This is a genomic window from Agrobacterium larrymoorei (genome assembly GCF_037722385.1).
Lineage (GTDB): Bacteria > Pseudomonadota > Alphaproteobacteria > Rhizobiales > Rhizobiaceae > Agrobacterium > Agrobacterium larrymoorei_C.
In genome coordinates this window covers 863807-921477 of record NZ_JBBKAQ010000001.1, presented here as the reverse complement: position 1 = coordinate 921477, position 57671 = coordinate 863807, and the positions used below count along the sequence as shown (strand labels likewise).

49 protein-coding genes (2 of these 49 running past the window's edge) are annotated in these 57671 nt (G+C 58.9%); 19 read left to right on the top strand and 30 right to left on the bottom strand.

Features of this window, described 5'->3' with window-relative positions; translation table 11 throughout:
- Positions 1-680 carry the 5' portion of a GntR family transcriptional regulator gene (locus WKI41_RS04055; RefSeq protein WP_340192207.1) on the bottom strand. The gene continues 73 nt to the left of window position 1, outside the view, so the window shows 680 of its 753 coding nt (coding positions 1-680); it begins with the start codon at positions 678-680; the stop codon falls past the left edge of the window.
- Positions 681-842: 162 nt separating this feature from the next.
- Between WKI41_RS04055 and WKI41_RS04050 the strand changes: the two genes are divergently transcribed.
- Positions 843-2045 carry a mandelate racemase/muconate lactonizing enzyme family protein gene (locus WKI41_RS04050; RefSeq protein ID WP_340192206.1) on the top strand — a complete coding sequence of 401 codons (1203 nt, stop codon included), beginning with the start codon at positions 843-845 and terminating at the stop codon, positions 2043-2045.
- A 10-nt stretch (positions 2046-2055) separates the two neighbouring features.
- Positions 2056-2826 (top strand): SDR family oxidoreductase, encoded by a 771-nt coding sequence (locus WKI41_RS04045; RefSeq protein ID WP_340192205.1) that lies wholly within the window; start codon positions 2056-2058, stop codon positions 2824-2826.
- A gap of 20 nt (positions 2827-2846) precedes the next feature.
- Here the strand turns inward: WKI41_RS04045 and WKI41_RS04040 are convergent, their stop codons facing one another.
- Entirely contained in the window at positions 2847-3770 is a 924-nt protein-coding gene (locus WKI41_RS04040) for a MurR/RpiR family transcriptional regulator (protein ID WP_340192204.1), read from the bottom strand.
- 99 nt (positions 3771-3869) lie between these two features.
- Here WKI41_RS04040 and WKI41_RS04035 point away from each other — a divergent pair, with 99 nt between their 5' ends.
- The 3 genes from WKI41_RS04035 to WKI41_RS04025 all read left to right on the top strand — a co-directional run bounded on the left by WKI41_RS04035 (position 3870) and on the right by WKI41_RS04025 (position 7043).
- Positions 3870-5234, top strand: coding sequence for an MFS transporter (locus WKI41_RS04035; protein WP_340192203.1), 1365 nt, complete (start codon positions 3870-3872; stop codon positions 5232-5234).
- A 62-nt stretch (positions 5235-5296) separates the two neighbouring features.
- Complete coding sequence (locus WKI41_RS04030; protein WP_340192202.1) at positions 5297-5773, top strand: GAF domain-containing protein; 477 nt, start codon at positions 5297-5299, stop codon at positions 5771-5773.
- Between the two features lie 43 nt (positions 5774-5816).
- Entirely contained in the window at positions 5817-7043 is a 1227-nt protein-coding gene (locus WKI41_RS04025; protein ID WP_340192201.1) for a metal-dependent hydrolase family protein, read from the top strand.
- On the opposite strand, the gene WKI41_RS04020 is transcribed toward WKI41_RS04025, so the two are convergent.
- The 7 genes from WKI41_RS04020 to WKI41_RS03990 all read right to left on the bottom strand — a co-directional run bounded on the left by WKI41_RS04020 (position 7030) and on the right by WKI41_RS03990 (position 14403).
- Positions 7030-8439, bottom strand: a complete 1410-nt coding sequence (locus tag WKI41_RS04020; protein ID WP_340192200.1) for an FGGY-family carbohydrate kinase — start codon at positions 8437-8439, stop codon at positions 7030-7032. The genes WKI41_RS04025 and WKI41_RS04020 overlap by 14 nt on opposite strands.
- Complete coding sequence (gene rhaM / locus WKI41_RS04015) at positions 8436-8759, bottom strand: L-rhamnose mutarotase (RefSeq protein WP_340192199.1); 324 nt, start codon at positions 8757-8759, stop codon at positions 8436-8438. Before rhaM ends, WKI41_RS04020 begins: the two co-directional genes overlap by 4 nt.
- Positions 8760-8762: 3 nt before the next feature.
- Positions 8763-9773, bottom strand: a complete 1011-nt coding sequence (locus WKI41_RS04010) for an ABC transporter permease (protein WP_340192198.1) — start codon at positions 9771-9773, stop codon at positions 8763-8765.
- A complete protein-coding gene (locus WKI41_RS04005; protein WP_340192197.1) occupies positions 9770-10771 on the bottom strand; it encodes an ABC transporter permease in 1002 nt (333 codons plus the stop codon). The genes WKI41_RS04010 and WKI41_RS04005 overlap by 4 nt, the downstream gene beginning before the upstream one ends.
- Before the next feature lie 12 nt (positions 10772-10783).
- A complete protein-coding gene (locus tag WKI41_RS04000; protein WP_340192320.1) occupies positions 10784-12313 on the bottom strand; it encodes a sugar ABC transporter ATP-binding protein in 1530 nt (509 codons plus the stop codon).
- A 209-nt stretch (positions 12314-12522) separates the two neighbouring features.
- Positions 12523-13533 (bottom strand): rhamnose ABC transporter substrate-binding protein, encoded by a 1011-nt coding sequence (rhaS, locus tag WKI41_RS03995; protein ID WP_062426723.1) that lies wholly within the window; start codon positions 13531-13533, stop codon positions 12523-12525.
- A 39-nt stretch (positions 13534-13572) separates the two neighbouring features.
- Positions 13573-14403, bottom strand: a complete 831-nt coding sequence (locus WKI41_RS03990; protein ID WP_340192196.1) for a DeoR/GlpR family DNA-binding transcription regulator — start codon at positions 14401-14403, stop codon at positions 13573-13575.
- A gap of 199 nt (positions 14404-14602) precedes the next feature.
- Between WKI41_RS03990 and WKI41_RS03985 the strand changes: the two genes are divergently transcribed.
- From WKI41_RS03985 to WKI41_RS03950, 8 genes are all read left to right on the top strand, one after another.
- The gene (locus tag WKI41_RS03985) at positions 14603-16696 is read left to right on the top strand and encodes a bifunctional rhamnulose-1-phosphate aldolase/short-chain dehydrogenase (RefSeq protein ID WP_340192195.1); all 2094 of its coding nucleotides are present in this window, start codon (positions 14603-14605) and stop codon (positions 16694-16696) included.
- Positions 16697-16854: 158 nt separating this feature from the next.
- Complete coding sequence (gene rhaI / locus WKI41_RS03980; protein ID WP_340192194.1) at positions 16855-18147, top strand: L-rhamnose catabolism isomerase; 1293 nt, start codon at positions 16855-16857, stop codon at positions 18145-18147.
- Positions 18148-18717: 570 nt separating this feature from the next.
- The gene (locus WKI41_RS03975; RefSeq protein WP_340192193.1) at positions 18718-19797 is read left to right on the top strand and encodes a LacI family DNA-binding transcriptional regulator; all 1080 of its coding nucleotides are present in this window, start codon (positions 18718-18720) and stop codon (positions 19795-19797) included.
- A 45-nt stretch (positions 19798-19842) separates the two neighbouring features.
- Positions 19843-21093, top strand: a complete 1251-nt coding sequence (locus WKI41_RS03970) for an ABC transporter substrate-binding protein (RefSeq protein WP_340192192.1) — start codon at positions 19843-19845, stop codon at positions 21091-21093.
- 67 nt (positions 21094-21160) lie between these two features.
- Positions 21161-22093: a carbohydrate ABC transporter permease gene (locus tag WKI41_RS03965; protein ID WP_340192191.1), complete on the top strand. Its 933-nt coding sequence runs from the start codon at positions 21161-21163 to the stop codon at positions 22091-22093.
- A 14-nt stretch (positions 22094-22107) separates the two neighbouring features.
- Entirely contained in the window at positions 22108-22968 is an 861-nt protein-coding gene (locus WKI41_RS03960; protein ID WP_340192319.1) for a carbohydrate ABC transporter permease, read from the top strand.
- 31 nt (positions 22969-22999) lie between these two features.
- The gene (locus tag WKI41_RS03955; RefSeq protein WP_340192190.1) at positions 23000-24952 is read left to right on the top strand and encodes a glycoside hydrolase family 127 protein; all 1953 of its coding nucleotides are present in this window, start codon (positions 23000-23002) and stop codon (positions 24950-24952) included.
- Positions 24949-26073 carry a sn-glycerol-3-phosphate ABC transporter ATP-binding protein UgpC gene (locus WKI41_RS03950; protein ID WP_340192189.1) on the top strand — a complete coding sequence of 375 codons (1125 nt, stop codon included), beginning with the start codon at positions 24949-24951 and terminating at the stop codon, positions 26071-26073. The genes WKI41_RS03955 and WKI41_RS03950 overlap by 4 nt, the downstream gene beginning before the upstream one ends.
- A 20-nt stretch (positions 26074-26093) precedes the next feature.
- Here the strand turns inward: WKI41_RS03950 and WKI41_RS03945 are convergent, their stop codons facing one another.
- The 6 genes from WKI41_RS03945 to WKI41_RS03920 form a co-directional block, all read right to left on the bottom strand.
- On the bottom strand, positions 26094-26789 hold the full coding sequence (locus WKI41_RS03945) for an ROK family protein (RefSeq protein WP_340192188.1): 696 nt from the start codon (positions 26787-26789) through the stop codon (positions 26094-26096).
- An 18-nt stretch (positions 26790-26807) separates the two neighbouring features.
- The gene (zwf, locus tag WKI41_RS03940) at positions 26808-28178 is read right to left on the bottom strand and encodes a glucose-6-phosphate dehydrogenase (RefSeq protein WP_340192187.1); all 1371 of its coding nucleotides are present in this window, start codon (positions 28176-28178) and stop codon (positions 26808-26810) included.
- Positions 28179-28194: 16 nt separating this feature from the next.
- Positions 28195-29199 (bottom strand): phosphogluconate dehydrogenase (NAD(+)-dependent, decarboxylating), encoded by a 1005-nt coding sequence (gene gnd, locus WKI41_RS03935; RefSeq protein ID WP_340192186.1) that lies wholly within the window; start codon positions 29197-29199, stop codon positions 28195-28197.
- A gap of 1 nt (position 29200) precedes the next feature.
- Positions 29201-31630: a glucan 1,4-alpha-glucosidase gene (locus tag WKI41_RS03930; RefSeq protein ID WP_340192185.1), complete on the bottom strand. Its 2430-nt coding sequence runs from the start codon at positions 31628-31630 to the stop codon at positions 29201-29203.
- A gap of 332 nt (positions 31631-31962) precedes the next feature.
- Positions 31963-33333 (bottom strand): sensor histidine kinase, encoded by a 1371-nt coding sequence (locus WKI41_RS03925; RefSeq protein ID WP_340192184.1) that lies wholly within the window; start codon positions 33331-33333, stop codon positions 31963-31965.
- Complete coding sequence (locus tag WKI41_RS03920) at positions 33330-33992, bottom strand: response regulator transcription factor (RefSeq protein ID WP_340192183.1); 663 nt, start codon at positions 33990-33992, stop codon at positions 33330-33332. The genes WKI41_RS03925 and WKI41_RS03920 overlap by 4 nt, the downstream gene beginning before the upstream one ends.
- Before the next feature lie 135 nt (positions 33993-34127).
- Here WKI41_RS03920 and WKI41_RS03915 point away from each other — a divergent pair, with 135 nt between their 5' ends.
- The gene (locus WKI41_RS03915) at positions 34128-34634 is read left to right on the top strand and encodes a hypothetical protein (RefSeq protein WP_340192182.1); all 507 of its coding nucleotides are present in this window, start codon (positions 34128-34130) and stop codon (positions 34632-34634) included.
- Positions 34635-34758: 124 nt separating this feature from the next.
- Here WKI41_RS03915 and WKI41_RS03910 read toward each other — a convergent pair whose 3' ends face one another.
- Positions 34759-35397: a TetR/AcrR family transcriptional regulator C-terminal domain-containing protein gene (locus tag WKI41_RS03910; RefSeq protein ID WP_340192181.1), complete on the bottom strand. Its 639-nt coding sequence runs from the start codon at positions 35395-35397 to the stop codon at positions 34759-34761.
- 84 nt (positions 35398-35481) lie between these two features.
- On the opposite strand from WKI41_RS03910, the gene tet(30) reads away from it, so the two are divergent.
- The gene (gene tet(30), locus WKI41_RS03905) at positions 35482-36693 is read left to right on the top strand and encodes a tetracycline efflux MFS transporter Tet(30) (RefSeq protein WP_340192180.1); all 1212 of its coding nucleotides are present in this window, start codon (positions 35482-35484) and stop codon (positions 36691-36693) included.
- A 67-nt stretch (positions 36694-36760) separates the two neighbouring features.
- Here the strand turns inward: tet(30) and WKI41_RS03900 are convergent, their stop codons facing one another.
- The 8 genes from WKI41_RS03900 to WKI41_RS03865 form a co-directional block, all read right to left on the bottom strand.
- A complete protein-coding gene (locus WKI41_RS03900) occupies positions 36761-37954 on the bottom strand; it encodes an amidohydrolase (protein ID WP_340192179.1) in 1194 nt (397 codons plus the stop codon).
- Positions 37955-38024: 70 nt separating this feature from the next.
- On the bottom strand, positions 38025-39002 hold the full coding sequence (locus WKI41_RS03895; protein ID WP_340192178.1) for an oligopeptide/dipeptide ABC transporter ATP-binding protein: 978 nt from the start codon (positions 39000-39002) through the stop codon (positions 38025-38027).
- Positions 38999-39997 carry an oligopeptide/dipeptide ABC transporter ATP-binding protein gene (locus WKI41_RS03890; protein WP_340192177.1) on the bottom strand — a complete coding sequence of 333 codons (999 nt, stop codon included), beginning with the start codon at positions 39995-39997 and terminating at the stop codon, positions 38999-39001. Before WKI41_RS03890 ends, WKI41_RS03895 begins: the two co-directional genes overlap by 4 nt.
- Complete coding sequence (locus tag WKI41_RS03885; protein WP_340192176.1) at positions 39994-41499, bottom strand: chlorohydrolase family protein; 1506 nt, start codon at positions 41497-41499, stop codon at positions 39994-39996. The genes WKI41_RS03890 and WKI41_RS03885 overlap by 4 nt, the downstream gene beginning before the upstream one ends.
- The gene (locus WKI41_RS03880) at positions 41496-42689 is read right to left on the bottom strand and encodes an amidohydrolase (RefSeq protein ID WP_340192175.1); all 1194 of its coding nucleotides are present in this window, start codon (positions 42687-42689) and stop codon (positions 41496-41498) included. Before WKI41_RS03880 ends, WKI41_RS03885 begins: the two co-directional genes overlap by 4 nt.
- A 21-nt stretch (positions 42690-42710) precedes the next feature.
- The gene (locus tag WKI41_RS03875) at positions 42711-43658 is read right to left on the bottom strand and encodes an ABC transporter permease (RefSeq protein WP_340192174.1); all 948 of its coding nucleotides are present in this window, start codon (positions 43656-43658) and stop codon (positions 42711-42713) included.
- 13 nt (positions 43659-43671) lie between these two features.
- On the bottom strand, positions 43672-44637 hold the full coding sequence (locus WKI41_RS03870) for an ABC transporter permease (protein WP_340192173.1): 966 nt from the start codon (positions 44635-44637) through the stop codon (positions 43672-43674).
- Positions 44638-44710: 73 nt separating this feature from the next.
- Complete coding sequence (locus tag WKI41_RS03865; RefSeq protein WP_340192172.1) at positions 44711-46270, bottom strand: ABC transporter substrate-binding protein; 1560 nt, start codon at positions 46268-46270, stop codon at positions 44711-44713.
- A 248-nt stretch (positions 46271-46518) separates the two neighbouring features.
- Between WKI41_RS03865 and WKI41_RS03860 the strand changes: the two genes are divergently transcribed.
- The 4 genes from WKI41_RS03860 (at position 46519) to WKI41_RS03845 (ending at position 51402) form a co-directional block, all read left to right on the top strand.
- Positions 46519-47208: a GntR family transcriptional regulator gene (locus tag WKI41_RS03860; RefSeq protein WP_340192171.1), complete on the top strand. Its 690-nt coding sequence runs from the start codon at positions 46519-46521 to the stop codon at positions 47206-47208.
- A 73-nt stretch (positions 47209-47281) separates the two neighbouring features.
- Positions 47282-48805, top strand: a complete 1524-nt coding sequence (locus tag WKI41_RS03855) for a gamma-glutamyltransferase family protein (RefSeq protein WP_340192318.1) — start codon at positions 47282-47284, stop codon at positions 48803-48805.
- 1 nt (position 48806) lies between these two features.
- Entirely contained in the window at positions 48807-50027 is a 1221-nt protein-coding gene (locus tag WKI41_RS03850; RefSeq protein WP_340192170.1) for an amidohydrolase family protein, read from the top strand.
- Positions 50028-50163: 136 nt separating this feature from the next.
- Positions 50164-51402, top strand: a complete 1239-nt coding sequence (locus WKI41_RS03845) for a M24 family metallopeptidase (protein ID WP_340192169.1) — start codon at positions 50164-50166, stop codon at positions 51400-51402.
- Positions 51403-51435: 33 nt separating this feature from the next.
- Here the strand turns inward: WKI41_RS03845 and WKI41_RS03840 are convergent, their stop codons facing one another.
- The 6 genes in view from WKI41_RS03840 to WKI41_RS03815 are tightly spaced (at most 48 nt apart) and all read right to left on the bottom strand, a layout consistent with a single transcriptional unit that may run on beyond the window.
- A complete protein-coding gene (locus WKI41_RS03840; protein WP_340192168.1) occupies positions 51436-52347 on the bottom strand; it encodes an ABC transporter permease in 912 nt (303 codons plus the stop codon).
- Positions 52344-53429 (bottom strand): ABC transporter permease, encoded by a 1086-nt coding sequence (locus WKI41_RS03835; RefSeq protein WP_340192167.1) that lies wholly within the window; start codon positions 53427-53429, stop codon positions 52344-52346. Before WKI41_RS03835 ends, WKI41_RS03840 begins: the two co-directional genes overlap by 4 nt.
- Positions 53426-54970 (bottom strand): ABC transporter ATP-binding protein, encoded by a 1545-nt coding sequence (locus WKI41_RS03830; RefSeq protein ID WP_340192317.1) that lies wholly within the window; start codon positions 54968-54970, stop codon positions 53426-53428. Before WKI41_RS03830 ends, WKI41_RS03835 begins: the two co-directional genes overlap by 4 nt.
- Before the next feature lie 48 nt (positions 54971-55018).
- Entirely contained in the window at positions 55019-56116 is a 1098-nt protein-coding gene (locus WKI41_RS03825) for a BMP family ABC transporter substrate-binding protein (protein WP_340192316.1), read from the bottom strand.
- A 31-nt stretch (positions 56117-56147) separates the two neighbouring features.
- Positions 56148-57527, bottom strand: coding sequence for an amidohydrolase (locus WKI41_RS03820; RefSeq protein ID WP_340192166.1), 1380 nt, complete (start codon positions 57525-57527; stop codon positions 56148-56150).
- Between the two features lie 5 nt (positions 57528-57532).
- Positions 57533-57671 carry the end of a glutathione S-transferase family protein gene (locus WKI41_RS03815; protein WP_340192165.1) on the bottom strand. 536 nt of this gene lie beyond the right edge of the window, so 139 of the gene's 675 nt are visible here — the last part of the coding sequence; the start codon falls outside the window, past its right edge; its stop codon occupies positions 57533-57535.

The following is a 57671-nucleotide window of genomic DNA, read 5'->3' as shown; positions in this document are numbered from 1 at the left end:
GAGTCGACGAAGCCGATCAGCGTGTCGGTAGCGCTGAGTGCCGTTTCCAAATGCCGGTTGGCCACTGCATTCAACACCGAGAGATGGCAGTCGATAGTTGTCGAAAGATCGGCCTTTCGGTCGGTGATCGTGTGATGAATGAAGCCAATACGACGATAGATCGTGTGGAGCGGTCGCAACGTATGCTCAAGAAACGGTTCGTCCGCGGCAGCGAGCAAAAGCCGATCGATCCGGCGATCCAACACATTGAAATCGTCCAGCGTTATCTTCTCGCGGCGCTCGCGCAACATATGCTCGATGTGGAGCATCTGGTTGCGGTGGGACAGGGTGGCACGATCGATTGCCAGTCTCACGACGAAGCGTTCCATGTCTCTGCGAAGCTTCAGCAGCAGGCGTTCCCGCGCAAGATCGATTGGTGCCACTCTAAGGCCGTGGCGGGGCAGGACCGTCAGAAGTGTGTCGGTTGCCAATCGGCTGACGGCGTTGTGAACAGGAGTTCGTCCCAATCCCGTGGCATCCTGTAGTTCCTGCAGGGTCAGTTGCTTCCCAGGCTTCAGCTCACAGTTGATCAGCAGTCCCTCGATCCTCTCATAGGCAAGTTCGAAAAAGTTGACCCTGTTGGCGCGTTTTGGTTTCGCCTCATCTGTCACGAGCGAGGGCTTTGTTTGCTTGCGGGCCATCTTCGGTGTGCTCCAGCGGGGGTGGATTATCGTGTGGATGTTTTGCCTAAAACATATTGTGATATTTTACCAGCGTGATTACTAATGCTGCCGAAGACGGCTGAGAGGTCGGTCACGTCATCATTGTGATGGTCGTGACGCGGATGATGCCGGGAGGGATGCATGAAAATTACGTCTATCGAGACCCTGCGAACGGAAGAGTTTGCAAACGTTCTATGGGTGCGCGTCCACACCGATGCGGGACCGATCGGTCTTGGCGAGACCTTTTACGGCGCGGGCTCGGTTGAGGCGCATATTCATGATGTGCTTGCGGGGCGCTTGCTGGGACGCGATCCCCTACGCATCGAGGCACATGCGCGTGAGCTTGTGAATTTACCCATGGCGCAGGCTTCGACCGGCGCAGAATACCGTGCGGCCTCGGCAATCGACCTTGCGCTTTGGGACATTTTCGGAAAGGTGTGCAACCAGCCGGTTCATCAGATGCTGGGCGGCCTCTGCCACGATCGCCTTCCCGTCTACAACACCTGCGCTGGCTACGGCTATGTTCGTTCCAACAAGATCAGGCCGGTCGATACGTGGAATTTCAGGGACAATGCCGAGGGCCCTTATGAAGATCTGAAAGGCTTCATGACGGACGCGGGGGCGCTGGCGGAAAATCTGCGGGAGCAGGGTATCTCTGCGATGAAGATCTGGCCCTTCGATCCCGCCGCCATCGAGAATGACGGTCGATATATCACTGCCGAGCAGCTGCGTGCGGCTATCAAGCCTTTCGAGCAGATCCGTAAGCGGGTCGGTGACCAAATGCAGATCATGGTGGAGTTCCACAGCCTGTGGAACCTGCCGACCATCAAGAGGATCGCCCGCGAGCTGGAAGCATTCGACCCAACCTGGTACGAAGACCCGATCCGGATGAATTCCGTGTCCGCGCTCACCGAGCTTGCTGCGTCGACAAGCGTTCCCATCTGTGCCTCCGAAACGCTCGGCTCACGCTTCCCCTATAAGGACATGCTGGAATCTGGCGCGATCGGTATCGTCATGACTGATCTGGTCTGGACCGGCGGCTTGACCGAAGGTCGCAAGATTGCGTCGCTGGCAGATACCTATCACCGACCCTACGCGCCGCATGACTGCACCGGCCCGGTTGCCTATGCCGCCGCCGTCCATTCGTCTTTCTCCCAGACGAACACGATGATTCAAGAATCGGTCCGGGCCTTTTACACCGGCTGGTATAAAGAGCTTGTCACCCATGTTCCGGTGATCGAAAACGGGTTCGTCCTGCCGATGGATGGACCGGGCCTCGGCACGGAATTGCTGCCGCAGGTTTTCGAGCGGTCGGACCTGACGGTTCGCCGCAGCACGCTTTGAGGAGGAAACGATGAGCAACCATTCCATTTTCGATCTTACCGGTCGCACCGCACTCGTCACCGGTTCGTCGCGCGGTCTTGGCCGCGCAATGGCTGAAGGCCTCGCTGTTGCCGGGGCCCGGATCCTGATCAACGGCACGATCCCGGCTCGTGTCGAAGAGACGGTCGCGGAATTTCGCAGTGCTGGTCACGAGGCTGAGGCTGTGTCCTTCAACGTCACCTCGGAAGAAGAGGTGAAAGCGGCATTCGCGAAGTTGGATGCCGAGGGCATTTCGGTCGACATTCTCATCAACAATGCCGGCATCCAGTATCGGAAGCCAATGGTTGAGCTGGACACTGTTGATTGGCAGCGGGTGATCGACACCAACCTCACAAGTGCTTTCGTTATTGGTCGCGAGGCAGCAAGGCGTATGATCGCCCGCGGACACGGCAAGATCGTCAATATTGGCTCGCTGACCAGCGAACTCGCGCGTGCAACTGTGGCGCCTTACACGGTCGCCAAGGGGGGCATCAAGATGTTGACCCGTGCCATGGCGGCTGAGTGGGCGCAGCACGGCATTCAGGCGAATGCAATCGGCCCAGGCTATATGCTGACCGACATGAATGAGGCTCTCATCAGCAATCCTGAGTTTGACGCTTGGGTGAAGGGGCGCACGCCCGCAAAGCGTTGGGGCAAGCCGGAAGAACTGATCGGCACCGCCGTTTTCCTGTCCTCCTCGGCATCCGATTACGTCAACGGCCAGATCATCTATGTCGATGGTGGGATGCTGGCCGTTCTGTGAGGTTGGGGTCAGCTTGCGGGTTAAAGCTGATCGAACGGCTTTCCCGCCATGGGGGCTGTTTTGGTGAAGAGCAGATCCTGATGTTGCCATTGCTCCTCGAAGTCGGCGATGGAGCGCGCGCTCATTTGAGGGTTGAGCGCGCCCAACTCTGCGGAGATGGCTTCAGCAAGCCCGATGCCGGGGACGACGGTTGCGTAAAATGAGGTGCTTTCTGCTGGCGCCAGGAGCAAATAGTCGGCATTTTTTGCCAGTGCATCCACGGCAGCGTCGGTGATCACGCACGTGGTTGCGCCTTTGGCCTTGGCCTGAGCGGCAGCCCTGATCGCGGAATTGTAAAGGCGCCAGAAGGTGAAGATGATGACGACATCGTTTTCCTTCACGTCACCCAGCGCATTGGCGATCATCACCCCGTCGGTCGCCAGTTCCATGCGGTAGCCGCAGAGCGTCGCGTGGTGCGCGAGGATGTTGGCAATGGAGGCGAAGCTGCCCGACCCCAGGACGATTCTTCGTTTTGCGCCTGCAATAAGTTTTGCAATCTCTTTGACCGAGTTGCGGTCGGTCCGTCGACGCAACGCCGTCAGCTGCTCGATCTGACGGTTCATGGCCGCATCGAACGGGCGCTCATTGCCGGTTTCCTGTTGGTGGACGACGCTGACCTCAGGTGCCGAAAGCTTGCTCATGAAGCGTGTACGGATTTCCTGGCGAAGCTCCGGCCACCCTGAAAAACCAAGACTTTGCGCGGTTCGCGTGATCGTCGCAACGTTGACGGCAGCCTTTTGAGCAAGTTCGGCGGCGGATGCAAAAGAAGCGTGCCGCGGGTCGTTGATCACCGCCTGTATCACCTCGTGCGCTGCTGGCGTCAGCGAAAATTTCTCATCGAGATGACGCAGCCAGTCTTCGAGCGTCCCCGCAAAATCGTCTGCAGCGTTTTTTGCATATTGCATTAATAATCATTCCTGTGCAAAAAATGTTGCGCGACGAAAAGACGCGCACACCATCCGCAACGCGGCGGAGGTGACACACTATAATAGTGGGAACCACAAATGTATAATACTGCTGCAAGACTGGAGAGGCTGCCCGTTGGGCGCTTTCAATACAAGCTGCTTATGATGGGCGGGCTGGGCTACATGTTCGAGGCCTGGGACGCAGGCATCATCGCGTTTCTACTTCCGGCGCTTCGCGCGCAGTGGCAACTCACCAGCCTTCAGGTCGGCTATCTGGCCAGCAGTACCTATGTCGGCTTCCTCATCGGCGCGCTCATTGCCGGCGCGATCGGCGACCGCTATGGGCGCAAGAACGTCATGCTCTGGGCGCTCGTCCTCTTTTGCCTGGCAAGTCTTGCAGGCGCTGCCGTCAATGACTGGCACCAGTTCTTCGCGTTGCGCGTCGTCGGTGGTATCGGTATGGGCGCCGAGGCAGCAATCATCGCGCCGTTCCTCTCCGAATTCGTTGGTGCGAAGTATCGTGGGCGATTTACGGCTTCGCTCGCAGCCTTTTTCTCCTTCGGCTTCGTCATTTCGGCCGTTCTCGGATATCTGCTCGTGCCCGCCTCCGACGACGGCTGGCGTTATGCTTTGATCGTCACCGCGATGCCGGTTGTCGTGGTCTTATGGTGGCGCCGCGGCTTGACGGAATCGCCACGCTGGCTGGAAAGCCAGGGCCGTCATCAGGAAGCAAATGACATCGTTACCGGCATCGAAAAGCAATACGAGGCGCGCGGCGTCGTTCTGCCTGCACCGGAACGTGCCGCGCAGGTCTCTGCAACGCCCAATACCTCGCTGATGGCAAACTTCAAGGCGCTGCTGTCTCCACGCTTCCTGCGCATCACCATCATGACCTGGCTTCTCTGGGTATCGGTCACTTTCAGCATATACGCCTTCATGACATGGATCCCGAGCCTGCTTGTAGAGCGTGGCATGACCATGACGAAAAGCTTCTCCTTCTCGATCCTGATCTATGCGGCGCAGATCCCCGGCTACTTCACCGCGGCCTGGTTCTGCGAGAAGATCGGACGTCCCTATACGATCGTGCTCTACATGGCGCTGGCCGCTGTTTCGGCGCTCTCGCTTGCTTTCGCCACCGGTGATACGCAGGTCATCGCGCTTGCCATGACACTCTCCTTCTTCATCAATGGCGTTGCCGCCGGAGAATACGCCTACACGCCGGAAGTGTTTCCAACGCGCATCCGTGCCACCGGCGTCGGCACCGCCTCGGCCATCGGCCGCATCGGCGGGATTGCGGCACCGATCCTCGTGGGAGCCGTTTATCCGATCGGCGGTTTCGCTGGCGTGTTCGGCATGACGACCGTCATCCTGTTCATCGGTGCGATGTCCGTGCTCTTCCTCGGCATTCCGACAAAGAACCGGTCGCTGGAGGAAATCGAGGCGGAAGAGTTTGCCGCGCGTTGACATCATCCAGGCACATCAGGGAGCGGCGGCAGCTGCTCCCTTATCAGCAAAAGGATCACGATATGCACAATGAGATCAGCCTTTACGAGGCCATGAAGCTGCCCGATCAGCCAGCACCCTTCTTCCAGGCTCTCGATGAGCTTTTTCAGCGCGATGTGGGGCACGTGCTCTTTACGCTGCTCGCGGTCGATGGTGGTGAAGTCGTTCGCATCTACTCCTCGGACCCCGAGCATTATCCGGTGTCGGGCCGCAAGCCTATGACTGACACGCCCTGGGGCCGCCACGTTATCGGTCAGCACAAGAGTTTTCTTGCCAAGGATATGGACGGCATCAAATGGGCGTTTTTCGACCATGAACTCATCGCAAGTCTTGGCGGCGGCACGCAGATCAACGTGCCGGTCGTCTTCGACGGCTCTTGTATTGGCACGATCAATCTGACCCATCGCGCTGGGATTTATGACGAGCGTCATCTGGACCGTGCGGAGGCGCTCGCGCCGTGGTTGGTCCCATACTTCTTGCTGGCAGCGAAACAGCGTTGAGGCGCTGTGCGCGCTCCTAAGACATCGATCGAAAGTGAATGCAATGAGTTCAATTCTTCTCAAAAACGCCCGGATCGTTGATGGATCGCAGGGTGAACCGACCGCTCCGACAGATGTGCTCATCCGTGACGATCTGATCATAGAAGTTGGCCTGGCGCTCTCGGCGACTGCAGACCGGGTGGTCGACCTGGATGGCAAGATTCTGATGCCTGGTCTGATCGATGGCCATGTCCATGTCATCGCCACCAAACTCGATCTTGGCGCCAATGCGGATCTGCCGAATTCGTTGGTGGCGCTGCGCTCGGCCAAGATCATGAAGGCGATGCTGATGCGCGGCTTTACCACGGTTCGTGACCTGGGCGGCGCCGATCATGGTCTGGTGGAAGCGCTTCACGAGGGCACGATTATTGGCCCAAGACTGATTATCTGCGGCAAGGCGCTGTCACAGACGGGGGGCCATACCGATTATCGAGGCCGGTTCAATCGTCGTTCGGTCGAGCATTATCCCGATCAGCTGGGGGCGCTCGGAAGGATATGTGACGGCGTCGATGCGGTGCGCCAGGCGTGTCGTGAAGAGGTCAAGGGTGGCGCGCAGTTCATCAAGCTCATGGCCAATGGCGGAGTATCCTCGCCGACGGATCCGATTGCTAATCTCGGCTTTTCAAGAGACGAGGTGCTCGCAGCCGTCGAAGAGGCGGAGAATGCGCAGACCTATGTGGCGGCCCACCTTTATACCGATGCCGCTATCCGCCGCGCGATCGAGTGCGGGGTCAAGTCCATCGAACATGGCAATTTGATTTCGCCGGAAACCGCGCAGCTTGCCAAGGAGCGTGGTGCCTTCGTCGTGCCGACCAACATCGTCTATGATCGACTGGCAAAGGACGGCGCCTCGCTTGGCCTGCCGCCTGTCTCCGTCGCCAAGATCGAGGATGTTCGCAGCGCTGGTTTCGAGGCTCTGAAAGTGCTGCACAAGGCCGGCGTGACGATGGTCTACGGTACGGATCTGCTCGGTGAAATGCATGAGCATCAGTCGGAAGAATTCGTTCTTCGTGGGCAACACCTCCCGGCCGCAGATGTTATCCGGTCCGCAACGCTGGATGCGGCCAAGGCGCTTGGCTTCGAAGGTAAGCTCGGAACCGTGGCCCCGGGCGCTTTCGCCGATCTGATCGTCGTGGACGGCAACCCTCTCGACGATCTGTCAGTCTTGACCGGTCAAGGTAAGCACATGCCGTTCATCATCAAGGACGGTGAGTTCGTCAAGCAGAGCTGATACTGTGAGAAGAGCGTGGCGCCTGGGCCTCACCCTGGCATTCCCGCCACCTTCTGGCGTAGGCGTCCAGGTCCGCAATTCTCTCGCTCACGCGCTCGGTAGGAACATCCGACTTCGTGCCGGTAAGAAAGCTGGCGCCGAGCGACGTGCCTGTGTGAGAGGCGGAGGCGTGAACGTCTCGGCCGGATAAGGTGGCGAGTGCTGCCCCAAACACCCGGTTGGCGGCGAAAGGCCCCTCCACGACGATTGGTCCACGCGATCCGATCAGGTCGAGGCAGGTCATCGTCATCAAAGACTGATAGAGGCTGGCTGCTGCGCGTCGCCCTTCATCCGTTTGTGGCTCGTTGCGCCACCCGCCCGTCGCGCCCGGAAACGGGCCAGTGCCGCTGACGACGCTAGGCAGCAGCATCTGGCCTTGCGTTATGACGTCTCTCAGCGCTGCCCACTCTGCTTCCGGTTCGACGGTCTTTAAGGTCTTGGTGACCAGTTCCCATTCACGGCCACCCATGTAACGCGCGGAAGGCACAGGTTTGCCGAAGGCATCCACGTTGACAAGCGTATCGCGCGTCTCATCGAGATCGACCGCCTGTCCGCCGGCGGCAAAGCACACGACCCATGTGCCGGTCGATACGACCGTGCAAGGAAGACCGAACCCGACGAGATGCGGGAGTAGCGACGCGTTGGAATCGTGGATCCCGCAATAGACTGGAACGGGAGAAGGAAGGCCAAGTTGCTCAGTGACGGTCGGCGTCGTTTCCCCCAACACGTCGAAGGCAGAGCGGATGGGCGCCATCAGGTCGGCAATACCGAGATGCGCAACGAGTTCTGAATGGACGCCTTCGAAGGGGCGCCACAGATCCGTGTGGCAGCCCAGGGACGTCGCCTCATTCGCGGCGATACCGGTTAAACGATGCGCCCAATATTGTGGGTAGGTGAGAATGGTCGCGACAGAGGCGAACTCATCGGGAAAGCATTCACGCTGATAGTGGAGTTGGGCACCAAGGTTTAGCCCTCCTGTCAGCCGAGGGGAAAAGGTCTCCGCAAAACCCGGACGGATTGCCTCGTAGGCTTGGACGACGTGTTCAGGGAATGTGAATTCATAATCCAGAACCGGCAATGCCAGTTCGCCTGTGGCGCTCAAGAGTGCTGCACTCGCGCCGTGTGTGGTAATCGAGATCGCCTGATACCCCGGCACACTCTTAAGTTCGGCGAGCCCTTCCACAATAAACCGCCACAGCGCATCCGTATTGTAATGCGGATAGGGAGGGCCGCTTACGATCCTGTTGGCAATCTTGCGGGACGCCAGTTCCTTGCCGCTCTCACAATCGACAACGATCAGTTTCGCATGGGTCTTGCCGATATCGATGACGGCAACGGTTCGGATTGGCTCCCTCATGGCAAATGAAAGACGGTGACGAGATCGGTTGCGACGGGAGAGTTGTCCGGGTTGCTCTCCATGATATCTGCCATGTGCGCCCACCATTTCTTCATCACGGGATGATCGGGCAGTGCCGCCATGTTGTGGTCTTTCGGACGTGCGAGGACGCCAAAAAGGGTATTGGTCTCCGGGTCGAGGTGAATCGAGTAATCCGTGACGCCAGCTTCGTGCAGCAGATCAACGAGCTCCGGCCAAATCTCGTCGTGGCGCTTCTTGTATTCCGCCTGCTTGCCGGCAAAGAGCGTCATCTTGAAAGCGTGTTTCTCAAGCTCTGACATTATTTACCTCATGGCTTTCAGGCGGCGCACGACGATTGGAATGGCGATGGTGATGATCAGCAAAAGCCCGACGAAGATCGACATGACGATGCCCGGAACGTTAAGAAGACCAAGACCGAAAGTGACGAGCCCCATGACGAAAGCGGCAATCACCACGCCGCCGATCGTGCCGGAGCCGCCGAGGATCGACACACCGCCGAGAACGACCATAGTCACGACCTCCAGCTCCCAGCCTTGAGCAATCGACGGGCGCGTGGAGCCCAGCCGCGAGGTGAGGCAAACGGCGGCAATGCCGCTCATCAGGCCCGTGAGCAGGAACAGGATGAACTTAACGCGTTCCACAGGCACGCCGGAAAAACGTGCGGCGAAGGGATTGTTGCCGATGACGTAAACCTGTCGTCCAAAATTCGTCGCATGCAATAAAATTGCAAAGATGATCGCCATCAGAACGAAGAGTACGAATTCGAAGGAAATCACCCAGAGGACATAGCCCTGGCCGAAATAAGCGAAGTCTTCGGGATATTTGCCAAAGGCTTGGTCGCCCAAGACCATGTAGGAAATACCGCGAAACAGGCTCATCGTGCCGATTGTGACGACGATAGAAGGAAGCTTCAGTCCGGCAACAAGAAAGCCGTTAAAAGCGCCGCAGCCAAGGCCAACTCCAATGCCGATCGCCACAAGCCCCGGCGTTCCCATACCCATCTGCACCGCGTAACCCATAGCAGTTGAGGCAAGAGCGATAATGGCCGCAACCGACAGGTCAATTTCACCGGCGATAATGAGAAGCGCCATGGCAAAGGCGATCATCGCCTTTTCGGTGAAGTTAAAGGTCGCGTCTGAGAGGTTCCAGGCGTCGAGGAAGTACGGCGAGGCCAGCGCGTTGGCGATGAAGATAAGGATCGCCACGCCGAGCAGCAGCACTTCCCAGCTTGCCATGATGCGACGCAGAGGTGTGCCGAGTTTGTCCGGAATGATGCGGGGCGACATCTGCGGTTGGGAATGATCAATGCTCATGCCGCAGCCTCCTTGCTCTGTTCGGTGGCGGACCTGTCGCGCAAGATGATGCGGCCTTTGCGTGCTTCTGCGCGCGCGTTGAAGACGACAGCCAGCACGATGACGATGCCGGAGATCGCCATCTGCGCGAAAGGTGAGATCCCGATTACTGGAAGCGCATTCTTGATGACGCCGAGGAAGAGCGCGCCAAGGACTGCGCCGACCACAGAGCCGATGCCGCCCGCAATCGAAATGCCACCGATGACATTGGCCGCGACGCTATCCAGTTCGAAGCCTTGAGCGATATCCACATAGGCAACCGCATAGCGCGATACCCACAAATAGCTTGCAAGACCGGCGAGCGCGCCGGAGAGGACGAAGGCAAGGAAGCGCGTGTGGCCGACATCTATGCCGGCATAGATCGCGGCATTCGGGTTGCCTCCAGACGCATAGGCTGAACGACCGAAGGCGGTTCGCTTCAGGATGATCCACGCGGCGACGATGACGAGGATCGCCACCCAGGACAGAACCGGTATGCCGAGGATCGGCGTGCGGGGAACGTTTAAGAACGTCGGGGACATCTGGTGCGCGTTCACCCACGCACCGCCCGAGAGAACGAAAGCCATGCCGCGATAGATGGTGAGGGTACCAAGCGTCACCACAATCGACGGAAGTCCAAGCCACCACACGAGAATGCCGTTGATCGAACCGAGCAGCGCACCAATCCCCACAGCCATGGCGACGAGCACCGGGAGCGGGAGGCCGGGGAATGCGGCATTTGTCATGGCCACCGCCATCCCGGTGAATGCCAGATTGGCCGCCACCGACAGATCGATGGATTTGGTGAGGATAACAGTCATCTGTCCCAGCGCCAGAATGATCAGGATTGACGTATCATTGAAGATGTTGATGAGGTTGGCGGGCCGCTCAAAGCCAGGCGACCGAAGCGAAAAGCCGATGATAAGCAGAATGATAATGCCTGCCAGCAGCCATTCGCGGTTCTTCAAAAGTGTCTTCATGCGTAATTCCCCTCACGCATTACCGGTGGCGGCGCGCACCAGCTTCTCAGGCGAAAACTCCGCCCGCTTGAATATGCCGGCCATTAGCCCTTCGCGCATGACGATCGCACGGTCGGACATACCAAGGATTTCCGGCAGTTCGGATGAGATCATGATGATGGACAAACCTTCCGCCGCAAGCTCGCTGATGAAGCCGTGGACCGCAGCCTTCGAGCCGATGTCGATACCCTTTGTCGGCTCGTCCAGAATGATGACCCGCGGCTTGGTCGCCAGCCACTTGCCAATCACGACCTTCTGCTGGTTGCCGCCAGACAGCGTTCCAACGGGCACGGAAAGAGCGGCCGCTCGCAGATCGAGGCGCGTTGCATATTTGCGCGCCAAGGCAAACTCGTTTGCGGCTTTAAGGAAACCCTTGCGCGATGTGTGGGAGAGAGAGGGTAGGGACATGTTCTGGTAGATTGGCATCTCCAGGGCCAGACCGTGACGCCCGCGCTCTTCCGGAACATAGGCGATACCGGCTCGGATCGCGTCTTGCGGTGAGCGGATCTTCACCGCCTTGCCGTCAAGCTTCAGTGTACCGGATGCGGGCTGGGTCATGCCGAAGAGCGACTGGCAGAATTCCGACCGCCCGGCGCCGATTAGACCATAGAGCCCCAGAATTTCACCCTGCTGCAAATCGAAGGAGATGCCGCGAAACTCGGTGTCGTGGCAGTAATCCTCCACCGACAGCACGGTGCCGCCAATGTTCACAGTCTGCTTGGGGAAGGCGTCCTTCACATCGCGTCCGACCATTAGTCGGACGATCTCGTCTTGGGGTGTGGTGGCGAGCTTGCCGGAACCCACCATGCGTCCGTCACGAAAGACGGCATAATTCTCTGCAATTTCATAGACTTCGTCGAACTTGTGGCTGATGAACAGGATCGCCTTGCCTTGCCGCTTCAGGTTTTCGACGATGCGGAAAAGATCGTCGATTTCCTTGCGGGATAAAGCTGCCGTCGGCTCGTCCATGATGACGATGCGCGCCTCGACCGACAGGGCGCGGGCAATGGCGACCAGATGGCGCTGTGCAATTGAAAGGTCTTTCAGTCGAATGGTCGGATCGATCTTGCTTTCCAGCCGCTCCAACAGGGCCCGGGATTTCTCGTTGATCGTTTTCCAATCGATCAGTCCGAAGCGACCCCTCGGCGCATGGCCGAGAAAGATGTTCTCTCCAACGGAAAGCTCGTCGAACAGAACCGTTTCCTGATGGATGGCGGTTACACCAGCATCGATCGCATCCTGTGCGCTCTGAAACTGCACGGGCTTGCCGTCCAGCAGAATTTCGCCTTCGTTGGGCCGATAGATACCGGTCAGGATTTTAACGAGCGTGGATTTGCCCGCGCCATTCTCGCCAATCAGTGCGGTTACTTGCCCGGAATACAGCTGGACATCGACATTATCCAGGGCCTTCACGCCTGGAAAAATCTGGCTGATGCGGCGCATTTCCAGAACGGGGTTCAAGCGTTCCTCTTGAGCCGCATAAAGCGCTGCCGTTTCGGTCATTGTCTCTACTGCCATTTTCTTACGGACCTGCGTACTCATGATCGAGCACAAGAAGCAAAGCCTTCACTCAACGGCATCCCGATGGATTTGCTGATGCAATCATTGGGCATGCATGATCGATGCTTGGTTCAAGCCCGAGGATGACGTCGACTGAGGGATTTTGGAAACATCTCCCGGCGATCGGTGCCGCCGGGAGATTGCCCTAAAGATCAGAAAATCTTGGAGAACTGATCGATGTTCTTTGCGTCGTAGACGAACGGATCGGCCATTGCGGCTTCGCTGTTCTCGCCAACCTTGATCTTGCCCATGCGGCCGGCTTCTATTTCCGAGCCGGGCTTGCCGTCGGCGTCACCTTTGACGAGGTGGTAGGCGATCTGGGTCGCAGAATAGCCAAGGTCGATCGGGTTCCAGATGGCGAATTCCTTCGTCGCGCCGGACTTGATCGCGCCGGCCATTTCAGACGGAAGGCCAAGGCCCGTGACATAGACCTGGCCGATCTTGCCTGCATCCTTCACGGCTTGAGATGCGGCCAGGACGCCAACCGTCGTCGGGGCAACGATCACCTTGACGTTCGGCTGAGAGGTCAGCAGACCTTGCGCTTCACGATAGCTCTTGTCGGCCAAGTCGTCGCCGTAGACGGTGGTGACGAGATTAAGGCCGGGGAAATCCTTCAACTGCTTCTTCATCTCCTCGATCCAGATATTCTGGTTCGTGGAGGTGGTGGTGGCCGAAAGGATGGCGAAGTCGCCTTTGCCGCCTTCAAGATGATCCGCTGCAAGCTGCAAGCACATCTTGCCGATCAGCGCGTTGGAGGAAGGGTTGAGCTGCAGGATACGGCCTGCAGGCGCTACACCGGAATCCCAGGAAATAACCTTGATGCCACGCTGGGCGGCCTTCTTCAGCGCCGGAACCACAGCGTCCGGATCGTTTGCGGAAATCGCAATCGCATCGACGCCCTGGGCGATCAGCGAGTTGATGACTTCGATCTGGCCTTCTGCGGTGGTCGTCGTCGGGCCGGTATAGATGATCTCGACGCCGCCAAGTTCCTTGGCAGCTTCCTGCGCGCCCTTGTTGGCCGCCTCGAAGAAGCCGTTGCCAAGCGACTTGACCACAAGCGCGATCTTCATGTCCTTCGCCTGGGCGACGCTGCCAATACCGGCAACACCAAGCGCTACACCGAGCGCTAGCGCGCGGGTCAGTTTTCTACGTGTTAGCTTCATTCCCTTTTCCTCCCGTTAAAACCTTCCCTTCGGTGCTCCTCAAGCAACCGAAGCGGAATCCTCCTCTGTCGGCGGTTTGTCCTCCGCCTGCGCAGCCGCTGTTCCGGCGATGACCAGCGTCACTCCCGCGGCCTCCACCATGCGTGCGGCCTCGTCTGAAATGTCCTCGTCGGTGATGATGGTCGATACCGTATCCAGTGGCGTCAGGATCAGGCTGGAGCGTTTGCGGAACTTGGAGGAATCGACCATAACGATCAGTTCCTCTGCTTGGCGCATCAGCTTCTGCTCACTCTGGATCACCATTGCATCGGATTCCATGATGCCGAGCGCGCCCACGCCCTGCGCGCCGATGAAAATACGCCGCGCATAGAAATTGCGGATCGCGTCATTTTCAAAAGGCGACAGGATCAGACTCTGGTCGCGATAGATCGCGCCACCAGGTACGCTGACATTGCACTTCGAGTGCTTCACCAGATGCTCGGCAATGGCGAAAGAATTCGTCATAACCTGCAGGCGCCGGGCCGACATGTAATGCACCATCTGGAAGGTCGTCGTCCCGCCATTGATGATGATGGCGTCACCTTCCTCGCACAAATCGACGGCCTTGCGTGCAATTGCGCGTTTCTTATCGATATTGACCGATTCTGACACGCGGAATGGACGTGCCGCCAGGTTTCCAAGCTGTGGCGGATGTACCGCTTCGGCGCCGCCGCGCACTCGGCGCAGTTTTCCCTGAACATGAAGCGAGGCAATATCACGCCGGATTGTCGCTTCCGACGCATCGGTCAGCTCGGCAATATCCTGCACCGTCACAACAGGCTTTTCCTGTATGGCGCTCAAGATGATGCGATGGCGTTCGCTCTCGTACATGGGGTCCTCCTGATCGCAATCTTTCGTAAACTTCTTCTGTTGTCAATCAAGTTCGATCAAAAATATCAATGTTGCGGCGCACAATGAAAATTCATGATCGTTTTTGATTGACATGACGCTTTTAGATGCGCGATATCTGCCTGTAATGGGAGGCGGGTCCATCGGAGACTCGCGATAATCGACGTGGGAGGATACTGCGATGGGACAAACCCGTCTTCTCGAAAATCGCTGGGACGACGCTTATGCAGCAACACTGGATGAGCCGGGAAAGCTGCTCTATCGCTCCAACCTGCTCGGCGCGGACAAACGGATCACCAATTACGGTGGCGGCAATACCTCTGCCAAAGTCTGGGAGACCGACCCGCTCACCGGCAATAAAGTCCGTGTCATGTGGGTCAAGGGATCTGGCGGCGATGTCGGCACGATCAAGCTTGACGGTTTCGCCACCCTCTACATGGAAAAGCTGGAGGCGCTGAAAGGCATTTACCGCGGCGTGGAAGATGAAGACCGTATGGTCGGCTTCCTACCGCATTGCACCTTCAATCTCAATCCGCGTGCCGCGTCCATCGACACCCCATTGCACGGCTTCGTGCCTTTCGATCATGTCGATCACATGCATCCGGATGCCATCATTGCGATTGCCGCTTCGAAGAATTCCCGGGAACTGACGAGAGAAGTCTTCGGCGATGAGATCGGCTGGCTGCCATGGCGGCGTCCAGGCTTCCAGCTGGGCCTCGATCTTGAAGCTTTCGTCAAGGCAAACCCAAGCGTCAAGGGCGTCGTGTTGGAAAGCCACGGGCTCTTCACGTGGGATAATGATGCGAAGGCCTGTTACGAGTTGACGCTTGCGATCATCAACAAGGCGATCGAGTGGTTCGCCGCCAAGATGGAAGGCAAGACGATTTTCGGCGGTACAGTCGCCAATACGCTGCCTAAGGAAGAGCGACGGGCCATTGCTGCGCGCCTGATGCCCGAAATTCGCGGGCGGATCGGGAAGGACGAGCGCAAGCTTGGTCATTTCGACGATCAGGATGCCGTATTGGAGTTCGTCAACTCGAAGGAACTGAAGCCGCTCGGCGCGCTTGGCACATCCTGCCCCGACCACTTCCTGCGCACCAAGATCCGCCCCCTGATCCTCGATTTGGATACGTCGAAACCCGATGTGGACGCGTTGCTCGCAGGCCTCGATCAGGCACTGCAAGACTACCGCGCCGACTACAGCCGCTACTACGAAAGCTGCAAACACGACAATTCGCCGAAGATGCGCGATCCGAACCCGGTGATCTTCCTCATTCCAGGCGTCGGCATGTTCTCCTTCGCCAAAGACAAGGCAACGGCGCGTATTGCCGGTGAGTTCTACGTCAACGCCATCAACGTGATGCGTGGCGCCTCCGCCGTTTCGGAGTATCAGGGACTGCCGGAACAGGAAGCCTTCGACATCGAATACTGGCTGCTGGAAGAAGCGAAGCTTCAGCGCATGCCGAAGCCGAAAAGCCTGGCGGGAAGAGTGGCATTCATTACCGGAGGGGCCGGAGGTATCGGCCGCTCCACGGCAGAGCGGCTTGCAAGTGAAGGCGCATGCGTCGTGCTTGCCGACATCGATGAGGGCGCGCTCGACAACACCAAGGGTGATTTCGAAAAGAGGTTCAGCGCTGATGCCGTTCGTACCGTCAAGCTGGACGTCACCCAGGAAGATGCCGTCCTTCGGTCGTTCGCCGAAGCGAGTGTCGAGTTTGGTGGCATCGACATCCTTGTTTCCAATGCGGGCATTGCTTCGTCTGCCCCGGTTGAAGACACCACGCTTGCCATGTGGAACAAGAACATCGACATTCTGGCCACGGGCTATTTCCTTGTGTCACGGGAAGCCTTCCGTCTCTTCCGACGTCAGAAGCTCGGCGGCAATGTCGTCTTCGTTGCATCCAAAAACGGCCTGGCGTCTTCGCCCAACGCATCTGCCTATTGCACTGCGAAGGCCGCTGAAATTCATCTTGCCCGCTGCCTGGCGCTTGAAGGTGCCGATGCCGGCATCCGCGTCAACACTGTCAACCCCGACGCGGTTCTACGCGGCTCGAAGATCTGGAACGGTGAGTGGCGCGAGCAGCGTGCGGCATCCTCCAAGATCGAGGTGGACGATCTCGAGGAACATTACCGTAAGCGTTCCATGCTGAAGCTGAACGTCTTCCCGGAAGATATTGCCGAAGCAATCTTCTTCCTGGCGTCAGACGCATCTGCCAAGTCGACGGGCAACATCATCAACGTCGACGCCGGCAACGCCCAGAGCTTCACACGTTAAGGCACAAGACGCCCGCATGTGCAGTGCGGGCGTCTCTCTAATTTCGGCCAATGAGTTCAGAACAACAATGAAGGCCACAATCGAGCTTTGATACCGCGACCCGCTGTGATGAGGGCGCAGGACAGCTTGAAGAGGGTGTGGGTCAGAGGGAGGACGAAATGACGGAACTAAGGATTGCGGCGGATGTGGTCGGTCGCGAGAACGAGAAGCGTGTAAAGGCGCATGAAGCAGACTATGCCGCCCTTGGTGAGCATCTGGCGCGCCGCGACATCGATATCGATGCGATTACGACCAAGGTCGCCGAATTTTTCGTCGCCGTTCCCTCTTGGGGCGTTGGCACTGGCGGCACACGCTTTGCCCGCTTTCCAGGACTTGGAGAACCACGCGGCATCTTCGACAAGCTGGACGACTGCGCCGTCATCAACCAACTGACGGCCGCCACGCCCACCGTCTCTCTCCATATCCCGTGGGATAAGGAAGATCCTGCAAGGCTGAAGTCGCACGCCAACGCTCTTGGCCTCGGCTTCGATGCGATGAATTCCAATACCTTTTCGGACGGTGCGGATCAGCAGTATTCCTACAAATACGGTTCGTTGAGCCACACGGATGCTGCAACGCGCCAGCAGGCGGTCGATCACAACATCGAATGCATCGAGATCGGAAAGGCACTCGGCTCCAAAGCCTTGACGGTCTGGATCGGCGATGGCTCCAACTTCCCTGGGCAGAGCAACTTCACCAAAAGCTTCGAGCGATACCTTGCCGGAATGGCCGACATCTACAAGGCACTGCCGGATGATTGGCGGATTTTTTCCGAACACAAGATGTATGAGCCAGCCTTTTACTCTACCGTCGTGCAGGACTGGGGCACCAATTACCTGATCGCCAACACCCTCGGCGAGAAGGCTTTCTGCCTCGTCGATCTTGGCCATCACGCGCCAAACACCAATATCGAAATGATCGTCGCCCGCCTGATCCAATTCGGCAAGCTCGGCGGCTTCCACTTCAACGACAGCAAGTATGGCGACGACGATCTCGATGCGGGCGCCATCGAGCCCTATCGCCTGTTCCTCGTCTTCAACGAGCTGGTGGATGCAGAGCATCGCGGCGTGAAACAATTCCATCCAGCTCATATGATCGACCAGTCGCACAATGTGACAGATCCAATCGAAAGCCTGATCTCCAGCGCCAACGAAATCCGCCGGGCCTACGCGCAGGCGTTGCTCGTAGACCGCCAGGCGCTCGAAGGTTTCCAGCAGGAGAACGATGCGCTCATGGCGTCCGATACGCTGAAGCGCGCTTATCGCACGGATGTCGAGGCCATTCTTGCTGAAGCACGAAAGAGGGCCGGTGCGGCAATCGACCCCATCGCGACTTACCGCGCCAGCGGCTATCGCAAACAGGTTGCAGGTGGGCGGCCTTCACAGCGCGGCGGCTCAGGCGGGATCGTCTGAGAAGCAGCAATACCTGCTTGATTTGTCCGGCTGGGACAAGCCGGACAGTCCATGATCGACGCCGGTGGTTCAGCCAGTTCGATAACGGTGGCTGGACGACGTGCCGGCGGCACGTGATGGCGCCTACGAGATAGATTGCCAGATCGATCCGCAGATAACGCCGGAGATTACGATCGCTTTGTTGGCGTTGTTATACCTGACACCCTCTTGTCGGCGGTACGGCAGGTTCTAGGCTTTGGTATGAGATACGCTTCTAAAGTCTTGAGGCGCCGATGACGGGCAGGTGGTCTGCGCCTGCACCGTCATTTACGGCCCGCTTTCGCGACAAGCCGATGGATCGTACGGGCGGCAAAATCCGCGAGGCATCGCGGTAGTGTTGCCGCATTACCCGGTCGATCTCTGCGGCACTTTAGCTCCGATCGACAACTATCGTAAGCTTACGCAGGCAGCTCCCCCTAAACTGGCTGTTGCTCTGGTGCACGCCTAATCTGGAAATCGAACAGATTCTCGCTTGACAGAAAAAACGTTTTCCCTATTTTGAGAAAACGTTTTCTCATTAGGTTGTTTTCGATGATCGAGAGTGGAGCAGGGGCGCAAGCTGAAGCACTGGCGAACGTACAGGATGCGTCTTCGCGCGTTACGATCAAGGATGTTGCAGCGGAAGCTGGTGTTTCCATTTCTACGGCATCGAAGGCACTCAATGAGCGCGGCCGGATGTCTGGAGAAACTCGCGAGCGCATCCAGGCCGTTGCTCAAAAAATGGGATTTCGTCCAAACGCCATGGCACGCGCACTTGTGGGTCAGCGGTCCTTCACGCTTGGCCTTTTGACCAATGATACATACGGTCGCTTCACCTTGCCGATTGCCGCAGGCCTTTCCGTCGCAATGGCGGATCGCGGCGTCTCAGTTTTCCTCTGCGCCATCGATGACGATCCCGAACGTGTTCGTTCCAATATAGAAGCAATGGAAGACAAGCGTGTCGATGGTTTGGTGGTGTCTGGCAAGCGCGTCGACCGAGTTCTGCCAGTAGATCTTCCCACTGTGCATATGCCGGTTGTCTATGTGAATGCGGCGTGCCCCGAGGGTGCGATCGGCTTTGTGCCGGACGATGAGGGCGGTGCTTACGCGGCGGTCTCTCATCTCGTCGGGCTGGGTCGCAAGCGTATCGCACATATTACCGGCCCCAGGAGCTTCAGTGCTGTCGGCCTAAGAGAGCAGGGCTGGCGAAGGGCATTATCCGAAGCAGCACTCCCCTGCTTCGAGGAAGCGCTGTCCGGCGAGTGGTCCGAAGGCTTCGGATATGAAGCCGGGCAGCGCTTCGTAACCATGCCGGTTGCCGATCGACCAGATGCCGTCTTCTGCGGCAATGACCAGATCGCGCGAGGTCTTATCGATGCGCTGACGCTCGCCGGCATTCGCGTTCCGCAAGACATCGCCGTCGTCGGCTTCGATAACTGGGAGATCTTTGCCGCAGCGACGCGACCGCCGCTGACGACGGTCGACATGGCTCTCAAGGAGCTTGGCCGTCAGGCGGGAATAACTTTGCTTGATTTGATCGACGGGAAGCCGGTGGAGGCTGGCCAACGTCGACTTGCCTGCCACCTGATGGTCCGGGAGTCATGCGGAGCGTCTATCAGCAGTTCTGATTGAAAATGCAACAGCGCCGCATCGGCGCATTTCGGGAGGAGAATGGACATGAGACATTGGATATTCGGGCTAAGCGGTCTTGTGGCTGCCGCACTTGCCTTGCCCGCAACAGCCAACGCCGAGAATTTTTCGCTGTGGACCCGCTCCGACAGCTCAACCTTCATGCCGAAGCTTGTCGATGCATTCAACGCCAGTCAGAAGGAACACCACGCGGATTTACAGATCGTTCCCGTAAACGAACTGGTGCAGAAATACGCGGTTGCGACGGCAGGCGGCACGGCGCCAGATGCCCTGTCGCTCGATCTGATCTACACGCCGGCCTTTGCCGCAGCGGGTCAGCTGGAGGACTTAACCGATTTCGCAAAATCGCTCCCGTATTTCAACGCGTTGTCGAAAGCGCATATCTCCGTAGGGACCTATCAGGATCATATTTACGGCTTGCCTTTCTCCGCAGATGGCTCCGTTCTGATCTGGAACAAGAAGCTGTTCAAACAGGCGGGCCTGGATCCCGAAAAGGGCCCGAAAACATGGGCGGAAATTCGCTCCGACGCTGAGAAAGTCAATGCGCTAGGAGGCGACATTAAAGGCTTTTACTTCTCCGGCAACTGCGGCGGCTGCAACATCTTCACCTTCACGCCTCTGATCTGGGCGTCTGGCGCCGATATCTTTTCGGCAGATGGCCGTCAGGTCACGCTCGATACGCCCCAAATGCGCGACGCTATCGCATTTTATCAGGGCATGGTGCGTGACAAGCTCGTCCCTGCCGGTGCGCAGACAGATACCGGCTCGAACTTCTTCGCCGCTTTCGCTACGGGCAAGATCGGCATCACGCCGTCCGGCTCCTTCGCGATCGGCGCTCTTGCGACACAAAGTCCCGACCTTGAATATGGCGTGACGCCGCTTCCCGGTAAGGATGGCGGTTCCTCTTCCTTTGCGGGAGGCGACAATTTCGTCGTGTCGAAAGGCACAAAGAAAATGGAAGCGGTGAAGGCATTCCTGCAATTCTCCTATTCGCTGGAAGGTCAGAAACTTCTCGCACGCAATGGTTCGTTGCCGATCCGCAGCGACATCGCCAAGGAGGCGCTTGAGGGTCTCGACTCACGCTACCTCATCGCCGCTGACGCAATGGCGAAAGGTAAAACGCCGTACACGACGGTTTTCAACGACCTGTTCAACTCCGCCAATGGTCCCTGGATCACCATGTTGAATACGGCATTCTTCGGAACGCCGGACTCGATCGAACCTGCGATCCAGACGGCCCAAAGCACAATGCAGTCGATCGTCGATACCGCACCCTGACCGGAGCGAAAGACAAAGAGGCGGAGGCTTATCTCCGCCTCGTTGATGCCATTGGAGGAACGATCCCATGTCGGACCAAACAACGGCGCCCGCTGGAGGCGCGCCGAACGCTTATCTGCGCCCTCGGCGCAAGCGTCGCCGTGACTGGAAGGGTCTGCTTTACGTTGCGCCTGCGCTCGCACTTGTGCTGGTGTTCTTCCTCTTGCCGCTTTGCATGACGGCGTGGATGTCGCTTCACAACTGGCCGCTCCTGGGGCTGCCCCGCTGGATCGGATTTGGCAACTACAAGGCGCTCTGGAACGATAGAAACTTCTGGAACGCGCTTGCCTTCACCATTCGATACACCATCGCTGCCACGATCGGACTTCTGGCTCTCGGTCTATCGCTGGCGCTGCTGGTGGAAAAGGATCGCCCGTTCTCAGGCGTCTACCGCACCGCCTTCTTCATGCCGGTGGTCATCGGCTTCGCCTCGGCCAGTCTGTTGTGGAGCTGGCTTTCGAATGTCGATACCGGACTTTTTTCCCCGCTCGCCGAAGAGCTGGGATTGACCCAAGGTCGCGTGAACTTGCTCGCAACATTCACGCCAGCCTTCTGGTCCGTCACCGCGATGGTGCTCTGGAAGATGGCCGGCTTTTACATGGTCATCCTGATGAGCGGGCTGCAGGCCATTCCTACCGATTTCATAGAAGCAGCCCGGATCGATGGCGCCAATGCCTTTCAGAGGTTCCGCTTTATCGTCATGCCGCTCTTGCGTCGGCCTTTCGCACTGGCGCTCATCCTATGCGTCTCGGGCTCTATGCTGGCTTTCGATCAGTTCTACATCATCCTGGCAGGGGGACCACAGAACAGCACGGTGACGGCCGTCTACTGGATTTTCAGCCAGTCGTTTGTGTCCTTTCGCCTCGGTTATGGCGCGGCACTCTCCATGGTGCTCTTGGTTATCCTGCTCGTGCTGAGCGCCATTCAGCTTAGGCTCTTGCGTGAGGAGGAACCGAGATGACCGTTCTAGACGCAATGACAACGATGCCCGCCTATCGCCGCAGGTCGGGCCAGACGAGGCGCTACAAAATCCTGTTTCATGTGACCTGCATTCTGATCGCGTTGCTCTTTCTCGCACCCATTGTGCTTGTTCTGATCGCGTCCTTCCACGCCCAACCATCCGCGGGAAGCGGCTTGTTTTCCTTAAGCGGGCTTTGCTTGTGCAGTTATCAAAGGCTGGAAGATTTCGGTTCGGGTATCCTGCACTATGCGGGCAACAGCCTGTTCGTGGCGGCGGGAACGGCAATCCTGACGATTTTGATCTCGGTCTTCGCCGGCTACGGCTTTTCCAGGTTCCGTTTTCCACTGAAGTCACTTGCCTTCCTGCTGATCCTATCGACTATGATGGTGCCGTTTCAGTCGATTTTGACGCCGCTTTTCCTGATTTTGGCGAAGCTCGGCCTGCAGAACACGTTGAGTGGCCTCGTTCTGATCTATGTCACGCTCCAACTGCCATTCTCGGTCTTCATGATGCGCAACGCTTTCGACGCGGTGCCGAAAGAGATCGAGGAGGCGGCGCGCGTCGATGGCGTCAAGGGATTACGTTCGCTCATCTATGTATCGGGACCGCTCGTCCTGCCCGGCATCGTCTCGGTTGGCATCTTTGCCTTCCTCAATGCCTGGAACGAGTTCCTTGCCGCGCTTGTCTTCCTGACCGATCAGGATCGCTATACGCTTCCCGTTCTCGTCACCGCCGTGCGATCAGGTCACTATGGCTCGGTCGATTGGGGCGCCGTGCAGGCCGGCGTGACCGTGATGATGATCCCCTGCCTCATTCTGTTCGTCACCTTGCAGCGCTTTTACATCCGCGGCCTTACGGCCGGCGCAGTGAAGTAAGCCCAGTCTCATTCCCTCGAAGGAAACCGATATGAACACTTCAGTTTCACCTGCCGACACCACTTCCACCAATTCTCTGTTTCGGCCACCGGCGGTAGACCGGGTTCGCGTCGCAGGATTTTTTGGCCCACGCATCCAAACCATCGCCGACAAGACGGCTCATACACTGCTCGATCGATGCATTGAGGCCGGTATGCTGGATCAGATAGACCCGGATCGGCCTAATCCAGGTTTGCGCATCCCGTATCAACAGGGGAATGATACGGTCAGCACGCAGATGTTCTGGGATTCCGATTTCGGAAAGAGCATCGAGGCCGCCGCTTACACGCTTCTGCATAAGCCGGACGCTGCACTGGAAGCGCGCATCGACGAAATCGTCGAAGCCTATGCAAGGTTGCAGGACGCGAATGGATACCTGAACTCCTGGTATCAGCGTATCGAGCCTGGCAAGCGCTGGACCAACCTGCGTGATTGCCATGAGCTCTACAACGCTGGACACCTGATGGAAGGGGCGGTTGCCTATTACTACGCCACGGGCAAGCGAACATTCCTCGACATCATGGCCCGCTATGCCGATCATATTTCCGAGGTTTTTGGTCCAGGCGAAGCGCAGAAGCCCGGCTATTGCGGTCACCCGGAGATCGAACTGGCATTGATCAAACTCGGTCGCGCGACAGGCGAGCAACGTTATATCGATCTCGCGCGCTTCTTCGTAGACGAGCGCGGGCAACGGCCGGGTGGAGAGCATTATTACGATCGTGAAGCGCGCGAGCGCGGCAGGGACCCTTCGGACTATCATTTCGGGACCTATGAATATTCCCAAAGTCATGAGCCAGTGCGAGACCAGCGCCACGTGGTGGGCCATGCTGTTCGTGCTGCCTACCTCTATTCCGGCATGGCCGATGTTTCGACGGAATATGGCGACGACAGCCTGAAACCGGCACTTGAGGCTATCTGGGGCCATCTCACGCAAAAGAACATGTATGTCACCGGCGGGTTCGGCCCCTCGGCCCATAATGAAGGACTGACATTCGATTACGATCTGCCCAATGAGACGGCCTACGCCGAGACATGCGCAGCTGTCGCCTTGGTCTTCTGGGCAAACCGCATGCTTGGTCTTGGCCCCGACCGCGCCTACGCCGATGTCATGGAACGGGCTCTCTACAATGGCGCACTTGTCGGCCTGTCACTCGACGGCACTCAATTCTTCTATGACAACCCGTTGGAAAGCCGGGGCAAGCACCATCGCTGGAACTGGCACCGTTGCCCGTGCTGCCCTCCGAACATCGCGAGACTCGTCGCTTCTGTTGGTACCTACATGTATGGAGAAGCAGAGGACGAACTCGCGGTCCATCTCTATTGCGAGAGTGCGGCCGATCTGAAGGTGGCGGGCAAACCCGTCCGCATCCGCCAGCAAACGGCCTACCCCCTGGACGGCACCATTCGGTTGACGTTGGAACCGGCAGAAGCGAGTGAGTTCACGCTGGCGCTGCGTCTTCCCGGGTGGTCGCCGAAAGCCGCTCTCCGTGTCAACGGTCAGGCTGTCGAGATCGCCTCCGTCGAAGCAAAGGGCTATGCGAGGCTTAATCGTTCCTGGCAGTCGGGCGATGTCGTTGAACTTGACCTGGACATGCCGGTGCAGGAAGTCCACGCTCATCCAGCTGTGGGTAACGATCAGGGCCGCGTGGCTCTCCAGCGCGGACCACTCGTCTACTGCCTGGAAGGTGTCGATAATGGCGACGACCTGAATTCGGTGCTGCTGCGTCCAGACAGCGCGTTTCGCTGCGAAGCGGTGGAAGAGTTGGGCGGCGTTCCTGCTCTGGTCACCACCGCGGTTCGGGAAACCGCGGGTGACGATCAGCTATATTCCATTGCGGCACCGCAACGGCAAGACGTCGAAATCCGCGCTGTGCCCTATCATCTTTGGGATAACCGTGCATCCGGCGAAATGCTGGTCTGGATCCGCAAGGAGGGCCAGTCATGAATGCGCAGAGCACGCATTCCGCCGCATCGCCGCCAGTCCGCACAAGCGGTGTCGAACTGAAGGGAGTGTCGAAGAGCTTTGGCGCGGTGGATGTCATTCATGACATCGACCTAAAGATTGCCGCAGGCGAGTTCGTCGTGTTCGTCGGTCCATCCGGTTGCGGTAAGTCGACACTTCTGCGGCTGATCGCTGGTCTTGAGGAGACCAGTCAGGGGGAAATTCTCATCGGCGGACGGGATGTCACCGAGGCTGATCCCTCAGACCGCGGTATCGCCATGGTGTTTCAGTCCTATGCGCTTTATCCGCATATGACTGTGGCGCAGAATATGGGCTTCGGCCTCAAAATGGCGCATCGTCCGAAAGACGAAGTCGATCGACTGGTTCAGGGAGCGGCAGATATCCTCCATCTGACGCCGTTGCTCGACCGGCGGCCAGGTCAGCTATCCGGTGGTCAAAGGCAGCGCGTTGCGATTGGCCGCGCGATCGTCCGGAATCCGGAAGTGTTCCTGTTCGATGAGCCATTGTCGAACCTGGATGCAGAATTGCGCGTCGATATGCGAATTGAGATCGCAAAGCTGCACAAGCACCTTGGCAACACGATGATTTACGTCACACACGATCAGACGGAAGCCATGATACTGGCTGACAAGATCGTCGTCTTGAGAGCTGGTCGTATTGAACAGATCGGATCCCCATTCGAGCTTTATCATGATCCGGATAATCTCTTCGTTGCCGGCTTCATCGGCAGTCCGAAGATGAATATCGTCAGCGCGACGTTCGAGGCGGGGTCGCTGTTCATCGGTGAGCAGCGCCTGCCGCTTTCAGTTCCTCAAGGCCTGCCGATCCAAGGCGAATTGCAATTCGGCATTCGCCCGGAACATATGCGACCCACCCGTGATGGCGAGCCGGGGCTTGAAATGACGATCGACTTCACAGAGTTTCTAGGTGGAGCCACCTACCTTTATGGGCATCTTGGCCCCGACTTGCCGATCGTCGTTCAAGGCGGGACCGGGCCGGTGGCGGATGTCGGCCAGAGGATCTTCGTGTCATTCGATCCGGCAGATGCGCGGTTCTTCGACAAGCAGGGGCAACGGCTCCGGGGCAATAGCACGCGCCCCTAATGGGCGTGCGCACCTAGGCGTTACGCGATCAGCTTATTATCCTTCCACAGACGAAAGCCGCCCTCGAAGGCTAGGGCGTTGTCACCGCGGCGGCACTTCGGAGGAAGTGAATCGAGCTTTTCCACGTTGCCGCCGCCGATCACCACATAGTCGGGCTCGAGCGCTGCGGAAAGCGCCTCAACAACATCGAACACTCGCTTCTGCCACTTCTTGTGACCTTTATTCTCGCGGTAGGCTTCGCTGACGTAATGCTCGTAGCTTTTGCCTTTACGATAGGGAAGGTGAGCGATCTCCATGGGTTGGGCGACGTTCTCCACGATCATTGCCGCGCCAAGGCCGGTGCCGAGACCGAGGAAGAGCATGCGACCGCCGGTGTAGGATCCGATCGCCTGCATCAGAGCATCGTTGACAATGCGGACGGGGCAGCCAAACGCGGCTCGATAATCGAAACCGACCCAGCCTTCGCCGAGGTTCACCGGTTCTCGAAGCGGCTTGTCGTGTACGACCGGTCCGGGATAGCCCATCGCAATCCCGTCGTACTTCATGCCGTCGGCCATGGACTTTACCGCCGCAACCATGTCGGCCGCTGTCATGGACTTTCCGCTTTCCGCCTTCTTTTCCTCGCCGCCTGCGCTTGAAAGAATTTTCACGTGGCTGCCGCCAATGTCGATAGACAGGACAATGCGGTCTTTATCGTCTGAAATATCTTGTGACATATATATTTTCTCCGATTATCAGGCGGGATCGATCCAGCCACCGGGCGGCGCGAAATGCTCCATCTCGGCGGGACCCCAGGTTCCCGGCTTGTAGGTCGGCGGCACAGCCTTGTCGTCGAGGATAGGTTCAACAATCTTCCACGCGAGTTCGGCTGCGTCCTGGCGGGTGAACAGTTGCCTGTCGCCAGCCATGGCGTCGCCGATCAAGCGTTCATAAGGCGCCATATCGCCGATGCCATCGTCCAGCGCTGTCAGTTCGACCGCCTCCCCACGCATCTTCTCTCCCGCTGCCTTGCGGCGCGCGCCGACACCGATGGAGATATCTGGCCCAAGGCGGAAGCGGATATAATTCGCGGACGTGTCGGTGATCTCGTCAAAGAGCGTTACCGGTGGTCGCTTGAAGCGAACAACGACCTCCGTTGCATGGGCGGGCAGGTTCTTGCCGGCACGGATGAAGAACGGGACGCCGTTCCATCGCCATGTCGCAACCCGGAAGCGGACGGCAGCGAAGGTTTCTGTCGGCGACGATGGGGCGACACCAGGCTCGTCGGTGTAGCCTTCGAACTGGCCCCGCACCACGTCCTCTCTCGAGAGAGGCGGCATCGCTTTCAGCACCTGGACCTTCTCGTCTACCAGATCGTCGGACGCGCCAGATGCCGGTGGCTCCATGGTGAGGAGCAAGAGAACGTTGACGAGGTGGTTCTGAATGACATCGCGAATGCAACCGACTTCGTCGTAAAACTTGCCACGCCCCTTGATACCGAAGTCTTCGGCCATGGTGATCTGGACGCTTTCGACATGGTCTCGATTCCATACTGGCTCGAGGAAGCTGTTGGCGAAGCGAAAATAAAGAAGATTCTGAATGGCCTCCTTACCCAGGAAGTGGTCGATGCGGAAGATCGCATCCTCCTCGAACACCTTATGCAGCACCTCATTCAATTTCTTGGCCGAGGCAAGATCGCGACCGAATGGCTTTTCCACCATCAGCCGGGCGTCCTTGGCAATGCCGGCCTGATCAAGCCCATCGGCCACCGTTTCGAACAGGGATGGGGGGATCGCGAGGTAGTAGAGTGGGCTCTTGTGTCCCGCCAGCGCCTGCTTCAGCTTGTCGAATGTCGACTGGCTGCGGTAATCACCTGACACGTAAGACAGCTTCTCTGCCATCTTGGCGAAGACGGACTCGTCGATCTGATCGACATGCTTTGAGATCGCGTCTCTTGCACGCGCGAGCAGTTGGTCGCGCGTCCAGTCGTCAAAAGCCACGCCGATGATCGGCGTGGTGAGCGCGCCGCGCTTTACCATCGCGTAGAGCGAGGGAAAGATCATCTTGTGCGCAAGATCACCGGTGGCACCGAACACCACCAGTACATCGGATCGTTCTTGTGCCATGGCTCTCTCCTCCGCCTTACTTGGCTTTTTCCAGGTGACCACCAAAGGCGTGGCGCATGGCGGACAGCACCTTGCCGGCAAATTGCGCCTCGCCGCGCGAGGAGAAGCGTTCGAAGAGTGCCGAGGCGAGAACTGGCGCTGGCACGCCGGTCTCAACGGCGGCCTGCAACGTCCAGCGGCCTTCGCCTGAATCGGACACTCGGCCATCATAGTGTTCCAGATGCGGGTCCTGCTTCAAAGCCTCTGCGGTGAGATCCAGTAGCCATGAACCAATGACCGAACCGTGCCTCCAGACTTCGGTCACAGCGGGCAGATCGACATCGAAACGATAATATTGCGGATTGGCGAGCGGTGTCGTTTCTGCATCCACCTCGCGCTCGCTATTTCCGGCATTGGCAGCTTTCAGGATGTTCAAGCCTTCGGCATAGGCTGCCATGACGCCATATTCGATGCCGTTATGCACCATCTTGACGAAGTGGCCGGCACCCGCCGGGCCGCAATGGAGATAGCCTCTTGGTGCTGTTCCCGTTTCCGGATCCTCCGCAATGTTCTGCCCGGCACCCGGTGCAAGAGAAGCAAAGATCGGATCGAGACGCTGTACGGCTGCCTGTGGGCCTCCGATCATCAGCGAGTAGCCACGTTCCAGGCCCCACACGCCACCCGATGTTCCGACATCGATGAAGTCGATGCCCATCGGTGCGAACTCTGCGGAAAGATTGATCGCCTCATGATATAGGGAGTTGCCGCCGTCGATAATGGCGTCGCCTTTCTCGAGCTTTGACGCGAAATCTCTTGCGATCTTCGGGGTGATGGCTGCTGGCAGCATCAGCCAGACGGCGCGGGGCTTTTCGAGTTTGGAGATGAGGTCTTCAGCCGAGGAAGCGCCCTTCGCACCCTCTTTGACGAGCGCCGCCACGTTGTCCGCGTTGACGTCGAAAACAACGCAGTCATGCCCCTGTTTCAGAAGCCGGCGTACCATATTGGCGCCCATACGGCCGAGGCCTACCATTGCGATTTGCATGTCATTCTCCACTTTCGATGCGGGTTGAATCAGAGGATTCATCCCCGACGTGAACGGTAAAGTTGGTGTTTTCCCATGTTTGGCTATCTGGCCAGTAGAAGGTGAAGACTATCGACGTTCCGACGTCTTCATTCTGCAAGGGCAGATCGACGAAATAGGTGCCCAGTCCGGATGGCGCCACCGGCGTGTCGGAAACGTTCGTCCAGTTGTCGGTGCTCCAGTGCACGAGAGCGTTCGCTTCCACTTCGAGTCTCAGCATCTTACCAGCTGGGATCGAGGACAGACGGTTGTTAAAGCGCCAGATGCGCAAGCGCGAGCCGGTCTTGTTCCTGATATAGCGCTCGACGCCTTGCGGGGGCATGTCGAAGACAGCGCCGTCCTTCAACGAGCGCAGAAGCTTGATATGTTCGGAGTGCGCCCAGACAAGGGGCATTGCGCTGCCGGAGGGTCGGCCAAGGAACAGTTCCTTCTCGGGGATATCCGGCCCATCCCAAACCTGCTCAGGGAAAAGGCCACCGGACCCAGCGGATTTTTCAAGCGTCGACAGTAGTGCTTCCGCAGCTTCTTTTCGGCCTGCGGCAAGTTCATAATGCGCGCGTTCCCCGGCCAACAGAGGCCAGGCCCGGCCTTTGCCCGTGCCGTCGAAAGGCGCGCCATCGTCATGCTCGCCGTAACCATCGCCGGTGTAGCGATACCAGACCGGGCCCTGCGGCAGTTCCACACGCAAGCTGTGGTCGATGGCTTTGATGGTGTCGAGAATGTAGGGGTCATCTGCCGCACGCAGGCCGAAACGGACAAGCGCCAGCGCATCGGGACTCAGCACATCGGCTGTCGGCAACAGCGCCCGGTCAGGTGTCTGGTTGCGAATTTCGGTGTTGCCGGACGCCCTTGCCGCATCCGTCGTGCCGAGCGGCGCAATACGAACGTAATGGCCTGAAATACCGAGCGCGTCGCAGAAGGTCTTCTCGCCGGCGAAGGTCCATAGTTCGATCTGATCGTTCCAGCAGTCTGCCGTTTCGCGTAGATGTTGGGCGGCCTGCTGATCCCCATCGATCGCCAACAAATCGGCAGCTGCCAACAATGCGGCAATCTCTACGGCAAGCGTAAACGGGCTATAGCCGGCATCCTCTTCCCATCGATCCTCGCAGGTCGCGGGACCGTTGGTCAGGATGTAGTTCGCAGCGCTGCGCACCATCGGCATGAAGCGACTTTGGGCTTTCGCATCGAGATGGCCGGACCGCCGCAACATATCGGCAAGTAGGATGGGGAAGGCGCACTCATCCATCTGGATGCCCGGCCAATAGGGCTTCCCATCAAGCCACAGGTTCTGTGGCCAGCGGCCGGACGGTTGTTGAACGTGGCGCAGATAGTCGAGGATCGCGATTGCTTCTTCTGCATCTCCGGCGGCCAGAAATCCGCCTGCCGTTTCGACCAGATCGCGGGGCCAGACGAGGTGATAGCCGCCCAGGTCGTCATCGCCTTTGGAGAATCCCCATGGAATGGAGAGGCTGGCGACGACCGCACCGGCACGATCGGCAGCTCGGTGAGAAGCGAGAACCGCGGTTGAAACCCGGTAGGCATTGACGCCGTCCTGCTCTTGGCGATCCAGGGAAACAAGCTTTTCCTGCCAGGTTTTCCAGTTGGCGACATAGTGTTGTTGCGCCTTGTCAAACCCATCCTTGAGGCTGGCCACTGCCGCCGCCGCCGCTTCGAACTCCGTCTGGCCGAAGCCGATGGCGAGAGTTGCCTCCCCGCACGTGCTGATGAAATCAAGCTCACCTGCAAGAGCGACATTGCCGTCATCGGCGCGCTGGTACTGGTCGGCTATGCGTCCATGCTGTTGCAACTGCCTCCAGCCGTCAGAAACACCAACGAAACCCGCGCTCGTGGCGCACCACGGAATGTCAGAGACAAGTGCCAGATAACGCGAACGACCGGTGGCGAACAGCACGGTCTTGTCATCGAACTCACCGATCCAGGCCGAGTTCATTTGTCCGGCGTTGACCAGATGCGGAGCGAGCAGGGCCGTGACCCTATAGTCCCCGACCTCGCCCTTGAGCGCGGCAAAGCGAAGCCGCTGCAGCACACAGGCCCGAGAGGGATCGGAAATCACCTCCTTCTCGATACGGTAACGCCCGTCTCGCGCGGTGTTGGAAATGGAGAAAGCTGGAATTCCAGGCGCGACAGTTTTGGTATTCGTCTCGCAATCGCGTTTCTCTTCGGAGAAATAGCCATGCTTGCCGGTGACGACGAAACCGAAATCACGCGTGCAGGCACTGTCGACGCGGGGGTAGTAGATTTCGTTGAGGACGCCGTGGCTGAGAGTGAACCAGACGCGCGAATGCTTGGAGACGGCGGTGCCGATGCCGTTCTTAGCGCTGGATGTCCAGCGCGCTTTAATGCCCGGCGCTCCAGGAGCGGAATCGATCATTCCTCTCCAGCGCAGCCCGCTGGTGTCCAACCTAGTTTTCGTGCCTGTAGGGAAATCAACAGAGGAAGAACTGGTCATTTCAAGAATGCCTTGATGCGCTGCGAAATGAATAGCTTAACGTCAAAATTTAAATGGACAGACCGCAATGTCAGCCAAATCCTTGTTGCATACTCCATTACCGTGACGGCATTGGGCAACTTACATTTTCGTAATTCTCAACCGAACCCGGATGCCTCTATTGCCTTGTCCAGCGCCATTTTTATCTGTGCCTTGATCAAATCCGTTGGAACAACGATGTTGACCGGCTTTCGGTTGCACCGGCGCGGAGGATGTTACGAGGATAGGCGGCGGGAGATGGGCAGCGTCACAGTAGCCTGAAAGCCACCGGTGACATTGCGGAGCGTGACGGTGCCGCCATAGAGTTCGGCAATTTCCTTCGATATTCCCAAACCGAAGCCGCTGCCTTGCACGCTTTCGTCCAGCCGCATGCCCGGCTGGAAAGCCTCAGTGATCCTGTCATCGGAGATACCCGGCCCATTGTCAGTGATCGTGATCGCAACGAGATCGCCTTTCCGCTCCGACGATACCTTGACGGCTGTGGAAGCCCATTTGAACGCGTTGTCCAGCAGATTGCCGAGAACTTCGTTCACGTCCTCCGGATCGCAGCGAAGGCTGGCGGAGTCCTCGACCTCACAAAGAACCGACAAAGCCTTGTCCCTGTAGATGTTCGACAGAACAAGAATGAGGTCATCGAGACGAGGGCGAAGCAAGACGTGCCGATCCGCAAGCTGGCCAGCCGCAGACTTGCGCGCATCGGCAAGATGATGACGGATGCGGCGATCAATGCGGTAAACGAGATCCCTCAAACCGCCATTCGGATCGTTGTCGCTATTCAATCCAAGCGTCAGACTGGCGACTGGCGTTTTCAGCCCATGGGCCATATTGGCAAAATGGATGCGGGACTCCTCAAGCCGCTTCTCGTTCAAAGCGATCAGGCGGTTGATTTCTATCGTAACAGGCTTCAACTCTTCGACGTCCCCTTGAGGCAGCGCAGAGCGGTCGCCGGCCGACACTTCTCCTATCTCGGTCGTCAGGCGCTTAAGGGGCTTGAGGCCGAAGCGTACCTGTAGATATGTACCGATCAGAAGCGTGATGCCGAGGAGTGCCATGGCCGGCACGAGCCACATGAGCGAACGGAATGCCGGATCGGTTAACGCAGCCTCAGGGGCAGATGCGGTAATCTGCACCGACTGGCCGTCGATGCGAGAGGACAGGGTGCGCGTGTAAAGACCACGTCCATTGCCGTCTTCCGCTTCACCCGGCCGGGGCCTAACCGAAGCCAGATCCCGCCAATCCGCTTGACGCCCCCCAGGTTTAAGGGCGCGCCGCTCCAGGGAACGGGACGAAATTGTCGATGTGTCCGATTTGATCTGCCAGTACCATCCCGAACCCGGCCGATCGAACGGCGGTCCGTCCAGTTGAGAAGTCAGTGTTAGCTGGCCGCTTGCGCTTACCGCCAAGCCGCTGCGCAAACCTTCAATCTGCGTATCGAGCCGCTGGTCGATCTGCTCTCGAACCACGCCGGCGACGATGAGCCAGAGGATAACGGATGCAATCACGATGGCGCCCGCCACAAAGACGGCGGAGAACGCCGTCAGGCGCCCGGCAATCGAGGCGGGACGGGAAGACAGCGACCATCTCATGATGCAGCCGTCATCATGTAGCCCCTGCCACGAACGGTTTCGATGAACTCGGCGCCGATCTTGCGGCGAAGCCTGGCGACGATAACCTCGATAGAGTTCGAGTCCACCTCGGCATCGCCATCATAGACGCGCTCCATCAATTCGCTTCGGTCTACGACGACGTCCTTTCGCAGGATCAGGCAGGAGAGCACGCGCCACTCCAGTGCGGTCAATTTCAAAGGAACGCCATCCTTCTCGAAGGTTCCCAGCTGTGCGTTGAAGGTGACCGAGCCACAGGTGACGGTGGCGCTCGCGTGATTGTTGGCGCGTCGCACCAATGCGCGCAGCCGCAAGACCAGTTCTTCGACCTTGAAGGGTTTGGTGAGAAAGTCATCGGCGCCCGCTTTGAAGCTTGCCACCTTGTCCGGCCAGCCGTCTCTGGCCGTCAGCACAAGCACCGGAAACGTCCGGCCCGCCTCCCGCCACGAAGCCAATACCGAGACGCCGTCGATCTTGGGAAGTCCCAGATCGAGGACCGCAACATCGAAGGCTTCGGTCAGGCCTGCATGCTGACCATCCTCACCATTGCGTGCGATATCGACAACGAAGTTTTCGTTTCTGAGACTGCTAGCAATCCGGCTTGCTAGGTCGGTATCGTCTTCGACAAGAAGGACACGCATGAGGGACTTCTACTCCGTGGGATCGGACTTTCTTATGGTGCTGGACGCTTAACTCAAGCTGAACGGGATGGTTCAGGCTGGTGGTGGTAGGGCTTTGATAGAAAGGCATCATTCCAATCACAAAGGAGACCGGAAATGTCTGTTACACCTGAAACCGAAACCAAGCATCACGACGAAGCCAATCACGTCCACCCACATCCGAAGAAGCGTTCTGCCGCTGCTTTAACCGTTGGGGCCATCGCCCTTTTGGCGGTCGGCATTGCCGGGGGTGCCGGCGCCATGAAGCTGACGCGGCCGACTGGAGAGCTTGCGCCTATCGCACCTGTCGCGATTTCCGCTATGCCTGACGACAGCCTCACCAGCGTGAAGGGTAAAGTTGTCGAAATTTTCGGCAACAAGTTCATCATTCAGGATGAAAGCGGTCGTGCCCTTGTAGAGACAGGACCCGAAGGCAGAGGCGGCGATATCGTCAACAAGGATGAGGTCGTGACCGTCCAGGGACGCTTCGATGATGGTTTCCTTCATGGCAGCTACATTGTCCATGAAGATGGCAAGACCAACCAGCTCGGACCGGCCGGCAAGCCACCACGCGGTCCAGAGGGTGGCCCTCGTGGACCGGAAGGCGGTCCCCGCAAGCCTTGAGGTTACGAAGGCTCTCCATTGTTGCATAGTAGTTAGCGTACCGCGCGGCCGCTCAGATCCTGGGCGGCCGCGCTCCTTTGGACTCATGTCTGCGAGGGCATTCGATGCGCGGCTTTTGTCTCGACTATTTCTGCCGCAACGCTTCTTTTAAACCCGCAACGAGATAACCAAGGCCGCTCTCAAAGACAGCTTCCGTATTGACGGTTCCAACCTGCCGGAAGGTTTCCAAGGCCTCACTCAATAATGGAAACGGACCAAGTTCCGCTTCAAAGTCCGCTTTGGGGAGACCGCGATCGATCCTTTCGCGCTCTTGCTCTCCCTGCTCTTCGAGAACGTAACCGACCACATAGCGGGTGACGCAGATGGCGATGCCGAACGCCTCTTTGGTGGAGAAGCCTGCATCGACATAGAGCTGCAACACCTTTTCAGTATCGGCGAAATCGGCGACGGACGGTCGGGTACCCGCTGTCAATCGCGCACCATCGCGCACGCTCAGCAAAGCCTTGCGAACGCTGCGGGCGTTGGAAAGCGTGAACGCCACCCAATCCTGTCCCGGCTTCGGCAAGCGGTCATCGTGGTGGCGCAGCAGCATCTCCGAATTGATGGCATCCAGCAACTCGGACTTGTTTTTGAAATGCCAGTAGAGCGCCGGCTGCTGAACCCCCAGCCTTTCTGCAAGCTTCCGAGTGGATAGCTTGTCTATGCCGACTTCGTTCAAAAGCAGCAGAGCTTCATCAATGATGCGCTCACGTCCTATCGCCATAAAAACACCTCTTGACTTATCAGTGATAAAGTAGCTTATCACCGATAAATTTATCGCTGATAAAGTTTACGAGGATATGCTCCGATGAACAAGGCCCTCACCGTCATACTGTCCACTGTCGCACTCGATGCCATTGGCGCTGGTCTCATCTTTCCCATCCTTCCGGATCTACTGCGCGAGGTCACCGGTGGAGACGACTTCGGCGTTCTCTACGGGGGCATGCTGGCGGTGTTTGCAATCATGCAGTTTGTCTTCTCGCCCGTTCTAGGCGCGCTCAGCGATCGCTTCGGTCGGCGTCCTGTCCTGCTGCTGTCGCTGGCGGGAACGCTCGTCGATTATCTGGTGATGGGGCTTTCGCCGCTCGGCTGGGTACTTGTCGTTGGAAGAGCGGTTGCAGGGATCACCAGCGCCAATATGGCAGTAGCAAGTGCCTACATCACCGATATTACGCCGGCCGCTCAGCGAGCGCAGCGGTTTGGGACAGTGGGCGCGGTGATGAGCACGGGCTTCATCATCGGCCCTGTAATAGGCGGCATCATGGGCGCGTGGTGGCTCCGCTCGCCTTTTCTGGCAGCCGCATTATTCAACGGTCTTAATCTTCTTGTTGCGCTCTTTGCTTTGCCGGAAAGCCGATCGGTGAGCCAGGGGAAATTCGAGTTGACAGAACTCAACCCGTTGCGACCATTGCTCTGGCTGTGGAATTTCAAGCAGCTTCTGCCGCTTGTCATCGTTTTCGTGGTTTTCGGCCTCGTGGCTGCCATACCGGGAACGATCTGGGTACTGTATGGTGCGGACCGGTTTGGATGGGATTCCGTCCATCTCGGCCTGTCACTGTCGGTCTTCGGCGTCAGCGGCGCACTGGCTCAAGCCTTTCTCGTCGGACCGTTGTCGCGTCGCTTCGGCGATCTTGGGACGTTGATGATTGGTGTTGCCTTCGACATGCTGGCATATGTCTTGATGGCCTTCGCCACTCAAAGCTGGATGGGTTACGCTGTGGCACCGCTCTTTGCACTGGGTGGTGTCGCCATGCCGGCGCTGCAGTCTCTTGCAACCAGCCGGGTAAGCGATGAGCAACAGGGACAGTTGCAAGGGGTTTTGGCGAGCCTGATGAGTCTCGCCGGTATCGCCGGACCGGTTCTGACAACCGCTTTGTTCTTTTCGACTCAGACAATCTGGATCGGCACGACATGGCTGGTGGGAGCCGGACTCTATCTTCTGGCCTCACCACTTTTTACGATGGTACGTGCGTCGCGATTTTTGGAAGAACACCGACACGGGAACGTTGGTTTGAAATGACGACGCATCGCATTACAGGCCGGGAGATTGTCCTGGCCTGCTTTACTTTTTTACCGAGGATCTGCCGTCAGCGCTTCACGCGCCCGTTTTCGGCAACCAGACGGCCCGCCTTGAAAACCTTGTGTCGCGTCGGAAAGGCAATCACTGCCTCCGGTAGATGCTCTGCGACCAAGGAGACGAAATCAGCCTTCGCGCCGATCTCGATGCCGTAACGTTCGAGCCGCATGGCTTTTGCGCCCGCAGCCGTAACGACGTCGAAAGCTGCGCAGAGTTCGTCGTCGGTATAGAAGCCCGATCTGTAACCGATGATCTCGGCGCGATGCAGCATGTCGCCATCGCCATAGGGCCACCAGGAATCGCGGATGTTATCGCTGCCGCTGAAGACGGTCACGCCTTCGCGGCGGAGCAACGCGACCGGCGGGAAATTATGGTTGCCAGGTGCATTGGTCATGATCGAAACGCCGCTCTTGGCGATCCTGGCTGCGATCTTCTTGGCCGCATCCGGCGCAAGGTCTCCAAGGCCGTAGGCATGGCTGACGGCGACATGTCCCTGCATGCCGAGTGCAACAGTCCGGTCGCAAATCTCCTCGATGGTGAAAGCCCCCATCGAGCCCGCATCATGCAGATGGATATCGATATCGACGCCATGCTTCTCGGCGACACCGAAGACCACATCGAGATGACCGTTGACGTCGCGGTCGAAGCTTGCCGGATCGAGACCGCCGACGAGGTCTGCACCAAGCCCGATGGCGGCGTCGAGAAGCTCGGGCGTTCCCGGACTTTTCAGGATGCCGCTTTGGGGAAAGGCGACAAGCTGAATATCGATCATATCCCGATATTCCTCGCGCACGGCGAGGATGGTTTCCAAAGATGTCAGTCCGACAGAGCCATCGACCATCACGTGGCTGCGCATCTGTGTCGTGCCTTTGGAAATGCATAAATCCAGCTGATTGCGCGCGCGCTCCGCCATCGGCTCGGCCTTCGCCATATTCTCGGCCTGGAAGGCGACGCGCTCATGGACATCGAAGCCGTTGGTGCAGGGGCGATGCGGCACCCATTTGCCGCCATAAAAGCTGGTGTCGAGATGGATATGCCCCTCGACGAAACCCGGCAGGACCAGGTCGCCGGAAAGGTCGATGGTCGTTGCCGAAGATGCTGCTTCTCCGGCCTTCTCAATGGCCGTAATTCGACCCTCTTCCACATGAATGTCGCGCAGCGATCCATCCGCCAGCTTGGCATTGGTGAAAATAGTTTTGATCATCGGGGTTTCCTTTCTATATTTTTTTCTCATCCGGCGTCAGCGCCTTCGCGGACGCATCGTGATGTTTCGTTTATTGTGGGGCTAGGTGGCAGGCGACCTTGCCACCGCCTTCTCTTGTTCGGACCTCCGGCGCAACCTGGCTGCAAAGTTCGGTTGCGATGGGACAGCGCGGATGGAAGGCGCAGCCCTTCGGCGGATCGAGCGGGCTTGGCGGTTCGCCGCCCATCAGCGCGCGGTCTCTGTTGGGGGCTGCGACATCGGGGATCGTTTGCAGCAGAAGCCGTGTGTAAGGGTGTTGCGGATTGGCGAAGAGCGCCTCGGTTTCCGCTTCCTCGACAATCCGGCCGAGATACATGACCGCGATGCGATCGGCCATGTGCCGGACGACCGCGAGATTGTGGCTGATGAAGAGGTAGGTCAGGCCAAGCTCATCCTGCAATCTGCGCATCAGATTGAGGATTTGCGCCTGAACCGAGACATCGAGTGCCGAGGTCGGTTCGTCGCAGACGAGAAATTCCGGCTCACTCGCAAGTGCTCTGGCAATCGAGATGCGCTGGCGCTGCCCTCCGGAAAACTCATGCGGAAACCGCCCGGCATCGTCCGGGGAAAGGCCGACGGTGCGGAGCAATTCCGCCACGCGCGCATCGATCACGTCTTTGCCTTGCCGCAGGCCAAAGACCCGGATTGGCTCGGCGATGATATTGCCGACACGCCAGCGCGGATTGAGGCTGGCATGCGGATCCTGAAAGATCATCTGGGCTTCGAGCGTCTTGCCGCGGTTCGCGCCCTTTTCGGCAGGTGCGAAGACGATGGCGCCCTCGCTTGGGTCGTAGAGACCCGTCACCAGCCGGGCGACGGTGGATTTACCGCAGCCGGATTCTCCGACGAGCGCGAGGCACTTGCCCTTCTGCACCGTGAATGTGACGTCCTGGACGGCACGCAGATAACGTTTCGGCTTGCGGTCGATGACACGGTTGAGCCAGGGAGCGGAGACATCGAAGACCCGCGTCAGTTGATCCACTTCCAGCGCATTGTCAGGGCCTCTCATGCGACACCTCCATCGTGAACGAGGCAGGCGACGCTGCCATGATCATTGCGCACCAGCGCGGGTTTCATCTGCCGACAGCGGGGGCCGACATCCGGGCAGCGCGGATTGAATGCGCAGCCCTGCGGAATGGCGTTGAGCCTTGGCATGGCGCCATCGATCTGGGTCAGCCGCTCGACGCGAGCACCAAGCGCTGGAATGGAGCCCATCAAGCCGCGCGTGTAAGGGTGCTTCGGGTTGCGCAGCACCTCGTCGACCGGGCCAACCTCGATCACCCGGCCGGCATACATGACGGCGACGCGGTCGGCGGTTTCGGCAATCACGCCCATGTCATGCGTCACGAGCATGACGCCAGCGCCCTTTTCGCGGCAGAGCTTGCGCAGCAGCGTGGTGATCTGCGCCTGAATGGATACGTCAAGCGCCGTGGTCGGCTCGTCGGCGATAATGAGTTGCGGATCGCCTGCAAGCGCGAGAGCGATGACGACGCGCTGCCGCATGCCGCCGGAAAACTGATGCGGATAATGATCGATGCGCTCATCCGCTCCGGGGATACCGACCTGTTTTAACAGAGCGACGGCGTAAGCGCGCGCTTCTGCACGGCTGCGGTCCGAGTGCAGGCGGATCGTTTCGGTCAATTGCTGACCAACCGAGAAGAGCGGATTGAGCGAGGTGAGCGGATCCTGAAAGATCGCGCCGACCATGCGGCCACGAACCGTGCTCATCTCCAACTCGCTGAGATTGTCGGTGCGCGTGCCGCCGATGCGGATTTCGCCGGCTGAAATTCGGCCTGGCGGTTCGAGCAGGCCAAGCACCGCCATACCCGTCATAGACTTGCCCGCACCGGACTCGCCGACGACTCCCAGAATTTCGCCGCGCTCCACGGTGAGGGACACATCGGAGAGGGCGGTCAGGACGCCCTTGCGGGTGGGGAACTCGACGGATAAGCCTTTGACTTCGAGGGCCGGGATTGCTGCCGATGTCTGGTTGGCTGAGGTCATCGCGACACCTCGCTGCAGTGATGCGTGAGCGGATAGCTCGGCGGGAAAATCTCCTCGACCGGCGGATGCTGGAATGTTCGGTCCGGATATTTGGCGACAAGACCGTCGAACTGGTGTTGTGCCTGACCTCTGGCGGCGATGAGGTCGATGCCCGCGACCTCTTCGTCGCGCATCGAAATCCGGCCATCAACAATCGTGGCGCGGGTGACGCGACCGGTGGCGCCATAGACGAGAGTCTGGATCGGGTCGATCCGTGGCGCGATCATGCTGTCGGCCATGTCGAAGACGGCGATATCGGCCTTTGCGCCTGGTGCGATACGCCCCAGGTCCTGGCGTTTCAGCGCATCGGCACCGGCAATCGTGGCGGCGTCGTAGAAATCGGCAGACGATCCCGCGTCACCCCGGCCTTCGGCCAGCCGGTTCATCATCAGGCCGACCGACATGTTCAGAACCATGTCCGCCGGGGCGGTGTCCGTCCCCATGCCGATGCGGATGCCCATTGCTTTCAGGCGTGAGAAGGATTTGAGCGCCGAGCCGTGGCGGGCGGATACCAGCGGACAATGAGCGACGGTTACGCCATGGGCGGCATAGCGCGCAAGGTCGTCTTCCGTCGCGACGGTCGCATGCGGGGCGATCAGGCGGGTGGATAGAACGCCAAGCCGGTCCAGCCATTCCGGTGCCGTGACACCATGCACGCGGCGCATGGTTTGCAGTTCCATCTCGCCTTGTGCCATGTGCAGGCGAACGGGCATATCCATATCATCTGCATGGGCGAAGGTCCGGCGAAGCAGCGTCTCCGTGCAGGTCTCGACCCGGTCCGGCGCGAACATTCCAGATATCAGGCCATGGGCGCTGCCGTGAATGCGCTTGGCAAAGGTTGCGGCATCAGCCAGCTCCGATAAGCCACGTCCTTCATCGAAGACCGGCTGCATCGTGCCGCTCTCGTCAAGAATGACGCCACCGCTGCGATAGGCTGGGCCGAGCCAGACGCGAATGCCAAGCTCTTCGGCAGCCACCGCTGCCGCTTCAAATTCGGCCACCGTCTCACCCCAGGCACGGTAGAAGAGCGAGGCGATTGGCAGTGCCGAGGTAATGCCGTTCAGGAGAAGCTGCGCAAAGGCGTAGCGTTTCTGGAAGGCAAGTTCGTCCTGGCTGTACATCTCGTAAGCGCGGGGTGCGTAGTCCGTAGCCCAGACGCGGCCCTTCTTCCAGCCGGGCTGGTTGTCCATGGCAAGCACGGTCGTATCGAGATCGGAGAGTGCATCCAGATCGACAAAGCCTGGACCGATCAAGGCGTCGCCCATGTCGTAGCGGGCGGAAACCTCGCCTTCGAAGTCGCGACCGACCCAGAGGATTGTGTCGTTTTCGATGACGACTTCGCCATCGGCAATGAGGCGTCGTCCTTCCGGCAGATCGGCGACGACGAAGCGGGCTTTGAGCGCCCAGCGACCCGGCGGTCTCTTGCCGAGCGGAAGCATCGACCAGGATGAAGGCGCGGTCATGGGCGTTCCTTCAGGCTTTTGCCATCGCGCGCAACGACATCGCCCGCCGTGATCACGAGCTTGCGGGGTTTATGCGTGACGATGGCCTCGCCGACGGTTTCTCCTTCGACGATGACGACATCGCCACGCCCGCCAATCTCGAGAGAATGCGCCTCGCGGTCCATGGATTTCGCGCCGCCCGTGGTGCAAACATCGAGCGCCCAAAGCAGCTCGTCATCGCGGCGAAGATTATTTTTCATGCCGAGCAACATTGTCCGCTCCAGCATGTCGCCATTGCCATAGGGTCCCCAGGTGTCGCGGAAGCCATCAACGCCCGCGCCGAAGCGCACACCGGCGGCGCGCAGACGGCGCAGGGACGGCACTTCACGGGACGGTGGGGCCGTGGTCAGGATCGGTACATCGAGTTCAGCGCAGGTATCGATCAGCGCCTGCGTCATGTTCCAGTCGGGATGGCCCAGGCAAAAGGCGTGGCTGACGGCGACTTTGCCTTGCATGTCGAGCGCACGGGTGCGCTCGAAGATCAGCTCCATGGAGAAGGCACCGAGTTCTCCGCTCTCGTGCAGATGGATATCGATGCCCTTGCCGTGTTTCTCGGCAATGGCAAAAACGGTGTCGAGATGGCCTTTTGGATCGCTATCCATGCCGCAGGGGTCGAGACCGCCGACGAGATCGGCACCCATCGCCATGCCGGCGTCGAGCAGTTCGGCTGTGCCGGGGCGGCGCATCAGGCCCGATTGCGGAAAGGCGACGATCTCGATTTCGACGATGCCAGCCAGCTGGCGGCGGGTCTCCATCACGCCTTCTAGCGCGATCAGCCCCTGGTCCGTGTCGATGTCCACATGGGTGCGGATCAAGGTTGTGCCATAGCCGACCGATTGCAGCGCCTGGCGCATCGACTGGATATGGGCGTCCAATCCATAATCGCGCTTCACCTTGCGCTCATTATCGATCTTGTCGATCAGGCGCGGTCCAACTTCGTTGACATACCAGGGGTAGCCCAGCAGCGATTTGTCGAGATGCGTATGAGCATCGACGAGACCCGGGATTGCGATGCGTCCGCCGGCATCCTCGACGGTTAGATCTGTGGCTGCGAGATCCTGACCGATGTCGGCAATCCGGCCGTTACGGATCAGAATATCGGCGGTATCGCCACCCATAGGTCTTGCGTTCTTGATCAGAAGGTCGCTCATGGACATTGTCTCCGCAGGGTTTCAGCGCAGTTTGGGATTGAGGGCGTCGCGCAGCCAGTCGCCGAGCACGTTGATCGAGACGACGAGCAGACAGAGCTGGAGGCCCGGAAAGAGCACGATCCACCAGAGGCCAGAGAAGAGATACTGGTTGCCGATGCGGATCAGCGTGCCGAGCGATGGTTGCTCGGGCGGCATGCCGACGCCAAGGAACGAAAGCGTCGCCTCGATGAGAATGCCGAGACCGAAATTCAGCGTTGCGGTGACGAGCAGCGGCGTGGTGGTGTTGGGAAGAATATGTTTCAGCATGATCTTCCATTTCGACAGACGGATCAGCCGGGCGGCCTGAACATATTCCTTGTTGCGCTCCACCATGGTCTGGGCGCGGACGGTGCGGGCATATTGCACCCAGGCCGATAGCGAGATGGCAAGAACGATGACGCCGGAAGCGCCCGCTTCCCGAAGCGATGGTGGCAGCGCCTGTCTCGCCAGCGCCGATACGAGGATGGCGATCAGCATCGTCGGCATGGAAAGAAGAACGTCGCCTGTCCGCATCAGCAGGCCATCCGCCCATTTGCCATGGTAGCCTGCGACAAGTCCAAGCATCGTGCCGATGAGAAGCGATACGAAAACCGAGCTTGCGCCGATGATGATCGAGGCGCGCGAGCCGTAGAGGATGGCTGACAGCACGTCGCGGCCCTGAACATCGGTCCCGAGAATGAAGGGCCACTGCCCCTCCGGCATCCAGATCGGTGGGATTTCGGCGTTCAGAAGATCCAGTGAAGCGAGATCGTAGGGGTTCTGCACGGTGATGAGTGGCGAGAAGAAAGCCGTGCAGATCAAAATCAGGAGCAGGACGGCTGCGGCGATGGCCGAAGGGTGGTGCCTGAAGCTCCACCAAAGATCCGATTGGAGGATCTTCGACAGGCGGGAGGTCCGAGGTGCTGATGTGGTCTGTTCGATTGCGGTCATGACAGTCTCCTATTCACGCTGCACGCAGCCGCGGGTCGATGACGGCGTAAGCGATGTCGACGAGGGTGTTCAGCGTGACGAAGATGAAGGATACGATGCAGAGATAGGCCGCCATGACGGGGATATCGACGAAGGTCACGGCTTGCATGAAGAGCATGCCCATTCCCGGCCATTGGAAAACCGTTTCGGTGACGAGTGCGAAGGCGATGAGATTGCCGACCTGCATGGCGGTGAGTGTGACCACCGGCATGAGACAGTTCTTCAGCGCGTGGCGAAACCACAGAGCGCGTCTTTTGACGCCGCGTGCGCGGGCGAATTTAATGAAATCGGTCCTAAGCGTCTCCAGCATTTCGGCGCGCACCAGCCGCATCACCAGCGTGATCTGGAAGAGCGAGAGCGACAGCGCCGGCAAAACGATGGCCGCACGGCCGGATGGTGACAGGAGCCCGGTGGACCACCAGCCGATGCGCACGGCCTCACCGCGCCCGTAGCCCGGCAGCCAGCCGAGCGTGACGGAGAAGGTGAGGATCAGCAGGATGCCGACGAGGAAGCTCGGGAGAGAGACGCCGACGATGGAGGAGAACTGCAAGGCCTCCGCCCACCAGCGTCCGCGACCGATGGCGGTGAAGACGCCGAGCGGAATGCCGATGGCAAGTGACAGGAGTGTGGCGATGATCACCAGCTCGAAGGTGGCCGGAAACCGCTCCGCAATCAGCGTGAGCACCGATTGCTGGTTGCGCCAGGACAATCCGAATTCGCCCTGTGCCGCATTAGTGACGAAGCGGGCGTATTGAACGAGGAACCCGTCGTTCAGACCAAGGCGTGCGCGCAACTCGTCGCGTTCGACCTGGGTGGCGCTTTCATTGACCATGATCTCCACCGGATCGCCGAGGAAACGGAAGATCAGGAAGGCGAAGAAGGCAACCGTGAGCATCACGAGAACGGCGTTGCCGATCCGCTTGATGAGGAAGGCGAGCATGACACCCTGTCCTTTGTCGGAAAAAGAGAAGTCGACCCTCGCAGCACCTTTGTGCAACGAGGGTCATCCGCTGTTACATTTTCACCAGCCAGAGGCGGGGCAGGTTGTCGGAAAAGAGCGGGAAATCCTTGACCTTCGCGCTGGTGGCCCAGGCAAGCGGCTGCTGGTGCAGCGGGATCATCAGCGCGTGTTCCTTGGCGATCTTCAAGGCTTCTGCCGAAAGCGCCAGACGCTTGGTCCGGTCGAGTTCCACCGCCGAGGCTTCCGTCACCTTGTCGAATTCCTTGTCGGACCAGCCGCCCCAGTTGAAGATGCCGAATGACCCTTCCTTGGTATGGAGGACCTGCGAGGTCAGGCTGTAGGTATCGAGCATCGGCAAAGTTGCCCAGCCGAGCGTATAGACATCGACCTTGCCGGAAGAGCGCTTCGGGGTCTGCACGGCGCGAGGCCCCTGGTCGATCTTTGGTTTCAGGCCAACGCGCGACCACATGGAGGCGACCGCCTGGCAGACCTGCTCTTCATTCACCAGAGTGTCGGAGCAGTTGAAGTCGAACTCGAAGCCTTCAGCGCCTGCTTCCTTGAGGAGGGCCTTTGCCTTTTCCGGATCGGCCTTGACCGGCGTGTCGAGGGCGGCGTCATAGCCTGGGATCTGTGGGGCGACCAGCGTTCCGGCATTGCGGGACTTGCCGCGCATGACGCGCTTCTGGATCAGGTCCAGATCGATCGCGAGCTGCATGGCCTGGCGGACACGCAGATCCTTCATCGGGTTCGGTGCGCCGGAGAGCAGCGTATCGCGCTGGCTGAAGCCGATCATCACGGTGCGAAGATCGGTGCCTTCCAGAAGCTTGACCTGCGAGGCGGCAGCTTCCAGGCGCGGCAAATCCTGAACAGGGGCCTGGTCGGTGAAGTCGATATCGCCGGAGAGAAGTGCGGCAACGCGGGTGGCGCTGGAGGCAATCGGTGTCAGTTCAATGCGATCGATATTGTGTTCAGGCTTGTCCCACCAGCCATCATATTTGACGAAAACGGTCTTGGCGTCGGGCTGGCGGCTTTCGACCTTGAACGGGCCGGTGCCGTTTTCATTATAGGTGGCGTAGCCTTCGGTGCCGGAGCCGACATCCGTCGGCGCTTCGGCCTTGTTATCCTTCAACCATTTGGCGTTGAAGATATAGATTGTCGTCAGGTCGTTCAGAAGCAGCGGATAGTTCGCGGTGACATCGATTTCGATCGTGTGCGCATCGATGACGCGCGAGCCTTTATAGGCCGGGATGTTGCCACGCAGCGGCGACTTTGCGTCGGTGGCGCGCAGGAGCGATGTCTGGACATCGTCTGCGGTGAAGTCCGCGCCATTGTGGAATTTCACACCCTCGCGAAGCTTGAAGCGCCATGTGGTGGGCGAGATGATTTCATAGGATGTGGCAAGCGCTGGCTCGAGCTTGAGATTGCGGTCATAGCGCATCAGGCCTTCATAGGCGTGGTTGAGCACGCCAAGCGCGAAGCTGTCGCCATAAGAGTATGGATCGAGCGAGCTGATATCGCGCGAAGCGCCCCATTTCAGGGTGTTCGCCATGGCTGGCATGGTGAGAGTTAAAAGTGCCAGGCTCGTGCCCAGTAATATGCGTTTGCTTAACATTGTGGTCCCCTTTTATTTGATACATTTTGCATTCAATTTCGGAATCAACTGCATGCAATTAGTGTCGCGGTAACGCTGATATACTTCGTTCCGGTTGTCTGTGGCGCCATTCTATGTGGCTTAGATGAAAGGCTATGGGAACTCGTATGCAATTTCAAGCCAAAAATTGTATGCAATAAAATCGGCTAGATTAGATACAACATTTGTGCGATACACGCTCCAAGTGTATACGAACGGGATTTGATGCGATGTCCACCAACCTGACCAGAAGCGACGCGATATACGCCTCGCTGCGTCGCGCCATCCTCGAGCAGGCGCTGAAGCCCGGCACCAAGCTGCCAGAGGATTCGATCGGCGATACGTTTGGTGTCAGCCGCACGAGCGCGCGCAATGCCTTGGTGCGGCTTTCATCCGACGGTCTTGTGGAGATCAAGCCGAATCGTGGTGCCGCCGTTGCCATGCCGACACTCGAAGAGGCCGTAGAGGTCTTCGCGCTTCGCCGCTGCCTGGAGCGGGAGGTGATCGACCGGCTGTGCAAACGCATGCCGAAGGACGGTATCGATGCTCTGGTCAGTCACGTGCGGGAAGAGGAGCGCGCTTTGCGCGCATCGTCGCCGCGTTCCATCCGGCTTGCTGGCGAGTTTCATATCCTGCTGGCTGAGCTGACAGGCTCCAAACTGTTGATAGAATTCATTATTCAGGTCGTCTCACGGTCGTCGCTGATCCTCGCCCGCTTTGGCAGGCCGCATTCGGCAGAATGCGGTATCGATGAGCACATCCAATTGATCGAGGCGTTGAAAAAGCTCGACGTCGAGGCGGCGTCCCACATCATGGATCACCATCTGCATGCGGTTGAAGATCGCGCCAAGGCGGATGATGAGGATGACGGTCCGGACATCGGCGAAATCCTCAGCCGCTACATTTCTGCCTCCGAGTAGGGGAGACGAGATGGTGGCAGGTGATACGAGTTTCTCGCAGCCAACCTCCCACGCCGCCCGGTCCCGGCAGGGCATGGTGACGACGCCGCATCGCGCAGCGAGTGAGGCCGGAGCCAAGGTTCTGCGACGGGGCGGCACGGCAATTGAGGCTGTCATTGCAGCCGGTGCGGCATTGACGGTGCTTTATCCGCATTTCTGCGGGCTTGGCGGCGATGCGATCTGGATCGTCGCGGACCGCGAGGGTCGCCGCCAGACCATCATGGGCGTAGGCCAGGCAGCTGAAAACCTGCCGAAGTTCGATGTCATTCCGACGCGAGGGCCACTCTCGGCACTCACCACTGCGGCACTCGTCGATAGCTGGGGCGAGGCGCTGAATTATTCCCGCAGCCATTGGGGCGGTTCGGAGGGCTTTTCCACTCTGCTTGGCGATGCGATAGAATTTGCAAGTGGCGGCTTCCCCGTCAGCCAGTCACAGGCGCATTGGCACGCATTTCGACGAGACGAGATCGATGCATGGCCCGGGGTTTCGGCCTTCTTCGTCAAAGAAGGCATCCAGCGCCAACCGCAGCTTGCCGCAGTGCTGGAAGAGGTCGCCCTTCAGGGGCATCGGACATTCTATGAGGGCGAGGCGGCTCACCGAATTGCAAAAGGTCTTGAGGCGGCGGGTAGTCCTCTCCGCAAACCCGATCTGGAAAAGACATTCGCGAGAATGGCTGAACCGCTGTCTCTCACCTATCGTGATGTCGAACTGCTGGCGCCCCCGCCGCCATGCCAGGGTGTCACGACGCTTTCGATCATGGGCATCCTGTCGAATTTAGCCATGCAGGATATCAGCCCGGAGTCTCCGGAGTTTTATCATCTCTGCGCAGAGGCGATCAAACAAGCGTTTCTGGAGCGCGGTGGCATCGCCGATCCGGATCACGTCGCACAGAAATGCGATGCCTGGCTCGCACGGGATTTTCTCGCAGCCAAGGCCGGGAGGATAGATCGGAATGTCGCCATGCCGTGGCCTCAGCCATTCCGCAATGGCGATACCGTGTTTCTTGCGGCAACCGATGCGCAAGGACGCTCGGCTAGCGTGCTTCAAAGCACCTATTACGATTGGGGCAGTGGCGTGCTGCTGGAAGACACCGGCATCCTCTGGCAGAACCGCGGCGCAGCATTCAACACCGACCCCAGGAGTGCCAACGTCATCGCCCCGGGCAAGCGGCCCTTTTACACGCTCAATCCGGGCATTGCGCTCCGTGATGGAAAGCCGGCCATTCTCTATGGCACGCAAGGAGCCGACGGTCAGCCGCAGACACTGACCCTGCTTCTGAGCCGCCTGATCGATCACGGCTTCGATCCGCTCTCTGCATTGTCGGCACCCCGGTTCCTTCTCGGACGTACCTTTTCCGACAGCCGTGACAATCTCAAGATCGAGCAATCTGTCGGCTCAGACGTCATCGATACGCTATCACGCTACGGCCATGGGGTGGTCGCCATTCCAGAACTCAGCGCGCTTGCGGGTCAGGCAGGGATCATCAAGATTGGTGATGATGGCTGGATCGACGGTGCACATGATTCCCGCAGCGATGGTTGCGCGGTAGGAGTGTAAGATGCGCGCCGATTTTCTTCTCCGAAACGTTCAGACAGCAGCGGAGACTGGCGTTATCGACATCGCTATTCGCGACGGGTTGATTGTCGACATGCGGCCCGGTATTCGATGCGATGCCATCGAGGAGGAGGATTTCGACGGCAGGTTCGCCTTTGCCGGCTTTGCCGACAGCCATGTGCACCTGGACAAGGCCTGCATTTTGGAGCGTTGTACGATCTGCGAAGGCACGCTGCAAGAAGCTGTGCGCGAGACGGCCAAGGCCAAGGCGAATTTCACGGAAGACGATGTCTTTGATAGGGCAAGCGCCGTCGTGCGCCAAGCCATCATGCACGGCACGAACCGCATGCGGACTTTCGTCGAGATCGATCCGCGCGTCGGGATGAGGTCCTTCGAAGCGGTCAAGCGGTTGCGCGAGCGTTATGCCTTTGCCATCGATATCCAGATTTGTGCTTTCGCTCAGGAGGGGCTGACGCAGGAGCCTGAAACGGAAGCCATGCTTGATGACGCCTTGAGCAGCGGTGCGGATCTTGTTGGCGGATGTCCCTATACCGATCCCCGCCCGGAGGAGCATGTGCGCCGTATCTTCGCGCTGGCGAAAAAGCATGATGTCGATATCGACTTCCATCTGGACTTCAGTCTCGACCCGGCAAAAACCGATTTACCGGCGGTGATCGATGCGACAACAGCCAATGGCTATGAGGGTCGGGTTACGATTGGCCATGTCACCAACCTTTCGGCGCTAAGTCACGACGAACGTTCGACTGTTGCCCGCACGATTGCGAATGCAGGCATCGCGCTGGTCGTTCTGCCAGCGACTGATCTTTTTCTCATGGGGCGCGGGCAAACCGCGAATATTCCGCGGGGCATTACGCCCGCTCATCTTCTTTCGACAGAGGGTGTTCGCACCGCGATTGCGACCAATAATGTGCTCAATCCCTTCACGCCCTTCGGCGATGCGTCGCTCGGACGGATGGCCAATCTTTATGCCAATGTGATGCAGCTTTCGCGTGATGACGATATCGATCAGGTCTTTGACATGGTCAGCGAGCGCGCGGCTTCGATCATGGGCGTCGATCATCGACTACGGATCGGTGGCCCAGCCGATATCGTCATTTTGGATTCCGTCGATTGTCGTCACGCCGTCCGCTCGTCGGCTCCTGCGATTGCCGGATGGAAGGCGGGGCGAAGAACTTTTGCCCGTCCAAGGCCCATCATTTTTTGACCCGGTCTGATCTCGCTCATAGGAGCTGCCTTTAAGCCCTACCCAAGTGCATGGCTGGGATGGGTGGCCATGAATCCAACTGGCATCATCCATCGGCCTCAGCTAAACCGAATTCAGTTTTCGCATGGAGGTGGCCTTGAGCGATTTGGATAGGAAACGGGCAGAGCGGTTGATGCGCGAAGCTGGCCTTGATGCGATGGTTCTTTTCCAGCCCGAAGCCTTTCAATATGCGATCGGCGCGCCGGCAGGCGTCGCCACCATGTGGGGCAGGGCGGGGGCTGCAATTGCCCTCGTGCCACGCGATGCGACGCTTTCACTTGCTTCGGTCGTCAGCGATCATGCCCTTCCGGTGGTTCTGCAAAAGGCTCCGGATGTTGAGGTCCGCACGCATCGCATCTGGATCGACGGGGTCGATCTTTCAGGCGTTAAAGCGATTTCCGGCATCGATGGCGCGTATAGAGGCTCCGGCGTGGCGGGGCCGAGACCGGAAACCTTCGATCGGTCTTCCTGCTTCAATCTCCTGGCCGACCTCTTGATGGAGAGAGGTCTTGGCGATGCGAGAATCGGGGTCGATCTCGAATTCATGCCCGTTGCCGATTTCGAGGCTTTGAAAACATCTATTCCATCGGTCCACTGGGTCGATGGCTCCCTTGTGCTGAAGTGCCTGCGCGCCATCAAGACGCCCGTGGAGATTGAACGGCTGCGGCGGGCGGCCATGGCGGCTGAGGCCGGCCTTCAACGCATGATGGACGCCGTGTCTCCTGGAGCTTCGGTCGCGAGCCTCTCGTTGGCATGGAAAGCGGGCGCACAGGAAGCCGCGACGGCGGGTGGTTTTGTGCTGAGCGGACATTGGGAGTACATCTCTGTCGGGCCTGACTTGTCGAATGGAGCTGCAAGGGTCACGCCGGGCGCTTTGATCAAGGCCGATGTCGGAACACTGGTCGACGGATATTCATCCGACGGTGCGCGCACCGTGACCTATGGCCCGGCATCGCCATTGGCGCAGGATATCTTCAAGGCGCTTGAGTCGGCCTTTGACGCAGGGCTCGAAAAGATCAGGCCCGGCAACACGTTCGGCGCGGTGCATGATGCCATGCTCAGGTCCATGCGGCGCGATGGGTTTGGCGAATATTATCGCGGACACTTCGGTCATTCTGTCGGTGGCAGTGTCGGTATCGAAGAATGGCCGTTCTTTTCCGCCGGCAATCCGGAGATCATCGAGGCTGATATGGTGGTCGCGCTCGAAGCGCCCTTCTACGGCCAGAATTTTGGCGCGCTGATGATCGAGGATCAGTTTCTGGTGACGTCAAACGGCACGCAATGCATGAACACCCTGCCGAGAGGTCTGCGCGATCTTGCGAGGGGTGACGTCTGATCGGCGTTCGTTCAGACGCTTTCCCATTTCTCCTTATCGCTCGAAGGGTTCTCCGAGAGACGCAACGCCGTTCAGTTTCAGCAGCCGCTTGTTGGCGGAGATGATACCGAGCACGATGATGGTGACAAGGTAAGGCAGGCTTGAGAGGAACTGCGACGGCAGTTCCACACCTGTTGCCTGGGCAGCAAGGCTCATCAACGAGACCGCACCGAACAGGCATGCGCCGAGGAAGATGCGACCCGTCAGCCATGTGCCGAAGACGACGAGCGCAATTGCGATCCAGCCACGTCCGGCAATCATGCCGTCTGCCCAAAGCGGCGTGTAGACGACGGATGCATAGGCGCCGGCAAAACCCGCCAGCAAACCGCCAAAGGCAATGGCCGCGACGCGAACGCCGACGACGGAGTAGCCGATTGCATGCGCGGCCTTCGGGTTTTCACCGACAGCACGGATTACCAGACCAGTCTTGCTGAAGGCAAAGCCCGCCCAGATGGCGAGCGTCAGAAGAAGAGAGAGCCAGACGACGATATCCTGCACGAAGAGACCGCCGATCACCGGAAGGTCGGAAAGGCCAGGAATGGCTATTTTCGGCAGGCCCCTGACGGTCAAGCTCTCATAGGTCTTGCCGAACAGCGCCGATAGGCCCTGGCCGAGAATGCCGATGGCAAGGCCGGTTGCCACCTGGTTGGCGCGGAAACCGAGCACAACAAGGGCGAAGATGAGGGAGAGGAGGACACTGGCGAAGCCCGCCGCGAGGAAGGCCAGTGCGTGACCACCGCCATGATAGACGACGATAAAGGCGATGACTGCACCGAGCGCCATCAATCCTTCAACGCCGAGATTGAGGACGCCAGCGCGTTCGACGACCAACTCGCCCAAGGCCGCAAGCAGAAAAGGCGTTGCGGCAGCCAGCATGCCGGAAAGGATGAAATCGAGCGCGTTCATGCCGGTTTCCGATCTGCTGGTTTCGGCCATTCGAGGCGATAGCGGACGAAGGCGACCGCGATGAGATAGGTGACGAGCAGGGTGCCTTGAAAAACGCGTACTGCGGCAATCGGCAGTTCGGCCGAGACCATGGCGTTGTCGCCGCCAATATAGATCACCGCCATGACGAGCGACGACAGGATGATGCCGAGCGGGTGCAAACCGCCGAGATAAGCGACGATGATCGCCGCATAACCATAGCCCGTGGAAATGGACCGTTGTAATTGTCCGATCGGCCCTGCCACTTCTGCAGCTCCCGCAAGGCCTGCTGCAAAGCCGCCGATCAAGAGCGAGAGCCAGATGGCTCGGCCTTGGCTGAAACCGGCATAGTCGGCTGCGCGCGGCGCTAGCCCTCCGACCTGCAGCTTGTAGCCCAGGAAGCTCTTTTGCATGAAGACGTAAGCCACAAGAGAAAAGAGGATGGTGAGCGGGAAGGACCAGTTTACGCGGGTGCCATCGATCAGCAGCGGCACCATGGCATCATACTGAAACATCACGGATTGCGGAAAGTTGAAGCCGTTCGGGTCCTTCCACGGGCCGAGCAGCAGATAGTTCAGCACCTGCGCCGCAACGAGGCTCAGCATCAATGAGACAAGAATTTCGTTGGCATTCAGCCGCACGCGCCAGAAGGCGGTGATGGCAGCCCAAAGCGCGCCGCCCACGGCGCCGCAGAGCAGCATGGCAGGCCAGATCCAGCCGCCGGTCGCGTCAGGATAATAGATCGGAATGGCAGAGGCGAAGATCGCGCCGAGGATGAATTGGCCCTCGGCACCGATATTGAACACCTTGGCGCGGAAGCCGATTGCAAGCCCCTGCGCGATGAGGAGCAGCGGTCCCATCTTCAAAAGCACTTCGGAAAAGGCGGCCCAGGAAAGGAACGGCTCCAGCAGCATGGCATAGAAGACCGCTACGGGATTTTTCCCCATCACGGCATAGAGCGCCAGATTGATGAGGGTGGCGATGGCAAGCGCTGCGAGCGGCGCCAGGATCGTCGCGGTCAGCGAGGCGCGTTCGCGGCGCATAAAATGAGGGAAGGCGCTCATGCGGACAGCTTTCCGGCGGAGAGGTTTTCGGTGGGAGCGACCGCGTCTGCGCCGATCATATAGCGCCCGACATCTTCGACGCGCGTTTCGGACGTGGTGAGCGAGGGGCTCAGCGTTCCGGCATTCAACACCTGGATGCGGTCGCAGATTTCGAAGAGCTCTTCGATCTCTTCGGAAATGACGAGGATCGCCATGCCGGCATTTCGCAAAGCGATCAGCTTTTGACGGATCGCCATGGCTGCACCGATATCGACACCCCAAGTGGGTTGAGCGACGAAGAGTAGTTTTGGTCCGAGCATGATCTCGCGGCCGACGATGAATTTCTGTAGGTTGCCGCCGGATAGCGCTCCAGCCTCCGCATCTGGTCCTGGCGTGCGCACGTCGAAATCGCGAATGCAGGTTTCTGCGAAAGCCTTCGCACCAGCCTTGTCAATCAGACCACTTTTCAGCAGACCGAGCGGATGGGCGGTCAAAAGGCCGTTGAGGGTGAGCGATAGTTCCGGCACGGCACCACGCCCGAGGCGGTCTTCCGGGACGAAGGCGAAACCGAGTTTGCGACGGCCAGCAGCATCGAGGCGACCGACATCCTCTCCCATCATGAAGATGCGATCCTTTGCCTCGCGCCCGAGCCGGGTTTCTCCGGAAATGACGGCGGAGAGTTCCGCCTGTCCGTTGCCGGAAATGCCGGCGATGCCGACAATTTCTCCCGCCTTTACGTCGAGCGTCACGCGCTTCAGCGGCACAGCGTAGGGATCGTCCGGCGTGTGGTCGAGGCCGATCAGTTCGAGGCGCTTGTCGCCAGTCTCGGCAACGGTTGCGGTTTTGATTTCCGGCATGTCACGGCCGATCATCATGCGAGCCAGATCGTGGGCATCATGCTCGCGCGGGTCCACATGGCCGGTGACTTTGCCACCGCGCAGGATGGTGGCGCGATCGCAGATCGCCCGGATTTCCTCGAGCTTGTGGGAAATGAAGAGGATGGAAACGCCGCGCTCGCGCAGGCGTTTCAGCGTTTCGAAAAGCTTCTCCACCGATTGCGGCGGCAGAACCGAAGTCGGCTCGTCGAGAATGATAAGCTTCGGATCGGTCATCAGGCAGCGAATGATCTCCACCCGCTGCCGTTCGCCGACCGAGAGCGCATGCACATGGGCGAGCGGATCGACTTCAAGGCCGAAGTCGCGGCCTAATGAGCGAACCTTTTCGATCAGTTCGTTCTTTTTGCCCGGCACGACCAGCGAGATGTTCTCGACGACCGTCAGCGTTTCGAAGAGGGAGAAATGCTGAAAGACCATCCCGATGCCCTGGCGACGGGCCTCGGCGGGTGAGGCGAGCCGGATCGGCTCGCCCTGCCATGTTACCGTACCCTCATCCGGCGTTTCCACACCATAGATCAGCTTCATCAGCGTGGACTTGCCCGCGCCGTTTTCGCCAAGAATGGCATGGATCGAATGCGCCGCTACGTCCAGATCGATCGCCTGATTGGCGCGGATCTGGCCGTAGCTTTTCGACAAGCCGCGAAGCGAAAGCAGATGTGCTTTCATCGGTTCGCTGCCTACCGATGTCGAGAGAGTTGGCTCAGACATGATCGATCACTTCGGCAAGGGGGTGGTAACGCCCTTCACGTGCCAATCCATGGCGATGATTTCCTTGTCCGTCAGGGTCTTGCCGGCTGCCACACCTTCTTTGCCATCAGCCTTGGTGATAGGACCGGTGAAGGGCGAGAAGCTGCCGTCGGCAATCTTTGCCTCGGTTTCCTTGATTTTCGCCATGGTCTCTGCCGGAACGTTGGGGTTCCAGTCGATGACCTTGACCACCTTGTCGGCCATGCCGAGGAAGGCATTGGCGCCCTTGAAGGTACCCGCCATGTGTGCCTCGACCTGCGCCTTGAAGTAAGGCGACCAGTCGGTCGCAACGCAGCCGAGATAGGTTTTCTGCGCGTAGCTCTTCATTGAGGAGTTGAGGTTGAAGGCGTAGACGCCCGCTTCCTCGCAAGCCGAGATGACGGATGGCGTGTCCTGCGCATTGGAGAAGATCACATCGCAGCCCTGCGCGATCAGCGCCTTGGCGGCTTCCTGCTCCTTCGCTGGATCGAACCAGGAGTTGACCCAGACGACGGACACCTCGATATCGGGTTTGACGGACTGGGCGCCGAGCGTGAAGGCATTGATGGAGGTGATGAGTTCAGGGATCGCGAAAGCCGAGACCGAGCCGAGTTTACCTGATTTCGTCAGCGCGGCGGCTGCCATGCCCATAAGATAGGTGCCCTGGAAATATTGGGCCGCGAAAGGCGAGAAGTTCGGCGCGACCTGAAAGCCGGAGGCGTGCAGGACGCTGACGTCCTTGTTGCGGCGGGCGATCTGCAGCGCGCCATTCTGATAGCCAAATGAACCGGCGATCAGGAACTTGTTTCCGTCGGCAACGGTCTTCGTCATGATACGGTCGGCATCCGGACCTTCCGGGATGTTTTCCAGAATCGTGACTTTTACCTTGTCGCCATAGGCCGCCTTGACCGGCTCAAGACCGGCCGCCAATGCATGGCCCCAGCCGACATCACCGATGGGAGATGGCACGACGAGCGCGATGCCGAGCGGCTTGTCTGCAGCAAATGTGGCGCGCGCGCCGACAGCGCTGGCAAGACCGGAAAGCGCGACGCCCTTCAGAAGCGTGCGGCGGTTGAGTGAGTTGATCATGATGGTTCCCCTTGTTGGTTGTGTTGTTTCAAAAGCCGGTTGTCGCCAGCGCCGCTTCTGCGTCGGCGAAAAGTTTTCCTTCATCGAGACCCGTGAATTCGCCCTTCGCCCAGACGATACGGCCATTGATCATGGTCATGTCTGTCGGTGCGCCGATGCCGACTTTGGCAATCAGGCTTAAGGGATCGTGGCGGGTGCCGACGTAATCCATGCGGCGGGTATCGATGGCAAAGAGATCGGCGGCCATGCCGGGCGCCAGACGGCCGATATCGGCACGACCAAGCAACTGAGCGCCGCCCGTCGTCGCATAGCCGAGGAAATCGGCCGGTGCCGGCACAGGATGAGCGCGCGTCGAGGCGACCAGGCATTGCAGCATATAGGCGGAATGGATGCAGTGCATGAGGTTGGAATTGTCGTTGGAGGCGGCGCCATCGCAACCGAGACCCACCGGCACGCCAAAAGCGCTCATAGCCGGAATGTCAGTCACTTCTGCACCGACGAGATAGACCGGTTCAGGGCAATGGGCCACGCCTGTGCCGGATGCTGCCATGGTGCGTAATTCGTCGTGGGTCAGTTCCCAGCAATGGGCGTAAAAGGTATCCGGTCCGGCAAACCCCATCTCATGCAGATAGTCGACGGTACGAAGACCGTGGCGTGCACGGATCACCTCGCTTTCGCCCTCGCCTACATGGGTGTGAAGCCGGACGCTTTTGTCGCGGGCAAGGCGGATCGATTCCACGAAGGTCTCGCGGTAGCCGTTGACCGGCTGGCAGGGCGCGACAACCACCTGGCGCATGCTGAAAGGTGCGGTGTCGTGATAGGTCTCGATCAGCCGCGCGCAGTCGGCGATGAACTCGTCCGTCGTCTCCCGCATCTCGTCGGGAATGGTCGATCCTTCTGATTTGGGCAGCGAGTTGCCGCCGCGACCGGCGTGGAAGCGCATGCCCAATAGATCAGCCGCCTCAAATTGCCGATCGATCAGCCTTTTTCCCGCATGACGTGGGAAATTGTATTGATGATCGAAGGCCGTTGTGCAGCCGTGCTTGATCATCTCGGCCATGGCCGTGACCGAGGAATGGTAGAAGCAGTCCTCCGTCAACCGCGCGAAGATCGGGTAGATTCGATCCAGCCACTCGATGACCGAGAGCTTCGTCCAGTCGAGATCGGCGCGGTTGCGAACGAAGCATTGGAAGAAGTGGTGATGCGTGTTGACGAGGCCGGGATAGACGAACCAGCCGCTGGCATCGGTGATCTCGGTACCTTCGGGAAGCGGAGCATTCGCAAGGTTCTCGCCGATGGCCTTGATCGCCGATCCTTCCGTTAGGAGATCGACATTGCGGCGCACGGACAAGCCCGTACCGTCATTGACGATCACGGCGGCACATTTTTGCAAGAGATGCCCGGCCATGCGCGTCACGCCTCTGCCGTTCCGGTCAGCGCTGGCGTCTCATGCGGGTCCGGCTTCAACTCGTGCAGGCGGTGGATGCCGGGCATTTCGATGAAGCCGTCCAGCGATCTGATAGCCCGCATCCACAGGCGAATGGAGGGATAG

Coding starts and splice junctions, on each gene's coding strand:
- WKI41_RS03925 (WP_340192184.1), bottom strand. CDS start 33,333: ATGAGATGGTCGCTGTCTTCCCGTCCCGCCTCGATTGCCGGGCGCCTG.
- WKI41_RS04035 (WP_340192203.1), top strand. CDS start 3,870: ATGTATAATACTGCTGCAAGACTGGAGAGGCTGCCCGTTGGGCGCTTT.
- rhaM (WP_340192199.1), bottom strand. CDS start 8,759: ATGTCAGAGCTTGAGAAACACGCTTTCAAGATGACGCTCTTTGCCGGC.
- WKI41_RS03955 (WP_340192190.1), top strand. CDS start 23,000: ATGAACACTTCAGTTTCACCTGCCGACACCACTTCCACCAATTCTCTG.
- WKI41_RS03930 (WP_340192185.1), bottom strand. CDS start 31,630: ATGATCGATTCCGCTCCTGGAGCGCCGGGCATTAAAGCGCGCTGGACA.
- WKI41_RS03850 (WP_340192170.1), top strand. CDS start 48,807: ATGCGCGCCGATTTTCTTCTCCGAAACGTTCAGACAGCAGCGGAGACT.
- WKI41_RS03900 (WP_340192179.1), bottom strand. CDS start 37,954: ATGATCAAAACTATTTTCACCAATGCCAAGCTGGCGGATGGATCGCTG.
- WKI41_RS03990 (WP_340192196.1), bottom strand. CDS start 14,403: ATGTACGAGAGCGAACGCCATCGCATCATCTTGAGCGCCATACAGGAA.
- WKI41_RS03950 (WP_340192189.1), top strand. CDS start 24,949: ATGAATGCGCAGAGCACGCATTCCGCCGCATCGCCGCCAGTCCGCACA.
- rhaS (WP_062426723.1), bottom strand. CDS start 13,533: ATGAAGCTAACACGTAGAAAACTGACCCGCGCGCTAGCGCTCGGTGTA.
- WKI41_RS03945 (WP_340192188.1), bottom strand. CDS start 26,789: ATGTCACAAGATATTTCAGACGATAAAGACCGCATTGTCCTGTCTATC.
- WKI41_RS03985 (WP_340192195.1), top strand. CDS start 14,603: ATGGGACAAACCCGTCTTCTCGAAAATCGCTGGGACGACGCTTATGCA.
- rhaI (WP_340192194.1), top strand. CDS start 16,855: ATGACGGAACTAAGGATTGCGGCGGATGTGGTCGGTCGCGAGAACGAG.
- WKI41_RS03865 (WP_340192172.1), bottom strand. CDS start 46,270: ATGTTAAGCAAACGCATATTACTGGGCACGAGCCTGGCACTTTTAACT.
- WKI41_RS04010 (WP_340192198.1), bottom strand. CDS start 9,773: ATGAGCATTGATCATTCCCAACCGCAGATGTCGCCCCGCATCATTCCG.
- WKI41_RS03885 (WP_340192176.1), bottom strand. CDS start 41,499: ATGACCGCGCCTTCATCCTGGTCGATGCTTCCGCTCGGCAAGAGACCG.
- WKI41_RS04000 (WP_340192320.1), bottom strand. CDS start 12,313: ATGACCGAAACGGCAGCGCTTTATGCGGCTCAAGAGGAACGCTTGAAC.
- WKI41_RS03975 (WP_340192193.1), top strand. CDS start 18,718: ATGATCGAGAGTGGAGCAGGGGCGCAAGCTGAAGCACTGGCGAACGTA.
- WKI41_RS03970 (WP_340192192.1), top strand. CDS start 19,843: ATGAGACATTGGATATTCGGGCTAAGCGGTCTTGTGGCTGCCGCACTT.
- WKI41_RS03840 (WP_340192168.1), bottom strand. CDS start 52,347: ATGAACGCGCTCGATTTCATCCTTTCCGGCATGCTGGCTGCCGCAACG.
- WKI41_RS03830 (WP_340192317.1), bottom strand. CDS start 54,970: ATGAAAGCACATCTGCTTTCGCTTCGCGGCTTGTCGAAAAGCTACGGC.
- WKI41_RS03920 (WP_340192183.1), bottom strand. CDS start 33,992: ATGCGTGTCCTTCTTGTCGAAGACGATACCGACCTAGCAAGCCGGATT.
- WKI41_RS04050 (WP_340192206.1), top strand. CDS start 843: ATGAAAATTACGTCTATCGAGACCCTGCGAACGGAAGAGTTTGCAAAC.
- gnd (WP_340192186.1), bottom strand. CDS start 29,199: ATGCAAATCGCAATGGTAGGCCTCGGCCGTATGGGCGCCAATATGGTA.
- WKI41_RS03895 (WP_340192178.1), bottom strand. CDS start 39,002: ATGAGAGGCCCTGACAATGCGCTGGAAGTGGATCAACTGACGCGGGTC.
- WKI41_RS03835 (WP_340192167.1), bottom strand. CDS start 53,429: ATGAGCGCCTTCCCTCATTTTATGCGCCGCGAACGCGCCTCGCTGACC.
- WKI41_RS04025 (WP_340192201.1), top strand. CDS start 5,817: ATGAGTTCAATTCTTCTCAAAAACGCCCGGATCGTTGATGGATCGCAG.
- WKI41_RS03890 (WP_340192177.1), bottom strand. CDS start 39,997: ATGACCTCAGCCAACCAGACATCGGCAGCAATCCCGGCCCTCGAAGTC.
- WKI41_RS03820 (WP_340192166.1), bottom strand. CDS start 57,527: ATGGCCGGGCATCTCTTGCAAAAATGTGCCGCCGTGATCGTCAATGAC.
- WKI41_RS04020 (WP_340192200.1), bottom strand. CDS start 8,439: ATGAGGGAGCCAATCCGAACCGTTGCCGTCATCGATATCGGCAAGACC.
- WKI41_RS04005 (WP_340192197.1), bottom strand. CDS start 10,771: ATGAAGACACTTTTGAAGAACCGCGAATGGCTGCTGGCAGGCATTATC.
- WKI41_RS03875 (WP_340192174.1), bottom strand. CDS start 43,658: ATGACCGCAATCGAACAGACCACATCAGCACCTCGGACCTCCCGCCTG.
- zwf (WP_340192187.1), bottom strand. CDS start 28,178: ATGGCACAAGAACGATCCGATGTACTGGTGGTGTTCGGTGCCACCGGT.
- WKI41_RS03965 (WP_340192191.1), top strand. CDS start 21,161: ATGTCGGACCAAACAACGGCGCCCGCTGGAGGCGCGCCGAACGCTTAT.
- WKI41_RS03910 (WP_340192181.1), bottom strand. CDS start 35,397: ATGGCGATAGGACGTGAGCGCATCATTGATGAAGCTCTGCTGCTTTTG.
- WKI41_RS04040 (WP_340192204.1), bottom strand. CDS start 3,770: ATGCAATATGCAAAAAACGCTGCAGACGATTTTGCGGGGACGCTCGAA.
- WKI41_RS03880 (WP_340192175.1), bottom strand. CDS start 42,689: ATGAGCGACCTTCTGATCAAGAACGCAAGACCTATGGGTGGCGATACC.
- WKI41_RS03960 (WP_340192319.1), top strand. CDS start 22,108: ATGACAACGATGCCCGCCTATCGCCGCAGGTCGGGCCAGACGAGGCGC.
- WKI41_RS04030 (WP_340192202.1), top strand. CDS start 5,297: ATGCACAATGAGATCAGCCTTTACGAGGCCATGAAGCTGCCCGATCAG.
- WKI41_RS03870 (WP_340192173.1), bottom strand. CDS start 44,637: ATGCTCGCCTTCCTCATCAAGCGGATCGGCAACGCCGTTCTCGTGATG.
- WKI41_RS03915 (WP_340192182.1), top strand. CDS start 34,128: ATGTCTGTTACACCTGAAACCGAAACCAAGCATCACGACGAAGCCAAT.
- WKI41_RS03855 (WP_340192318.1), top strand. CDS start 47,282: ATGGTGACGACGCCGCATCGCGCAGCGAGTGAGGCCGGAGCCAAGGTT.
- WKI41_RS04045 (WP_340192205.1), top strand. CDS start 2,056: ATGAGCAACCATTCCATTTTCGATCTTACCGGTCGCACCGCACTCGTC.
- WKI41_RS03860 (WP_340192171.1), top strand. CDS start 46,519: ATGTCCACCAACCTGACCAGAAGCGACGCGATATACGCCTCGCTGCGT.